The organism is Lysinibacillus sp. fls2-241-R2A-57, from assembly GCF_030209535.1.
Lineage (GTDB): Bacteria > Bacillota > Bacilli > Bacillales_A > Planococcaceae > Lysinibacillus.
Window position 1 is genome coordinate 1 of record NZ_JARVRU010000039.1, and the last position, 45717, is coordinate 45717.

General features: G+C 36.9%; 49 protein-coding genes and 1 other annotated feature. Of the genes, 19 read left to right on the forward strand and 30 right to left on the reverse strand.

Annotated elements, in window-relative coordinates:
• Window positions 1-406, forward strand: a 406-nt coding sequence (locus QRN68_RS08065) for a group II intron maturase-specific domain-containing protein (RefSeq protein WP_285396276.1), incomplete at its 5' end; no start/stop codon positions are given.
• Between the two features lie 73 nt (window positions 407-479).
• Here the strand turns inward: QRN68_RS08065 and QRN68_RS08070 are convergent.
• The 4 genes from QRN68_RS08070 to rpmG all read right to left on the reverse strand — a co-directional run bounded on the left by QRN68_RS08070 (window position 480) and on the right by rpmG (window position 3691).
• Window positions 480-2375: an LTA synthase family protein gene (locus tag QRN68_RS08070; protein WP_285396278.1), complete on the reverse strand. Its 1896-nt coding sequence runs from the start codon at window positions 2373-2375 to the stop codon at window positions 480-482.
• A 281-nt stretch (window positions 2376-2656) separates the two neighbouring features.
• The gene (locus QRN68_RS08075; RefSeq protein ID WP_068983531.1) at window positions 2657-2866 is read right to left on the reverse strand and encodes a YqgQ family protein; all 210 of its coding nucleotides are present in this window, start codon (window positions 2864-2866) and stop codon (window positions 2657-2659) included.
• Between the two features lies 1 nt (window position 2867).
• A complete protein-coding gene (locus QRN68_RS08080; protein WP_285396281.1) occupies window positions 2868-3452 on the reverse strand; it encodes a 5-formyltetrahydrofolate cyclo-ligase in 585 nt (194 codons plus the stop codon).
• An 89-nt stretch (window positions 3453-3541) separates the two neighbouring features.
• Window positions 3542-3691, reverse strand: coding sequence for a 50S ribosomal protein L33 (rpmG, locus tag QRN68_RS08085; RefSeq protein WP_008408521.1), 150 nt, complete (start codon window positions 3689-3691; stop codon window positions 3542-3544).
• A 151-nt stretch (window positions 3692-3842) separates the two neighbouring features.
• Between rpmG and QRN68_RS08090 the strand changes: the two genes are divergently transcribed.
• A complete protein-coding gene (locus QRN68_RS08090) occupies window positions 3843-4292 on the forward strand; it encodes a hypothetical protein (protein ID WP_350224343.1) in 450 nt (149 codons plus the stop codon).
• A 3-nt stretch (window positions 4293-4295) separates the two neighbouring features.
• Entirely contained in the window at window positions 4296-4784 is a 489-nt protein-coding gene (locus QRN68_RS08095) for a hypothetical protein (RefSeq protein WP_285396295.1), read from the forward strand.
• 38 nt (window positions 4785-4822) lie between these two features.
• Here the strand turns inward: QRN68_RS08095 and QRN68_RS08100 are convergent, their stop codons facing one another.
• The 10 genes from QRN68_RS08100 to QRN68_RS08145 form a co-directional block, all read right to left on the reverse strand.
• On the reverse strand, window positions 4823-5026 hold the full coding sequence (locus tag QRN68_RS08100; RefSeq protein WP_285396296.1) for a hypothetical protein: 204 nt from the start codon (window positions 5024-5026) through the stop codon (window positions 4823-4825).
• Window positions 5027-5117: 91 nt separating this feature from the next.
• A complete protein-coding gene (locus tag QRN68_RS08105; protein WP_285396297.1) occupies window positions 5118-5690 on the reverse strand; it encodes an anthranilate synthase component II in 573 nt (190 codons plus the stop codon).
• A complete protein-coding gene (gene trpE, locus QRN68_RS08110; protein ID WP_285396298.1) occupies window positions 5687-7072 on the reverse strand; it encodes an anthranilate synthase component I in 1386 nt (461 codons plus the stop codon). The genes QRN68_RS08105 and trpE overlap by 4 nt, the downstream gene beginning before the upstream one ends.
• A gap of 58 nt (window positions 7073-7130) precedes the next feature.
• Window positions 7131-7375, reverse strand: a binding site (T-box leader).
• Window positions 7376-7414: 39 nt separating this feature from the next.
• Entirely contained in the window at window positions 7415-8485 is a 1071-nt protein-coding gene (locus QRN68_RS08115) for a mechanosensitive ion channel family protein (RefSeq protein WP_285396299.1), read from the reverse strand.
• 72 nt (window positions 8486-8557) lie between these two features.
• Complete coding sequence (locus QRN68_RS08120) at window positions 8558-9430, reverse strand: vWA domain-containing protein (RefSeq protein ID WP_285396300.1); 873 nt, start codon at window positions 9428-9430, stop codon at window positions 8558-8560.
• A gap of 185 nt (window positions 9431-9615) precedes the next feature.
• On the reverse strand, window positions 9616-10275 hold the full coding sequence (gene phoU / locus QRN68_RS08125; protein WP_285396301.1) for a phosphate signaling complex protein PhoU: 660 nt from the start codon (window positions 10273-10275) through the stop codon (window positions 9616-9618).
• Window positions 10276-10288: 13 nt separating this feature from the next.
• Complete coding sequence (pstB, locus tag QRN68_RS08130) at window positions 10289-11122, reverse strand: phosphate ABC transporter ATP-binding protein PstB (RefSeq protein WP_285396302.1); 834 nt, start codon at window positions 11120-11122, stop codon at window positions 10289-10291.
• A gap of 12 nt (window positions 11123-11134) precedes the next feature.
• A complete protein-coding gene (gene pstA, locus QRN68_RS08135) occupies window positions 11135-12013 on the reverse strand; it encodes a phosphate ABC transporter permease PstA (protein WP_285396303.1) in 879 nt (292 codons plus the stop codon).
• Window position 12014: 1 nt separating this feature from the next.
• Entirely contained in the window at window positions 12015-12962 is a 948-nt protein-coding gene (gene pstC / locus QRN68_RS08140; RefSeq protein WP_285396304.1) for a phosphate ABC transporter permease subunit PstC, read from the reverse strand.
• A gap of 64 nt (window positions 12963-13026) precedes the next feature.
• On the reverse strand, window positions 13027-14001 hold the full coding sequence (locus QRN68_RS08145; RefSeq protein ID WP_285396305.1) for a PstS family phosphate ABC transporter substrate-binding protein: 975 nt from the start codon (window positions 13999-14001) through the stop codon (window positions 13027-13029).
• Between the two features lie 426 nt (window positions 14002-14427).
• Between QRN68_RS08145 and QRN68_RS08150 the strand changes: the two genes are divergently transcribed.
• The gene (locus QRN68_RS08150) at window positions 14428-14622 is read left to right on the forward strand and encodes a hypothetical protein (protein WP_285396306.1); all 195 of its coding nucleotides are present in this window, start codon (window positions 14428-14430) and stop codon (window positions 14620-14622) included.
• A 145-nt stretch (window positions 14623-14767) separates the two neighbouring features.
• Here the strand turns inward: QRN68_RS08150 and QRN68_RS08155 are convergent, their stop codons facing one another.
• Entirely contained in the window at window positions 14768-16969 is a 2202-nt protein-coding gene (locus QRN68_RS08155; protein WP_285396307.1) for a peptidoglycan D,D-transpeptidase FtsI family protein, read from the reverse strand.
• A gap of 93 nt (window positions 16970-17062) precedes the next feature.
• Here QRN68_RS08155 and QRN68_RS08160 point away from each other — a divergent pair, with 93 nt between their 5' ends.
• Entirely contained in the window at window positions 17063-18052 is a 990-nt protein-coding gene (locus QRN68_RS08160; protein ID WP_285396308.1) for a hypothetical protein, read from the forward strand.
• 18 nt (window positions 18053-18070) lie between these two features.
• Here the strand turns inward: QRN68_RS08160 and QRN68_RS08165 are convergent, their stop codons facing one another.
• From QRN68_RS08165 to QRN68_RS08175, 3 genes are all read right to left on the reverse strand, one after another.
• On the reverse strand, window positions 18071-18676 hold the full coding sequence (locus tag QRN68_RS08165) for a superoxide dismutase (RefSeq protein ID WP_285396309.1): 606 nt from the start codon (window positions 18674-18676) through the stop codon (window positions 18071-18073).
• A gap of 323 nt (window positions 18677-18999) precedes the next feature.
• Window positions 19000-19479 carry a DUF456 domain-containing protein gene (locus tag QRN68_RS08170; protein ID WP_285396310.1) on the reverse strand — a complete coding sequence of 160 codons (480 nt, stop codon included), beginning with the start codon at window positions 19477-19479 and terminating at the stop codon, window positions 19000-19002.
• Between the two features lie 67 nt (window positions 19480-19546).
• Complete coding sequence (locus tag QRN68_RS08175; protein WP_285396311.1) at window positions 19547-21178, reverse strand: Na/Pi cotransporter family protein; 1632 nt, start codon at window positions 21176-21178, stop codon at window positions 19547-19549.
• A gap of 194 nt (window positions 21179-21372) precedes the next feature.
• Here QRN68_RS08175 and QRN68_RS08180 point away from each other — a divergent pair, with 194 nt between their 5' ends.
• The 4 genes from QRN68_RS08180 (at window position 21373) to QRN68_RS08195 (ending at window position 24084) form a co-directional block, all read left to right on the forward strand.
• Entirely contained in the window at window positions 21373-21891 is a 519-nt protein-coding gene (locus tag QRN68_RS08180; RefSeq protein ID WP_285396312.1) for a DUF1189 family protein, read from the forward strand.
• A gap of 52 nt (window positions 21892-21943) precedes the next feature.
• Window positions 21944-22288 (forward strand): hypothetical protein, encoded by a 345-nt coding sequence (locus QRN68_RS08185; protein WP_285396313.1) that lies wholly within the window; start codon window positions 21944-21946, stop codon window positions 22286-22288.
• A gap of 95 nt (window positions 22289-22383) precedes the next feature.
• Window positions 22384-23499, forward strand: coding sequence for a flavodoxin-dependent (E)-4-hydroxy-3-methylbut-2-enyl-diphosphate synthase (gene ispG / locus QRN68_RS08190; RefSeq protein WP_285396314.1), 1116 nt, complete (start codon window positions 22384-22386; stop codon window positions 23497-23499).
• Window positions 23500-23511: 12 nt separating this feature from the next.
• Window positions 23512-24084, forward strand: a complete 573-nt coding sequence (locus QRN68_RS08195) for a 5' nucleotidase, NT5C type (protein ID WP_285396315.1) — start codon at window positions 23512-23514, stop codon at window positions 24082-24084.
• 49 nt (window positions 24085-24133) lie between these two features.
• On the opposite strand, the gene QRN68_RS08200 is transcribed toward QRN68_RS08195, so the two are convergent.
• Complete coding sequence (locus QRN68_RS08200) at window positions 24134-24262, reverse strand: hypothetical protein (RefSeq protein WP_285396316.1); 129 nt, start codon at window positions 24260-24262, stop codon at window positions 24134-24136.
• A 196-nt stretch (window positions 24263-24458) separates the two neighbouring features.
• Between QRN68_RS08200 and QRN68_RS08205 the strand changes: the two genes are divergently transcribed.
• Window positions 24459-24944: a hypothetical protein gene (locus QRN68_RS08205; protein WP_285396340.1), complete on the forward strand. Its 486-nt coding sequence runs from the start codon at window positions 24459-24461 to the stop codon at window positions 24942-24944.
• A 661-nt stretch (window positions 24945-25605) separates the two neighbouring features.
• On the opposite strand, the gene QRN68_RS08210 is transcribed toward QRN68_RS08205, so the two are convergent.
• Window positions 25606-26184 (reverse strand): YdcF family protein, encoded by a 579-nt coding sequence (locus QRN68_RS08210; protein ID WP_285396317.1) that lies wholly within the window; start codon window positions 26182-26184, stop codon window positions 25606-25608.
• Window positions 26185-26499: 315 nt separating this feature from the next.
• Here QRN68_RS08210 and QRN68_RS08215 point away from each other — a divergent pair, with 315 nt between their 5' ends.
• From QRN68_RS08215 to QRN68_RS08235, 5 genes are all read left to right on the forward strand, one after another.
• A complete protein-coding gene (locus QRN68_RS08215) occupies window positions 26500-26922 on the forward strand; it encodes a MerR family transcriptional regulator (protein WP_285396318.1) in 423 nt (140 codons plus the stop codon).
• Window positions 26923-26954: 32 nt separating this feature from the next.
• On the forward strand, window positions 26955-28283 hold the full coding sequence (locus QRN68_RS08220; protein WP_285396319.1) for a hemolysin family protein: 1329 nt from the start codon (window positions 26955-26957) through the stop codon (window positions 28281-28283).
• Window positions 28284-28438: 155 nt separating this feature from the next.
• Window positions 28439-28843, forward strand: a complete 405-nt coding sequence (locus tag QRN68_RS08225; protein WP_285396320.1) for a hypothetical protein — start codon at window positions 28439-28441, stop codon at window positions 28841-28843.
• A 198-nt stretch (window positions 28844-29041) separates the two neighbouring features.
• Complete coding sequence (locus QRN68_RS08230; protein ID WP_285396321.1) at window positions 29042-29491, forward strand: helix-turn-helix transcriptional regulator; 450 nt, start codon at window positions 29042-29044, stop codon at window positions 29489-29491.
• A 521-nt stretch (window positions 29492-30012) separates the two neighbouring features.
• Window positions 30013-30747: a metallophosphoesterase gene (locus QRN68_RS08235; protein ID WP_285396323.1), complete on the forward strand. Its 735-nt coding sequence runs from the start codon at window positions 30013-30015 to the stop codon at window positions 30745-30747.
• 67 nt (window positions 30748-30814) lie between these two features.
• On the opposite strand, the gene cyoE is transcribed toward QRN68_RS08235, so the two are convergent.
• Together cyoE and QRN68_RS08245 are read right to left on the reverse strand one after the other, a co-directional pair.
• Complete coding sequence (gene cyoE / locus QRN68_RS08240; protein ID WP_285396324.1) at window positions 30815-31765, reverse strand: heme o synthase; 951 nt, start codon at window positions 31763-31765, stop codon at window positions 30815-30817.
• 201 nt (window positions 31766-31966) lie between these two features.
• On the reverse strand, window positions 31967-32137 hold the full coding sequence (locus QRN68_RS08245) for a hypothetical protein (protein WP_285396325.1): 171 nt from the start codon (window positions 32135-32137) through the stop codon (window positions 31967-31969).
• Window positions 32138-32198: 61 nt separating this feature from the next.
• Here QRN68_RS08245 and proC point away from each other — a divergent pair, with 61 nt between their 5' ends.
• Window positions 32199-32999, forward strand: a complete 801-nt coding sequence (gene proC / locus QRN68_RS08250) for a pyrroline-5-carboxylate reductase (protein WP_285396326.1) — start codon at window positions 32199-32201, stop codon at window positions 32997-32999.
• 317 nt (window positions 33000-33316) lie between these two features.
• Here proC and QRN68_RS08255 read toward each other — a convergent pair whose 3' ends face one another.
• From QRN68_RS08255 to QRN68_RS08275, 5 genes are all read right to left on the reverse strand, one after another.
• Window positions 33317-33970 carry an alpha/beta hydrolase gene (locus QRN68_RS08255; protein WP_285396327.1) on the reverse strand — a complete coding sequence of 218 codons (654 nt, stop codon included), beginning with the start codon at window positions 33968-33970 and terminating at the stop codon, window positions 33317-33319.
• Window positions 33971-34221: 251 nt separating this feature from the next.
• On the reverse strand, window positions 34222-34776 hold the full coding sequence (locus QRN68_RS08260) for a hypothetical protein (protein ID WP_285396328.1): 555 nt from the start codon (window positions 34774-34776) through the stop codon (window positions 34222-34224).
• Window positions 34777-34968: 192 nt separating this feature from the next.
• On the reverse strand, window positions 34969-37146 hold the full coding sequence (locus QRN68_RS08265; protein ID WP_285396329.1) for a bifunctional diguanylate cyclase/phosphodiesterase: 2178 nt from the start codon (window positions 37144-37146) through the stop codon (window positions 34969-34971).
• Between the two features lie 630 nt (window positions 37147-37776).
• The gene (locus tag QRN68_RS08270; protein WP_285396330.1) at window positions 37777-38478 is read right to left on the reverse strand and encodes a tetratricopeptide repeat protein; all 702 of its coding nucleotides are present in this window, start codon (window positions 38476-38478) and stop codon (window positions 37777-37779) included.
• Window positions 38479-38571: 93 nt separating this feature from the next.
• Window positions 38572-39051 (reverse strand): thioredoxin family protein, encoded by a 480-nt coding sequence (locus QRN68_RS08275; RefSeq protein WP_285396331.1) that lies wholly within the window; start codon window positions 39049-39051, stop codon window positions 38572-38574.
• 194 nt (window positions 39052-39245) lie between these two features.
• Between QRN68_RS08275 and QRN68_RS08280 the strand changes: the two genes are divergently transcribed.
• Window positions 39246-41558 (forward strand): YhgE/Pip domain-containing protein, encoded by a 2313-nt coding sequence (locus tag QRN68_RS08280; RefSeq protein ID WP_285396332.1) that lies wholly within the window; start codon window positions 39246-39248, stop codon window positions 41556-41558.
• 80 nt (window positions 41559-41638) lie between these two features.
• Window positions 41639-42148 (forward strand): PCYCGC motif-containing (lipo)protein, encoded by a 510-nt coding sequence (locus QRN68_RS08285; RefSeq protein WP_285396333.1) that lies wholly within the window; start codon window positions 41639-41641, stop codon window positions 42146-42148.
• Window positions 42149-42267: 119 nt separating this feature from the next.
• Here the strand turns inward: QRN68_RS08285 and QRN68_RS08290 are convergent, their stop codons facing one another.
• From QRN68_RS08290 to QRN68_RS08300, 3 genes are all read right to left on the reverse strand, one after another.
• Window positions 42268-42540: a hypothetical protein gene (locus tag QRN68_RS08290; protein WP_285396334.1), complete on the reverse strand. Its 273-nt coding sequence runs from the start codon at window positions 42538-42540 to the stop codon at window positions 42268-42270.
• 6 nt (window positions 42541-42546) lie between these two features.
• Complete coding sequence (locus tag QRN68_RS08295) at window positions 42547-43083, reverse strand: isochorismatase family protein (protein ID WP_285396335.1); 537 nt, start codon at window positions 43081-43083, stop codon at window positions 42547-42549.
• A 430-nt stretch (window positions 43084-43513) separates the two neighbouring features.
• Window positions 43514-43798 carry a hypothetical protein gene (locus QRN68_RS08300; protein ID WP_285396337.1) on the reverse strand — a complete coding sequence of 95 codons (285 nt, stop codon included), beginning with the start codon at window positions 43796-43798 and terminating at the stop codon, window positions 43514-43516.
• Window positions 43799-44323: 525 nt separating this feature from the next.
• On the opposite strand from QRN68_RS08300, the gene serC reads away from it, so the two are divergent.
• Window positions 44324-45412 (forward strand): 3-phosphoserine/phosphohydroxythreonine transaminase, encoded by a 1089-nt coding sequence (gene serC, locus QRN68_RS08305; RefSeq protein WP_285396338.1) that lies wholly within the window; start codon window positions 44324-44326, stop codon window positions 45410-45412.
• The last annotated feature ends 305 nt before the right edge of the window (window positions 45413-45717 follow it).

Below are 45717 nucleotides of genomic sequence, written 5' to 3' on the forward strand. Positions count from 1 at the left end.
GAGCATAAAGCGAATGAAGAACAAAATTCGGGAATTAACAGCTAGAAAGAAGCCATTTCCAATGGAGTACCGAATTCAACAATTGAATCAATATTTAATTGGGTGGTGTGGCTACTTTGCATTAGCGGATACGAAATCAATATTTGAATCACTGGATGGATGGATTAGAAGAAGACTTCGCATGTGTTTATGGAAGAATTGGAAAAAGCCTCGTACGAAAGTGTGCAACCTCATTCGTTTAGGAGTTCCAGACTGGAAGGCTTACGAATGGGGTAATACTCGCAAGAGTTACTGGCGTATCTCGAAAAGTCCAATATTACACAGAACCCTTGATAACTCTTATTGGAGTAACCAAGGGCTCAAAAGTCTGCAAGCTCGTTATGAAATCTTGCGTTATTCATCTTAATTGAACCGCCGTATACGGATCCGTACGTACGGTGGTTGGAGAGGTCGGGAGTTAATCACTCCCTCCTACTCGATTATTTGACAGATTCTTGCTTCAAGTTACCTGTCTTTTCATCATAGAAGCGAAGCAAATCGCCGTTAATGATAGCATCAGAATTTTCTAGTTCTGTCGTAGCCCGATCAGCGTATGGCTGACATGGCTTGCCATCAATTTCTTCACCAGTAGCTTTGTCATAGCAAGCTTCACCAGCATAAACATATTTATCTGTTACAAAACGACCGTCACGGAAAATAACGAAATCTTCATGCTCTGGTGAGAATAAGTCAGCACCAAGTTGCATATCTTTTGAAGTTTCAATGCCAAGAAGGTGTAGAATTGTTGGACGTAAATCCATTTGTCCAGACACTTCTGTCATTTCTTTACCATCACCAGCTCCTGGGATGTGGATGAATAAAGGTACTTCTTGTAGCAGTGCATTATCAAATGGTGTAATGCTTTCTTTTCCTAAATATTGAGCCATCGCTTTGTTGTGGTTTTCTGAAATACCATAATGGTCACCATACATTACGATAATTGAGTTATCATAAACTCCTTGGTCCTTTAAGTTTTGGAAGAAGTCTTTTAGTGCTTCATCCATATAACGAACGGTTTGGAAGTAACGGTTTAATGTACCTGAGTTTGAAGTGTATTCAGGAATCATTACGTCTTCTGGATCCAACGTAAATGGATAGTGGTTCGTTAATGTAATTAGTCGAGAATAAAATGGCTGTGGCATATCTTTCATTAATGCCGCAGATTGCTCTAAGAATGGAATATCTTTCATACCCCAGTTAACAGCTTCGCCTTCGTTAACTTTATATGAATCTACATCATAGTATTTATCAACTTTTAATGATTGATACATCATGTCACGATTCCAGAATGATTTATTATTCGGGTGCATGACATTAGTAAAGTAACCATTTTCTCCAAGGCGCTCAGCCATTGAGTTATACGTATTTCCACCGTGTGTGAAGAATACCGCACCACGGCCTAAACCGAACAACGAGTTTTCTACAATAAACTCTGAGTCAGAAGTTTTCCCTAATCCAGTTTGGTGATAGAAGTTGCTGAAATAAAACGTATCTTTATCTTTTGTTAACGAGTTTAAGAATGGTGTAATTTCATGACCATCCATCTGGTTATTAATTACAAAGTTTTGTAAAGACTCCATTGAAACAACAATTAAGTTACGATCTTTGTATTTACCAAACATTTCAGGGTTAACCGCTGCTTGATTAGATCGAATAGAGTTGTTCACTTCTACTAATTCACTGCCATCCGCTAATGCACGTTGAGCAGAAGATTTAGATTGAATATAGATGTCATACAAATGGTAGTTATAAGTCCCAATGTTTTTCACAAGTAATTCACGGTCAAAGCTACGTGTTAACAATTGTGGACGCTCTATTTCCGCTAATCCTAAGTTTAAGAAAGTCATAGCAACCGCCAATACGAAGTACGCGCGGCGGAATTCCACATTGACTTTCACAGCTGTTTTCATTATAGGCGCATATTTATTAGCTAAAATTAGAATAAATACGTCGATGAAATATAATACATCCCAAGGGTTTACAATCGCCGATATAGAAGTTCCTAAATCACTAAAGTTACTTGTTTGGAATAATACCGGTAGCGTAATAAAGTCGTTGTAGAAACGATAGAACGCAACATTTCCGTATAAGACAATTGATAAAATAACACTGACTGTAATAATATAACGATTTTTACCTTTTGGAGATTTAAAGAATAACGCTAAACCATAAGCAAATAGCAAGAAACTTAATGGATTAATAAACAAAATAAATTGTTGCATCGCATTTTCGATTTTCATCTCAAAGCTTGTGTGATAAACAATGACCGTTTTTATCCAAGTTGCTACAATTGCTAGTATCATAAATGAATGTTTAGGCCACTTTATTGATTTCATTCCTAACATCCTCCCTACTTTCTAACACGAAAAAATAATAATTTTTAATAATTGTTACTGAAACAAAATATATCTTAATCTTTTTTTAACAGTTACGCAACAGATATATTTTGGGATACCTTTTCACATTGCTCGTCTATGCGCTCGATACTTATATATACGTCTTTGTTTGTAAAAAGTTTCACAAAATCATAAAAACAGTGGAAAACCACTGTTTCTTACAATATTACATACATGTTACATTATTTTTACAATACCCCAATTGAATTATATTTAAAACATTATTGATTGTTTTCTTTCATACGAAGTTTTGTCGTTTCTTGCCGAATTAGTAATAATGCCATTTGGTAATCTTTAATATCTAGGACATTCGCTTTATATAACTCACGAATTTCATCCTCCATTAACATCAAATCACCAATAGGATCTCGTGTATAAATAAATGTGCCATATGTTTTTAATAATTCATAAATATCTAACATCTTGTCCATTTTAATTCGCTCCTCGTTGTGTTACACAGTCAATACGTTTTGTAGGTGTCACAATGATATCTACTGGGCAATCGTGTACATCTGTAGGTACTTGTTCATATAGCTGCTCATCAAATAACAGCGATATGAGCTTACCTTTTCTGTAGTTTATTACATAGCGATCATAATAACCACCACCATAGCCTACTCGATAACCAAACATATCAAAAACAACACCTGGAACAAGTATGACATCCATTTCATTTGCGTCAATAAACTCACTTTTTTCTGGAATTGGCTCACGCAAATGCATATAAACAGTTTCAAGCTGGTCAAACGATTCAATGGCGTAAAATGACATTTCTCTTGTTTTTGGGTTGCATTTAGGTATAGCGACTTTTTTACCAAGCTGCCACAGTTCTTCAATTAAATGAATTGTGTCGACTTCTGGCTTATTGGAAATGGTAATGCCAATTGTATTTGCTTCTATTATATATGGTTCCTGTAGCACTTTTTTCACTACAGTAACAGATCGATCATGGTAAGCTTCTTCACTCATTTTAGCAAGAACTTCCCTTACCTCATTCCGTATAGTTGTTTTATCCATGCTAAGCTACCTCCTAATCAATTTCGACTTGGCGTAATTGATAAAATGTAGAAAGCCAAAACCACTTGTGGTTTTGGCTTAATGAGCAATTACTTAGTTTCACGGTGAAGAGTGTATTTCTTCTCGCGAGAGCAATATTTTTTAAGTTCAAGACGCTCTGGATTGTTACGCTTGTTCTTTTTAGAAATGTAGTTACGTTCGCCGCAATCTGTGCAAGCTAAAGTAATGTTTACGCGCATCATTAACCCTCCCACTCTATATCAAGAATTTAAATTTTGAGCATGATTTATACGACTTACCTATTATAACACAAACTAAAAAAAAATCCAGCTTCATTTCATATTAAGTTTGCATATGGTAAAATACCTTATAATTACATAACTTAATGAGGTGAAACTATTGGATTTATCCATAATACTTATGATTGTTGGAATTCTTCTAATCATCGTGTCGTTCTTTTTCAAAAATAGCGCGAAAAAAGTCGAACAAGATGTAGAAGAGTTATCCATCTCTATTTTTCAAGAAACAAATAATTTAAAACGTCGTCTAAAAATTGTTGAGGAAGAACTATTATTAGAGCCTGAATTCCAGGTTAAATCAAATTCAGCTCCAAATAAGATGCAAAATCCAAAGGTTCAACAAGTGATGCAGGCTGTTCAACAAGCTGCTCAAGCATCAAAAGCTGGACAAGGATTACCACAAACAAAACCTATTCATCAAATTATCGTAAGTCAGGTGCTTGAATTAAATAAGCAAGGTCTTTCTGTAGCCGATATAAGTATTCGCTCAAATTTAACAGAAGAGCAAGTGCGACAAGTGATTGCAAATGGAGGTCGGTAGTACATGAATAAATCCTCTATCCGTGCATTTGGCATTGCACTTTTTCTTGTCGGAGCTATGCTAGCTTTAGCAACTCGTTTTGATCTCAATATTGGTCTACCAACTAAAGCTTCCTCAAGTGAGGATAATGTAGAGGAGCTACAAAAAAAGCTCGAACAGGCAAATAAAGAAATTGCATTGCTAAAGAAACAAGTTACGCAATCTCAAAAGGAAAGCCCTAAGAAGACTGAAGCAAAAACGAAAGACAATCATGAATCGGCAGATGCCCCAGCTGATGTTACCACTATGACACTTCAAATTTACAGTGGTATTACACCATATATTGTGGCGCAAAAGCTTGAAGATGGTGGCATTATTGACAATAGTGTTGAAATGGAAATTTTACTTGCTAACCCTAAATACGCTCGAAGCTTACAAATTGGTTCCTATGAAATCAATTCCTCGATGCCTTTAGAGGAGATTGCAAAATTGATTACAGGGAAAAAGAAATAACATGATTCCTTATTGAAAGATTAAATCAGGTGTGTTGATTAACCATTTTTATCCATGCGAAGAGGCTGATTTCCGCTACGGGCTACTCGCTTTGTTGCAGCTGCCACTCCGCTTTCGCGCAGATAAAACATTTGTCGCTGACGCTTCGCTTTCGCGCAGGTAAAACATTTGTTGCTGACGCTTCGCTTTCGCGCAGGTAAAACATTTGTCGCTGACGCTTCGCTTTCGCGCAGGTAAAACATTTGTTGCTGACGCTCTATTCTTCATAAAAAAACGGCTGTCACCCAAAAATCACAACTGCTGATTTTTGGGTGACAGCCTATTTTGTTTCGTTTATGAAATTTGTTCTAAGAAGGTTTGCATCATTATACCGCCCTCTTTCGTCCCAATGGATTCTGGATGAAATTGTAACCCCAAAAGTGGATAATCCTTATGTTGAATTGCCATAATCTCACCATCATCACTGGAGGTTGCTAAAATAGTGAAATCCTCATGTAACGTGCTTTGCTCAATGATGAGAGAATGATAGCGCATTACTTCGATTTTACCGTCTAACTGAGCAAATAAACCTGTTTTTTCGTATTGAATCGCAGATAATTTTCCATGCATAATATTTTTGGCTTGTACGATGCTACTTCCAAATGCCTGCCCGATCGATTGGTGTCCAAGACAAATGCCCAAAATCGGAAATTTCGTATAAAGTTCTTTGACAATATCCACCGTTAACCCTGCATCAGTTGGCGTACCTGGACCAGGCGATAAAATAATAGCTTCTGGTTGCATTTTCTTAATTTCTTCTATTGTAATTTCGTCATTACGCACTACTTCTACGTCTTTTCCAAGCATACTTATTTGTTGAAATAAATTATATGTGAATGAATCATAGTTATCGATTAGTAAAATCATTTTTTTACCTCCAATAGCGCGCGAGCTTTATTGAGTGTTTCCTCGTATTCAGACAATGGCACAGAATCGTACACAATACCAGCCCCTGCCTGCACATGAGCACGATCATCTTTAATGATCATTGTGCGAATGGCTAGAGCTAAATCCATATCCCCGGTAGTGGAAATATAGCCAACTGCGCCTGCATAGACCCCACGTTTTACGGGCTCTAACTCATTAATTAGCTGCATAGCGCGAATTTTCGGCGCACCTGATACTGTACCAGCAGGTAAGCAAACTCGAAGAACATCCAAAACATGTACATCATCGCGTAATTCGCCGATAACCTCTGATACAATATGCATAACATGTTTATAGCGCTCAATATTCATATATTTCACAAGCTTCACTGTACCAATTTTGGCAATTCGCCCAAGATCGTTACGACCTAAATCCACTAACATACGATGTTCAGCAATTTCTTTTTCATCATTTAGTAAGCCTTCCGCAATCGTTTTATCCTGCTCCACTGTTTTGCCTCTAGGTTTTGTTCCTGCGATTGGATTTGTCGTTACCTTTCTCTCCTTCACCTTCACGAGACTTTCAGGAGACGTTCCTAAAACGGTATACGGGCCAAAATCCATATAAAACATATATGGTGACGGATTTGATGTACGCAACTGACGATATAAATCGAAAGGATTACCTGTAAATGGTGAGGTGAAACGTTGTGATAAAACAATTTGGAAAATATCACCCTTACAAATATACTGTTTAGCTCGTTCAACCATTGCTACAAAATTTTCTTTTTCAATCAGTGGCTTGAAATTAAGCTCTCCAAGTGTCATGGTATCAAATGTTTTCCCAGCATAAAGCTGCTCTTCCATCATAGAAATAGCCAACCCCATCTCTTCAAGAGAGCGCCCTTCATGAAATAAATCAATTGTCGCTAATGTCACTTCTTGCATTAAATGATCAAAAACAATAAATGTATCATAGAAAAAAACATGTACATCTGGCATTTCTAAATCATCCTGCAAGAATTCTCCTATTTTCTCTGCATAAAATGCAGTTTCATATCCAAAAAAACCAATCGCTCCTCCAAAAAAGGCGAAAGGATATTGTGCCTCATGGAATGGCATTACCTGCTTTAATTTAGTGAGTACATTTCCACTCGCTTTTTCGCTTTCTCCGCCTTTGGTAAAATAATAACCATCCTTATCTCCAATTAATTCTGCAACTGGATTAACGGCGATAAAAGAGTAACGCCCACTTTCTTCGTGTTTGGCGGACGATTCGAAAAGCATTTTCCGCTTCCCTTCAAGTGATTGATAAACGGAAATCGGTGTCATCATATCACCCTGTAATACCTTCATAGCAAACTTTCTAAGCTCAACTGTCATATTCTTTCTCTCCTTTTCTATGCTCTGCTCTTCTACACTAAAAAAGGCTTTTCCATCACAAAAGGACGGAAAAGCCGTGGTGCCACCTTCATTGGTCTTAACGAATTATGCCTGGGCATAATTGCGTCCGCAAGGCGTTAAAAGACCTACTCTATACCCTATAACGTAGGCAAACGCTAATCCATACTTTATTCAGGATTAGAGCTCCGAAGTCCATTCACCATTCATTTGTACTAGTTTCCACCAGCCACTAGCTCTCTACAACAAATAATAATAGCTACTACTCTTCATCAAAGCTGATTACTCCTTATCATTTTAAAACAAAGAAACTAACAATTCAAATTATTTTTTCTGACGAAGCCATTCATCTTCTGCTGGGTCAGCTAGCTCAATATTTTGTTCCTCAACTATTTGTCGAATAGCAAATAAAATATCCTGTCGCGTACTTAGCATCACGGCCGTATCATTTGTCGCTACAAAGAAACGTATAAGAACGCGATAAGAAGTAGGATAAAATTCATCTATAAATACATGAATCAATTCTTTTTCTGTATTTGTATGCAAATAAATTTCCTTTTGGATAGCACTTAAAGCATTTCGTAATTTTTCTTCTTTATTTTCAGCAGCTACATATAAAAATTGTTCACATTTTCGTTTTTCTCGTCTAGATAAATTATAGATTGGCCGATTGACTAAATATGAGTTCGGGACATAAACAAGCCCTTTATCACCCGTTTGAATTAAGGTACTTCGAAGATTAATATCTTCAATGGTTCCATCTATTTTTTGATCTTCTGTCGCTATCCAGTCGCCAATTTTAAACGGGTTGTCTAATGCGACTGACATACCACCAAAAACATGGGCTAAAGTATCTCGAATACCAAAGGCAATCGCTACACCAGTTAAACCAATCCCTGTTAAAAAGCCATTCAAATTAAAATTCCAGAAAGAAGCAATCGTAAACATCGCCGCTATCATAATTAGTACTTTTCCTATACGAAGAAAAAACGGTAACAGGACATTCGGCTCTTCATCACTATTCAATGGAAGTGGCTGCTTCGTATAAAAATGTAAAACATCATATACACCTTTAAAGGCAAAAAACACAATAATGGACAATACAAAATTCTTTGTCACTGCATTTGTAAATAAATTTTCTTCCAATAATATAGTTAAGCTGAGTACAATAACAGCTGACATAAATGCATAGCGAATCGCTTTATTGAATTGTTCTAGCACTGTTGCCTGAAAGTCTTGCTGACGATTTCTTAAAAATGTAACAATACGATTAATAATTCCCTTTATAACAAGTTGCTGAAAAAGCCAACCTACGACGCAAATAACGATGGCTATAATAACGTCCATCCACGTTGGGGCTGTAATATTCGGTAATAACCATTTCATTGAATCCATATTTTTCTCCTCTAACTACTATGTATATTTACACAAAAAGAAGCCGATCAACGATGATGATCAGCTCCTTTTTTATTGAATAGCATCATCCGCAAAAAAAGCCTTGTTGGCAAACCAAAATTGCTGCTCATTAAAATTATGTTCCTGCATGGCGATAACGGAAAATTCAGCACCATACTTACTCTTCATCTCATTAAGTATGGTTTTCGCTTTCTTTCCAACAAGATGCTGCCCATCAATAGGCGTACCTTCAGTAAAAATAATAATATCCGATTCTGTACAATGTTGATTTTCTTGGAGCAAACCCTTTACAAAATGAAGCACAGGCAAAATTGCAGCTTCTCCCTTTGCCTGATATTCGATAAAATCCTTAAAATCGCATAAATTTATATGACCGTTTTCAAATCGATAATGTACATGAATTTGACAATCATATGGAACGATATATAAATCTCGACGTTCACGGTGCGCATTCATAAAAAACGGTAAAATCATACTTTTACAAAGCTCTGAATATGCTGCCATACCAGTAGTTTGTTCAAGACAAATAATGATTGGACCTGGTTCTTTTTTGTAGGCATCAAACGGGACATATAGGATATTTCCTTTTTTGGTTGTTTGATGCTTTAGCTTTTGACGTCTAGCAACTTGCCACTTTCGCTCATAATACAAACACTGCTCTTTTCCATTGGCCAATCGTTCAGCTTGCTCAATAGCTGGTATGTTTTCACACATCTCGCGCATGACGTCTGCCAATTCAAGTGAAAATGCTGCCATATTTCGTAATGTTTCACTCTTGTAAAAATAATCAATAAAAATTTGTTGTTCCTTGTCACTTAATTCTTCAAGATGTAAGTGATCATATAGAAAACGTAAAAAGTCACGTTGTTCTAAAGTGATTGTAAGAGCAAATTTCTCTAAAAGTGATTGTACAGCGTCTTTCACGAAGCAGCACCTCCAAAGTATGTTTTTTTGGATAATGTCTATAGTATAACCAAAATAATTTTTTGACAATACAATTATGCTTGCAGTATTTTGACGCTATTTTGCTCAACAATGTTGCTGTTATCATATAGCTTTACATCATAGACAGTAAAAAGGAGAAGAGCTTGTTAGCGGCTCTTCTCCTACTAATTATTCAATTCATAATGTTTGCCTTTTATTAAGTAAAATAAGTGTTCAGCAATATTTGTTGCATGGTCAGCTGAGCGCTCTAAATATCGGCATACAAATGTTAAATGTGTGATTTGAGAAATATGTGCTGGATTTTCAGCTCCCGCACGCATCAATAGCGTTACCGTCGCTCCATATAAATCATCGATGTAATCATCTAATTCTGCAATTTCCTTGGCACGAGCAGTATCTTCATCCGTAAAGGCTTTTATAATACTTTCTAACATTTCTACAGTCTTGTTACACATCGTTTGCAAATTTGTTGTAGGAAAGACAAGTGGTTCTTTTCCAATACGAATCGTCTCTTTGGCAATATTAACCGCATAGTCCCCTACTCGTTCCATATCTGATGCCGCTTTGACAAGCACCATAAGACGACGTAAATCTGTAGCTACAGGCTGTTGCTTGGCAATCATTAGAATAACATGATCATTGATTTGTTCTTCCAAACGATTAATGATTAAATCATCCTCAAGAATCTTTAAGGATTTCTCTAAATCCTGCTCTATTAATGCTTCAAATGCTAATTTAAGAGCATTGATACTACTAGTAGCAATCTCGATAAATTGCGCTTGAACTTCTTTTAATTCTTGCTCAAAACGTTCACGTACGACCATCTTCTGCTCCCCCTTAACCGAAACGACCTGAAATATAATCTTCAGTACGTTGATCTGCTGGTGTTTGGAAGATAACGTCTGTTTTATCGTATTCAACAACTTCTCCACTTAGGAAAAATGCTGTACGATCGGAAATTCGTGCTGCTTGTTGCATATTATGTGTCACGATAATAATGGAATAATCTTTTTTCAGCTCTTGTACAAGTTCCTCAACTTTTAATGTAGAAATTGGATCAAGTGCGGATGTTGGCTCATCCATTAAAATAACATCTGGTTCAATCGCTAAACAACGCGCGATACAAATACGTTGTTGCTGACCACCTGATAAACCATATGCATTTTGATTTAAGCGATCCTTTACTTCATCCCAAATTGCTGCACCACGTAAAGATTTTTCAACAATCTCATCAAGAATCTTTTTATTTTTTATGCCATGGATACGTGGACCATAAGCAATATTATCGTAAATAGACTTCGGGAATGGATTTGGCTTTTGGAATACCATCCCTACACGAGTGCGTAATTCTTCAACAGTATAGTTTTTATCTAAAATATTGCGCTCACGATATACTATTTCCCCTGATGTTCGAACACTTGGTACAAGCTCCACCATTCGATTTAAAGTCTTTAAATAGGTAGATTTACCACAGCCAGAAGGGCCAATTATAGCTGTTACTTCATTTTCATAGATACTTAAATTGATATCTTTTAGACCATGATGATCGCCGTACCATAAATTTAAATTACGTGTATCGTAGACTACTTTTTTAGCAACTTCAATTGAAGGCTTTGTAGCCGTATGAATCGATTTGACAACTGATTTTTCCTCTTTAAAATCTAGTACCATAAGGTCACCTCATTAATAACGTTTTTGGAATTTATTTCGAATAAAGATGGCAATAGAGTTCATCAGTAAAAGTACTGTCATAAGTACTAATATACCGGCTGCCGCTACATGTTGAAATTCCTCTTGCGGGCGTTTTGCCCAATCATATATTTGCATTGGTAAAGCAGTGAATTGACTCAATAAACCATTAGGTAAAAATTGTAAAATAACAGGAATTCCAATAACAACAAGTGGTGCTGTTTCACCAATCGCACGAGACAACGCTAAAATACTTCCCGTTAAAATTCCAGGAATGGCCGCTGGTAGCACAACACGCACTATCGTTTGCCATTTCGTCGCGCCCATACCATAAGAAGCTTCTCGTTGATCATTCGGTACTGCACGAATTGCTTCCTGTGCCGCAACAATAATAACTGGTAAAATTAATAGACTCATTGTTAAGCCAGCTGCTAAAACACTTTTTCCTAGTCCCATCATTCGAACGAAAATTGTTAAACCTAGTAAACCAAAAACAATGGAAGGTACACCTGCTAAGTTAGAAATATTCAAACGAATAAAGTCATTTAGTTTATTTTTCTTTGCATATTCCTCTAAATAAATGGCTGTCCCTACACCTAAAATAATGGACACTGGAGCAACAACTGCCATCAACCAAAGTGAACCTACTAGAGCCGCCTTTATGCCCGCCTTATCTGCAAAACGTGAAGCAAAATTTGTTAAAAAATCAATTGTTAAATAGTCGACCCCTTGAGTCACAATGCGATAAAGCAAAATAGCTAGTGTCACTAATGCAAATGTCGTTGCTAGGAAAAATAAAGCTTTCCAAACTTTATTCAAAGTAATACGCTTTGTCATTCGTTTCATGACGACCGTGTCATCAATATAGCGCATGCTAGTAAACCTCCCTGAAGCGTTTCGAAATATAATGAGCGAGTAAATTCATCACTAAAGTAAAGATAAATAATGTGAATCCAACTGAATAAATAGAATAATAAATTGTTGTACCATAACCAGCATCGCCCGTTGCAACTTGTACGATATACGCAGTCATCGTTTGAATCGAGTCTGTCACATTTAAATCGAATTTAGGTGTAGCACCACCTGCCAGTGATACGATCATCGTTTCTCCAATTGCCCGGGAAATAGCGAGAACAACTGAAGCGATAATGCCTGATAATGCGGCTGGTAATACTACTTTTACAGCAACTTCAAACTTTGTTGCGCCAAGAGCTAGAGCTCCCTCACGCATACTATTTGGAACAGATGACATCGCATCCTCGGAAAGTGACGTAATCATTGGTAAAATCATAATACCCACAACAATACCTGGACTAAGTGCATTAAAAAGTTTTAATTCTGGAATAATTTGCTGTAACATCGGTGTTACAAACGTTAATGCAAAGAAGCCATAAACGATTGTTGGCACACCTGCTAATATCTCTAAAATAGGCTTAACAATTCGTCTTACTTTTTCGCTTGCATACTCACTTAAATATATTGCTGAAGCAATCCCAAATGGTACCGCAACGACAACAGCAATAAGTGTGACTTTCAATGTTCCTGCGATTAATGGTAAAATCCCAAATAATGGTTCATTCCCTGAAAACGGTAACCACTCTGTACCAAAGAGGAAATCCGTAATCGAAACACGTTTGAAAAATTCAAACGTTTCAAAAATAAGGGTGAAAACAATGCCAAATGTCGTCAAGATTGAGATAAGAGCTGCAGAAAATAATAGAGCTGGCATTGCTTTTTCCACTATTTTCTTTGTTTTATGATTGCGCGAATTTGCAATTAATTGCTGCACAGATGTTGTCTTGTTTTCTTTTTGAGAAACCATTAGGTACTCCTTTCAAATAAGTGAGGGAAAGAGCATACATCTCTTTCCCTCTATGCATGTCTTCTTATTTTAAGCCTTCTAAAGTTTTTAAAGCTTCAGCGTATTTATCTTCAGGTAGAGGGACATAGCCAACTGCTTCTGCCATATCTCCCGCGTTTTCTAGAGTAAATTTGATGAAATCATACGCTGCTGCGTTATCTTTCATCGCACTATTTTTTACATAAGTGAATAATGGGCGTGAAAGTGGCGTATATTTACCATCTTTGATTGTTTCATTAGTTGGTTCAACACCATTTACTTTTACAACACTTAACTTATCTTTATTTTCTAGGTAGTAAGCGTAACCGAAGAAGCCAATTGCGTTTTTGTCACCCGCTACACCTTGAACTAGCATATTATCATCCTCTGATAATGTTGCTGTTTTTGCTAGATCAGCACCGTCTAAAATCACTTCATCAAAGTAATCGTACGTACCTGAGTCAGTACCTGGTGAGTAATACACGATTTTTTCATCTGGCCAAGATGGGTCGATATCAGACCATTTTTTCTCTTTACCATCTTCAACCCAAATTTTCTTTAATTGTTCAACTGTTAAATCCTTCGCCCAATCGTTTTCAGGATTCACGACTACTGATAAACCGTCATATGCTACAGGAAGCTCTGTAAAAGCAATTCCTGCTTTGTCTAGTTTTGCTTTCTCTTCATCTTTTACTGGACGAGATGCATTAGAAAAGTCTGTCTCACCTGCGATGAATTTTTCAAAACCACCACCAGTACCAGAAACACCTACCGATACTTTGACATCTGGTTGAGTCCCTGCATACTCTTCAACAACTGCTTCAATAATTGGTGCTACTGTTGATGAACCATCTCCAGCTACAGACCCTTGCAGTTTTTCGTCAGCAGCATCTTTTCCTGAGCTCGCTGGTGCGCTTGTTTCTGCATTGTTACCCTTTTGCGCTGAGTCGCTACCACATGCACCAAGCATTAATGCTGAACCCATTACCGCAGTCATCGTTAAGTACTTCCACTTTTTCATCTCATTTGCCTCCGTCACTAACATTTTTATAGTTATTTGTCTTACATTCTTTACTATAATGACTTATTGTTGAAGTCGTATAAACGGTTCGTAAAAGAGATGTAAAGGAATGTAATGCTTTGTAAACGATTGTAAAGATGAATTTACAATTGCAACTGACGCTTCGCTTTCTCAAAGACGAAACCCATTTGCTTTCGCTATAGAAAATATTTGTTGTTGCTGCCACTACAGATAAATTGCTACAGGACGTGGCGTTTTTGAGGAGTAGGTGTTTAGACATCAACTGAAAAGGGATCACATCCGCATTCAACTCTCCATCCTCAGAGGTGGGAGTCTTATTCTAAATGAAGATAAATTTGCTTCCTATTGGAAAGATGCTATAATAAGCAATTGTGTCAGGAAATATTCTAAGAGGAGTTAGACTTTGTGATTAAGCATGCAAAAGTACAAAATGCCGATTACTTTAAAACGTATTTAACACTTGTTATGGATCATCGAGAATTTACTCTACAGGAAGCCATTGATTTTATGGTAGAGTCTTATTTCTGTAATAATATAGAGCTTTATGGAAAAAAACCGAAGCAACAATTTGAATTAGCTATTCAACAATTATCAGTATAATAATTCTTCTATTTATATAGAAATAAGTAAAACATGGTATGAAATTGATTTTTCATACCGTGTTTTTTGTTTTGTGGATATTCATGAGTAATACTCTGAAACTGTAAAAAAACCGCTAGGCATTTGAATGCACTAGCGGTTTCTTTTATTTTTGCTCATCTTCACCAATTTTTTCTTTTGTGGTTGCTGGTAAAATTGGTTGTTTTACATTACTCTCTGTCACTTTCTCAGCTTCATATTTTGCTTTTAACTCAAAATATTTATCGACAGAACGTCTAGCAATAACGTTATTATTTGTCAAATGCACACGCGTTGTTGTTGCCCATGGAATGACAACAGCATAGGCAATTTCAGGATTTTCATAAGGAGCAAAACCAACATGTGTAAGAGTAAGTGCTTCCGTACCATAGTACTCTTTTAACGGTCCGAAATACACTACCTCAGCTGTCCCTGTTTTCCCTGCCGCTGTATATGGAGCATTTGCAAATTCATGGCGTGCAGTACCTTTTGAACCTGTATAAACTCGACGTAATCCTTGTTTCACATAGTTAATTTCTTCTGGTGTATTATCAATTTGATTTAAAATAGTTGGTCCTATTTCAGTTACTAATTGTCCTAACTGTTGCCCATCTTTTGATGGCTCACGTACTTCTTTGACAACATGTGGCTGAATGCGATAGCCACCATTGGCGATTGTCGAGATATACTGTACTAATTGTAATGGTGTGTACGTATCATATTGTCCAATCGCTAAGTCGAGTGCTTTCCCCCCGTTTGTTGGACCAGATGGACCTTGCACACCCCTAAATTCATTTGGTAAATCAATCCCTGTATTTACACCTAATCCAAATTGGGCATAAGAATTACGCATTTTCGGGAATGTATCTTCATTTAAACGTAGAGGCATCCCATAGCTATATGGTGTTCCATTAATAAGTAAAGCTGTTTTAAACATATAAACGTTAGAAGATTGCTCTAGCGCTCTTAAACCATCCATTGAAATATAGCCAGACGGATTAAAAATTGATTTTTTAAAATCAGTACTCGCTAACTTGATTGGTTCATCTCCTAATACAGTGTTTGGTGTTATGGCTCCTAATTGATAACCAGTTAGTAATGTTGCTGCTTTAACTGCAGAACCTGACTCATAAGCTGTAGTAAAGGTACCATACGAAAAATCAACGACTTCATTTTTCCCTGTTTCAGGATTTTTTTCAATCTTCTTACCAACATTTGCTAAAACATCACCTGTATTTGGGTTCATCATTACTAAAAAGGCACGATCTAATAATTGTGAGCCAGAACGTGCTTTTAATTTAAGCAATTCTTCCTCGACAATTTTTTCTGTTTCAGCCTGTAACTCACTATCTAGTGATAAGACTAAATCTTTACCAGGCTCACCTTCATATGTCGTAACGGTGTCAACTACTTGCCCTTTTTTATTCGTAATATTTTTTACAACTGCTTTTTGTCCTTGTAGTAATTCTTCATATTGCGCTTCAATATAACTTTCACCAACACGATCATTTCGTGAATAATCACGAGCTAAATAATAATTCAGGTTTTCTTTTGGAATACCTTTTGTTGGTACGGTTGTGCGCCCTAAAATACCAAGTGATGATAATTTCACACGCTTCCAGTCTGTCGTTGTGTTGACACCTGGTAATTCAGTTAAACGCTCAGAAACACGTGCAAATTCGTCGGCAGAAACATTTTCACTCTTAATAATTTGCGGTGATAAGTTATAGCCTGATACCATCTCTCGATAGATTGCTAATACTTCTAAATCAGCCTCTGTCAATTGCTTTATTTCTTCGTTTGTAATTCGTTCACGTACAAGCTTATCAATCTCTGCATTTGCTTGACTTGTCGTAATATTTTCTTGTGCTCCAATTTTCTTTTTCTCTGCCTCTGTTACCTTTTTATAGGCAGCGTCATGATTTTTTAAAATCCAAAAATCCTGTTTATCACGTAAAGTGATACGGTCTGTTGGCTGTTCAATCAATTGTGCCAGCTTTTCAGCTATTTTCAACATTTCTTCCGTTGTTGTTGACTGCATTTTCGTATATGTAATCGCATTTTCTGGTTGATTATCCACTAAAATACGTCCGTTACGATCATACATTCTTCCCCTTGGCACACTTGTATTGACAGGTACTTCTTCTGTACGCTCTAAAACACGTACATAATCTTCCCCTTTTACGATTTGCATATAGCCAAGCCTGAAAATTAACATCGAAAATAAGATAAATATTGCAAAGAAAAGGACATTCATACGAAATGTTAAATTAGAGTGATGTTTTGCTTTAACACTCGTCGCGCGATTTTTTCCAGGTACTTTGCGCATATGTATTCCCCTCCTCATCTAATTACATTTTAAATACACGATACTTAGTATACCATTCGAAGGTACGACAGGAAAGCATGCACTTGCGAATTCATGATTGAAAACACCATTTATTTGACGGCACTTCGCAGTAAAAAGTTTCTGCCCTTTAGCAAGAGCTCGAAAAAAAGATGCTTCTCTGTCGTTTTTGGGATTCTATCCGTTGTTTTGACGTTTCTATCCGTCACTTTGGCGGGGCTATCCGTCGATTCGGAGTTTATCCGTATCTTCGGTGAGTTTATCCGTCTCTTCGGAGTTTATCCGTCGCTTCCGCGGAGCTATCCGTCTCTTCGGCGGCTTTCCGTCGCTTTGGCAGCTTTATCCGTCGATTCAGAGGCTATCCGTCGATTCGGCATTTCTATCCGTCGCTTCGGCGAGGCTATCCGTCTCTTCTGCAATTCTATCCGTCGCTTGAGCAGCTCTATCCGTCGCTTCGGACTTTATCCGTCTCTTCGGCGAGTCCATCCGTCGCTTCTGCAATTCTATCCGTCTCTTCGGCAGGGCTATCCGAGCTTTGACGTTTCTATCCGTCGCTTTGGCAGCTCTATCCGTCTCTTCAGCAATTCTATCCGTCGCTTTGGCAGCTCTATCCGTCACTTCAGCAATTCTATCCGTCGCTTTGGCAGCTTTATCCGTCGATTCAGAGGCTATCCGTCGCTTCGGCATTTCTATCCGTCGCTTCGGCGAGTCTATCCGTCGCTTGAGCAGCTCTATCCGTCGATTCAGCAATTCTATCCGTCGCTTGAGCAGCTCTATCCGTCGCTTCGGAGTTTATCCGTCTCTTCGGCAGCTCTATCCGTCACTTCAGCGAGGCTATCCGTCGCTCTGGCAGCTCTATCTGTCGCTTTGACGATTCTATCCGTCACTTCGTTAGCTCTATCCGTCGCTTCGGTGGGGCTATCCATCGCTCTGCTTCCGCGGGTATTCTCCTGCTTCGCACGGATATTCGCTCTGCTTCTGACGATTCTATCCATCGATTTTTCTACTCCCCCTAAAAAAATCAATAAAAAAGGCTATGCCGGGGTGATTCATCACCTGACATAGCCTTCTATTAAACAATAATTATTTTGCAGCTTGGAATTTAGCTTCCACTACATCCCAGTTTACTACGTTCCAGAATGCACCGATGTAATCTGGACGACGGTTTTGGTAGTTTAAGTAGTAAGCATGCTCCCAAACGTCTAAACCTAGGACTGGCGTTTTACCTTCCATAACTGGAGAGTCTTGGTTTGGAGTAGATGTAACAGCAACTGAGTCACCATCAACGATTAACCAAGCCCAACCTGAACCGAAGCGAGTTGTAGCAGCTTTTGCAAATTCTTCTTTGAAAGCATCGAAAGAACCGAATTTAGCATCGATTGCTTTTGCAACTTCGCCAACTGGAGTATTTGAACCGCCTGGAGCGATTAATTCCCAGAATAATGTATGGTTAGCATGTCCACCACCGTTGTTACGTACAGCAGTTTGTTTGTCAGCTGGAAGAGCATCAAGGTTTGCGATAAGATCGTTAATGTCTTTTTCAGCAAATTCAGTGCCTTCTACTGCTGCATTTAAGTTTGTTACATAAGTATTGTGGTGTTTTGAATGGTGAATTTCCATTGTTTTTGCATCGATATGTGGTTCTAATGCGTCATAAGCGTAAGTTAATTGTGGTAATTCATAAGCCATTGTTAAGTTCCTCCCTAAAGTAAAGAAATAATTAGTACACTCTTAGATTATCAAAATTGGTCAAACCATTCAACGAAAAATACTTTTAAATGAAGATTTCAGCCTTTTGACCGAAAAACCAATACGATTACTATCCTACCCTCTTTTATCAATTATGCCTCGGCATAATTGCGTCCGGAAGCTTTAACTTCTTTCAGCGGATGTTTGGACACCCGCTGAAAAGTGACTTAATACCGCATTCATCTTGTAGCTGACGCTTTTCTTTCGCTACAGAAAATAATTACTGAAAGAAGTTAAATCACTAAACTTGCATGGGAAGAAAATCATATCGCTATAAAGAACACAATGATCATGACGATTTGAATGACAGCCTTCGCTATTGTCGATGTTAAAAAGCCAACTAGAGAACCAACACCACTTTTCACAGCCTCTTTTAATGTACGGCGCTCTACGAGTAACTCTGCAATCACCGCTCCTAAAAATGGGCCAAATAAAATCCCTGCAACCGGAATGACAAATGGGCCAATCAATAAACCAATGGTACTGCCCCACATACCAGCATTCGAGCCACCGAATTTTTTAATACCAAAGGCATTTGCCACAGTATCAGCACCAAATAACAAAACAACAAATAAAATTTCAATCGCCCAGAACCACCAGCTTAACTCTGCAAATGAGAAAAATAACCCATATACTATAAAACCACCGAGTATAAATAACATACCTGGAATTATCGGGTACACTAATCCAACAAATGAAACGATAAAGCAGGCAATCACTAAAATCCAGCCAACAACTTCCATAAAAATTCTCTCCTTTTGTCGTGCATTGCCTTTAATACGAAATTACAAAATAAAAAGTTTCATTCGTTTAATGTCGAATTCCTAATATGGAGTCCGCTATATTCACTGCATGATCACCTATACGCTCTAAATTGCTAACGATATCCGTATAGACGATACCTGCCGCTCCATTACATTCATTTGTATTTAAGCGAGCAATATGCTTTTGTCTTAGTTTATCTTCCATGTCATCTATCAAGCTTTCGAGCTCGGTTACTTCCTGTGCCAAGCTTAGACTTGCCGTATCTAAAGCCTCTATACTCTTACGAACAGCTTCAATCGCTAAACTAAACATGCCTATTAAATCTTGTCGTGCTGACTTACTTAAACTTACCTCGTGATGATCTTTATACTGTAAAAGTTCTAAAATATTTTCAAAATGATCACCTATACGTTCAATATCTCGTACATTTGTTAAAAGTGTATGGTGTCTTACTGAGTCTGCACGAGAAAGTGGCTGCTTAGACACCATTACTAAATAATCCGTGATTTCCTCGTCCAAATGATTGAGCGCTACTTCTAACTGTAACACTGTTGGAATGTGTGTAGCTTCTCCTGTTTTCATATATAAAAATGTTTCTTCTAGACCACGGAGTGCATGCTCACCCATGCGTAACACTTCCTCCTTTGCTTGACCAAGTGCTATCGCTGGAGAGGAATCAATGAAGGATGGATCTAAATGCTTCGTTGTCACATCAATATTTCCATCATGTCCAGGAACTAGTTTCGTGACAAGTGCAGTCAATCCTGCAATAAAAGGTAGCTGAATCAGCATATTCATCACATTAAACGAGCCATGCGCTATCGCTATTTGCATTTTCGATTCTAAATGGAATAGCCCACTAATCCACTCAACATATTGCATAAATGGTGTAAAGAATATCATGAAAATAATAGTACCTATTACATTAAATAGTACATGTGCCATTGCTGCACGCTTAGCATATATAGACGCACCGAGCGAAGCTAACACTGCTGTAATGGTTGTGCCTATATTTTCGCCAAACAAAATAGGTAATGCACTATCTAAGCCAATTAATTGCTCAGCGTATAGGCCCTGTAGCACCCCGACAGTCGCTGTTGAGCTTTGAACAAGCAATGTAAATACTGTCCCTAGAAAAATCCCTACAATAGGCTGATTACTTAGATGAAGGGTTAATGATTCAAAGTCAGCTAATTGATGAAGCGACTGCATGCTTGCACTCATAAGCTCCAGCCCTAAAAATAATCCCCCAAAGCCAAATACTATTTGCCCGATATGTTGGTATGTGGCTTTCTTAAAGAAAAATAACAACCCAGCACCAAGCGCTAGTAACGGATAAAAATAAATGCCGATATCAATACCAATTATAAATGCGGTTATTGTCGTACCAATATTAGCTCCCATAATGACACCGATTGCTTGACGCAGTGTTAAAAAGCCTGCGCTCACTAGCCCAACCGTAATCACTGTCGTTGCAGAGCTCGACTGTATACAAATCGTCACAATTATGCCTACTAATACGCCCATTAAAGGGTTTGTTGTAAAGCGATTTAACCATTCACGCAGTCGATCATCTGCCGACTTTTGGAGCCCATCCCCCATAAATTTAATAGAAAATAAAAAGACTCCTAAACCGCCTAAAAATTGAAACATTATGTTTTGCCAATCTATTGTCAATTGTATTCGCTCCAATTCTTACGTCTCTACTACTCTATTCCTAATCTTTAAATGATAGTGTACAAAAAGTAAAGAAAACCTTTAACTTTTTTACACAAAGTTAACATTTCATTATCGTATTCTCAGTTATTATTACTTATTTCATATCTTGTCAAAGTTGAACATGATAGAATAGCGATTGGAGGAGATATGTTATGAAACACTCACAATTATTTATCGATAGCCTAATTCATCCAAAAAAACTCGCTGCCTATCGATTATTACCTGTCGGAAAAGTTATTCAATATACCTTTCTTCTAATTACTGTTGTTACAGTTTTCTCTTTTGGTCGCTTTACGGCTGGTTTGTCTATTGATACATTCGATATGAATAGTTTAGACGGTATAACTGAATACATAGAAGACATTAAATGGTTATTGTATCCAGCAACATTCATCATGCTTTTTGTTTTTACAACGATGCTTATTTTTGTACAAATTGCTCTCTATGCATTGGCAGGTCTATTTATTTTAAAAGTCATGAAGCGTCGTGGTGAATACCGTCATATTTGGCGTACTACAACATTTGCTATGACTTGGGCAGTCCTTTTAAGTATGTTATCAGATTATTTACCAATTAACAGTACAATAATCTCTGTTTTTTCTTTACTTTTAACGGTAACTCTATTAATTGTTGCCTTCATAAAATATCCAAAACAACCAATTGCAAAATAATGTGCATGAATCCCCTCTCTTCTAAATATAGTGTAGAAAAGGAGGGGATTTTTTGCGTGCATTAGTGTTTACAGCTCTCATCATTATTTTTGCTTTTGTCGTGAAAGTAGATTTAACAGAAGGGTCATTACATCTCACTGCGTTTTATCCGAAAGATACAGAAAATGCTCTTTGTGAAAAACAGCGAGAGCCAAATTATATCACTGTACAAACTATTCCTGGTGATACCATTCATAGCTTGTTTGCACTACATCCTGCAAAAGTACCTATGACCTTTCCCGAACGCTTACAATTATTTTATGAATTAAATCCACACTTACAATTACAGGAACTTGTCTCAGGTGAAAATATTAAGCTTCCTCTGTCATTTGAATTTGAAAACAAATGCGGAAAATGAAAAGTTAGCGTTTCTTCCTTGTCCTTATTTTCTTACACTGCTAAAATAAATGTCAGTGACGGTCGAAAGTATGGCCCGAAAAGGAGAGAAAGTTAATGAGTGAAATTTGTCACCGTACAAATACACGTCCTGTGCGTGTCGGTAACTTAACAATTGGTGGTAGTAATGAATTATTCATTCAAAGTATGTGTACAACAAAAACACATGATGTCGAAGCAACAGTAGCAGAAATTCTTCGTCTTGAGGAAGCGGGCTGTCAAATTGTTCGTGTCGCAGTACCAGATGAACGTGCAGCAGATGCGATTGCGGAAATTAAAAAACGTATCAATATTCCACTAGTAGCTGATATCCACTTTGACTATAAATTAGCATTAAAAGCAATTGAAAATGGTATCGATAAAGTTCGTATTAACCCTGGTAATATCGGGCGTAAGGAAAAAGTAGAAGCAGTAGTTAATGCTGCTAAGGCTAAAGGTATTCCAATCCGTATCGGGGTAAACGCTGGTTCATTAGAGCGTCATATTTTAGAAAAATATGGTTACCCTACTGCAGACGGTATGGTAGAATCTGCCCTTCACCATATTAAAATTTTAGAAGACTTGGACTTCCACGATATTATCGTATCCATGAAGGCATCAGACGTAAATCTAGCGATTGAAGCGTACGAGAAAGCGTCTAAAGCCTTTAATTACCCTCTACACTTAGGGATTACTGAATCAGGTACATTATTTGCTGGTACTGTAAAATCAGCAGCTGGCCTTGGTGCAATCCTTTCTAAAGGTATTGGTAATACGTTACGTATTTCTCTATCTGCTGACCCAGTAGAAGAAGTTAAAGTAGCACGTGAGCTATTAAAATCATTCGGTCTTGCTTCTAATATGGCAACACTTATTTCATGCCCAACATGTGGTCGTATCGAAATTGATTTAATTTCAATCGCCAATGAAGTAGAAGAATATATTTCTAAACTTAGTGTACCGTTAAAAGTAGCTGTTCTTGGTTGTGCGGTAAATGGCCCTGGTGAGGCACGTGAAGCAGATATTGGTATTGCTGGTGCACGTGGTGAAGGTTTACTATTTATGAAAGGCAAAACAGTTCGTAAAGTGCCTGAAGAAACAATGGTTGAAGAGCTGAAAAAAGAAATCGATAAATTAGCAGCTGAAATGGCAGAAAAACGCGCGGCTGAAGAAGCAGAAAAAGCGAACGCCTAAGGAGGTGCTAGCATGAAAAAGCCCCGTTTTGGGATTGATATTGATGGGACCGTGACATGTCCTAGTACACTCATTCCACATATCAATAAACAATACAATGTAAATATTACGCTTGACGATGTGTGCGAATATGATTTTTTATCAGCATTCCCCCACCCTGTTGATCGTATTGCATTTAATACATGGTTTAAAAAAAATGAGCCATATATGTACGAGGTATCTGAAGCGGCTAAAGATGCAAAAGATATTTTAAATGCATGGAAAGATAACTACGAGCTTTATTACATCTCTGCTCGTGGCGAGAATGTATCAGATGTAACGCTAAATTGGTTTAAAGCGCAGTCTATTCCTTACGATCATATCGAGCTCATCGGTAGTCACGATAAGGTTTCTGTAGCTAAAAAGCATGGTGTTGAGGCATTTTTTGAGGATAAGCATGATAATGCAGTCATACTTGCGGAGGAATTAAAAATACCTGTTGTATTATTTGACACTCCGTATAACCGTCTTGCTGTTCCTGATAATGTTGTACGAGTTTATAACTGGCAAGAGGCAAATCAATTTATCACAAACTATTTTAAGTAACTATAAAGAGTCGTGTTCATGCGCTGAACACGACTCTTTTTTTATCTCTTTATACTTCAAGTATCCCCCGCAACCAACGCTCAACAAAATTTTCAAAGGTAATGCCATAGTTTTCATAAACACTATGGTAAACAAAATAAGTCCCTAATCGCTCAAGTAATTCATCATTAATCTTCATCCAAACCGCTCCTTTTCCTTTATTAATTTGCTGAATTTTCAGATACTTAAAATTTCAATTTCTTGAACATTCAGTGGCGTGCGCATCGTTGCAAAACCGTCACAATCTGCCTCCTTCATGCCCTTTCTTCGTATTTTTCTTTTCGTTAATATAGTAGTAACAACTTGCAAAACTGGAGGGACTACATGTGAGATGGATGACAAAAGTAGCAAGTATAGCATGCCTCTGTGCGTTGCTAGCTGGCTGTGGAGATCGGCTATCTGAAATTAAAGATGCAGCATCAGGCATAACTTCAGCAGCAAACTCCGCGGCTAGTGCAGTTAGTCGCGATGTACATGCTGTACGAGCAATTGACATTAACTATAAAGATACAACTTTTACGGTTAATGACCTATTTAAAACTATTTTACGTGACATACGTTGGGATTATGACGCAGAAAAAAATGAGCTTCATGTGAGAGGTACATGGCAGGCACCACTATTTTCTGAACAAAAGTGGAATGATACAATGAAAAAACAACTCGCAGAAACAGGTGTAGTAAGGGTTACATTCACTTTAACAGACAATAAAATTGATAGTGCTTCTACAAATGTAACACTTGTTTTTAATGATGAAACAATTTTAGAAATGACTGGTGAAGATGCACTTTATCACCTATATGATACATATTTACAAAAATAAACTCCGTAGCTTTGAAACAAGGCTATTTTCCACAAATTAGGCTGATCACCATAACGTGTGGTTGATTTCCGTTCCGACTGGGCGCTTTGTTGCTGTCGCTTCGCTTTTGCGCAGAAAAAACATTTGCCGCTTCACTCGCGTTGCTCGCTCCAGGGTCTCGGGCCAACACGATGTTGGTCACGAAGGCGTTATCACAGGATGTGATGCTTTTAGCCTTCGTTCCTCTATCGATGAGCCCAAGGAGTCGTCCAGCCTCCACTCCAATCAACTAATATATAACGCATATATTTAAAACATGTCCTCTACAACTTTTGGTGATGAGCCAAAAAAAGGCAGATGTAATCTACAAAACGTGTAGATTAAATCTGCCTTTTTTGATATTTCGTGAATCGAAAAATTAACTAATGTACCCCGTTTATCAGTTAGAACAGTTCCCTAAGACGGTTAATGGAATATCTTCTGTATAGCAATCGTTCACAACGTTTACGAATTGGCTGTATCTGTTTGGAAAAATGACTACTTCGGCTGGACTCCTGTTTTTGTAAAGGAGTGCTCGAAATGAATAAAGTCCTTTAGAAGATACGATTGAATGGTTTGTTTTTGTTTAATTGTTAGTGTCATTGTCTCGTTGCAGCTCCTTCTAGACTGTTATTCTGTGATGCTAGGTGAGGATATGTATTTTTTCTAAATAATACTTCACGATAGCTAAATATTCTCTGGTGTAGTACTTAATACGAAATTCAGATGGTGTTGCAGCTGGTAAGCCGGTAACATTAAGTCCTAAATCTTCAGCAATGGATTCGGCTCGATATAGATGGAATCGGTTTGTTACAACTACAACTGTGGAATCTTTGTCTATGTAATCCATTGAATACTGAAAGTTTTCAAGAGTGCGAGTAGAATTGGATTCGGTGATGATTCGTTGTTCATCAATACCTAATTGTATTAATGATTCTTTAATTACAGAAGCTTCAGACACAATTTCGTCCTGCCCCTGGCCACCTGAAGCGATTGCAATTGTATTTGGATTTTCTTTTAAGTAGGCAGCTGCGGTCTTGATGCGCTCGAACAGCAGACTAGACGGTTGATCCCCCGATAAACGAGTACCTAAAATAATGAGGTAATCTGCATTTTCTTTCGCAGTATCTTTGCCTTGAGACACGATAAGTAAGTGTAGGCAAAGAAAAAAAACAAGTACTGCCGCGAGCAATATAGTGATAAGCTTGAATACCTTCTTCATAATAACCTCCTATTTACACTGTAACGATTGACATTATATAAATTATTGGTAGCAAATTTCAATATATGAGATTGCTTTTTTAAGCTATTTTCTAAAAGATCGTCGCTATAACGACTGCTAATAAGCTCAGAATAGAAAATTGTATGGTTGATGCCCAAAATATAAATATAACATCTTCACCTAAAATAATCTCGCTCGGTGGCAATTCTTTAGTAAATAAGTCCATCCCCCCGAAGAAATCTTACAATTTAGAAATATAGGGCTCTTCTATTTGAAACTGACCAAACCATCACGTTATAATCGAAGTATCACGTGATGGTTGGAGGTGTTTGTATTGGGACAGAGAAATTAAAAATTGGCGAGCTTGCAGAAAAAACGAGTATTACAAAAAGAACAATCGATTACTATACAAACATAGGTCTATTAGAAGCAGAACGTTCTGCATCAAATTATCGCTACTACTCCCCTGCAATGATTGAACGACTTCATTATATTGAGCAACGCAAACAGGAGGGTCTTTCACTCATAGACATACAACACGAACTTAACATCACTCCGTTCGAAGAAATCGATGTACAACTATTACGTATAAAAATGCAAGACCTAGAGCATGATGTAACTTTTTTACTTGAACAAATGAACAAACAAGACTATAAAGATATTGAAAAGATTAAAAAAAATGTTTCACCCGAAAGTATTGCACTTATGCAATCTTTACTTTTACTTATTCATAATTAGGAGGTGACGTTCTGTTCATACAGAACGACTATTTGGAGACCATACTTAACTTATCGATTTTCACTATTTTATTAGCTTTAACTGGCTTTTTCGTGGCAACAGAGTTTGCCATTGTAAAAGTGCGTTCCTCAAGGCTTGACCAATTGATTGCAGAGGGCAATAAAAGAGCTATTTCTGCTAAACATGTTGTCAACCATTTAGACGAGTACTTATCTGCCTGTCAGCTTGGTATAACTGTGACAGCACTTGGTATCGGGATGGTCGGCGAAAAAACATTTGAATTTATGCTACACCCTCTTTTCGACTTAATCGGCATTCCAGATAAATATATGATGATTTTTACAATTGGTGGCGCTTTTGCCATTGCAACATTTTTACACGTTGTAGTCGGTGAGTTAGCACCTAAGACTGCTGCCATTCAAAAGGCTGAAACGATTACACTCCGTTTTGCCAAACCTATTATGTTGTTCTATAAGGTAATGTATCCATTTATCTGGTTCTTGAACGGCTCAGCTCGCGTATTAGTTGGCATATTTGGTATGAAGCCTGCTTCTGAGCATGAGTTATCACATACAGAGGAAGAATTACGCTTACTGCTATCTGAAAGCTTTAAAAGTGGTGAAATCAATAAAACAGAGCTAAAGTTTGTCAATAATGTCTTCGAATTTGATGAACGTATTGCTCGTGAAATTATGGTCCCTCGAACAGAGATTGTTGGAATTGAAATAAATGAAACTTTTACAAATATCATTCATTTTATCGCGGATGAAAAATATACTCGTTATCCTGTTTATGATGGAGATCGTGATAATATTTTAGGTTTCATCAATGCCAAGGAATTGTTTACACACGGTTTGCTTGAGCAACTAACAGACGATTCATTAGTCCTTGAAGATTTCATTAATCCTGTGATTCGAGTAATTGAAACAATTCCAATTCAAGAATTACTTGTGCGTATGCAAAAAGAGCGAATTCATATGGCCATTTTAATGGATGAATACGGCGGGACATCAGGGCTTGTTACAGTCGAGGATATTTTAGAAGAAATTGTTGGTGAAATTCGCGATGAATTTGATGATGATGAAATTGCAGAAATTCGAAAAGTAAGCGACAATCACTATATTTTAAATGCAAAAATGCTCATTGAGGATGTCGAAAATCTATTAAACGTAACACTTGATGCAGAAGAAGTTGAAACATTAGGCGGTTGGTTTTTAACATTGAATAACGGCATTAAAGCAACTAGAAATATCGAGTTAGCACCATATATATTTAGCATCTTTGAGCAACATGGCCATCAGATTCATTACATCGAGGTTCGGCCTCTTCGCGAAATTATGCCCATTGTAACAGAAGCATAATACATCTGGTACGATTTTCACAATTTCGCCTTTACAACTATCATGCAAATAGAGCTGTTCTAACTGTTCCAGATACTTTCGTCTCATTCCATTATTAGGAATATACGTATATAATAAATGAATGAATATGATTCTATTTTCAGGGGGCATCACATATGAAATTGTTTAAGCTATATCATTCGGACGGTATTCACATCATTACTGACGTCAAAAAACACAAAACTAACATTGAATTAAAAACGATTACAGGCGAGGTATTATATATTATCGTTGTAACAGATGAAAACTATACAGTGTACGATGATCGCTTTGCTGGCGCTTCAAAGCAACTAAATTCTGTGGAGGCATTTGATATTGACGGAAGCTTCCGTAGCTTAGATTTTGATAATATGCGTTCACTATTCAAAGAAGCATTTACGATGTTATTACAAGAAATTGCAGGATGCGTTAATGATAATGACGAGCTCGTAGATATTGATACACTACGTCATAAAGTAAGTGCTCAAATTAAAGGTATCCATTTCCGCGTTATTTCTGACACAAAAAAGTACGAGATTTAAATATTTTACAGACTGTCCAATGAATAAATTGCTGGGCAGTCTGTTTTTTTACGTTGCAAAACGAATCAAAATACTCGCGATTCATCGAAAAAACCTCTGAATATCCGCGGTTTAACTACAATTACTAGTGAACAGAAAACACCTCTGCCCACTTTCATGTATAATGGTACTTAACTATCTGAAAGGAAGGGTGTTTGGATGAATCGTGAACAATTAATCACACTTATTTCAGAAAAACTGAAATTAATCCGTACCGAAAAAGATTTAACACAGGATCAGATGAGTGAGTTACTAGGACTTTCTAAAAAAACACTTGTTCAAATTGAAAAAGGTCGTACTCAGACAGGCTGGACTACAGCTGTCGCGGTTTGCGCATTATGCCGAGAAAGCTCAATTTTACAGCATGAGCTTGGTGGTGACCCACTTGAGGTTGTTGACTTAATCGCTAATAACGGGACATTACAACCTAAAGAAAAAACGATGGGTGGATACATATGGTGGAAAAACCTTAGCGAGTACAATGGTTATCGCCTACAACAAAACGCCATTAGTCAGCATTTTCGAATTTTAGATACCCACAACTATCGACTACTATCAACATTTGACGAGTCAATAGCGAAGCGAGAATGGGAAAATATTACAGGCTAAATCCATTATGCTCGGCATAATTACGTCCGGATTTGCTGAAAGAAGTTAAATTTTATACTCGCGCTTAAAAACGGAATGGCTCTACATTAAGCGCGAGTAGTACCACAATCCCGTACCTTCCGATGATGTAAATAAGTTAAGACCAAAATATGGACTATTCCACTACGAGAGGACACAGTGTGGTCTGAGCCTCATAGTCGCTCATTGCGCTTTCATACCAACCTTCCTTTTCATCAAGAACAGATTTTAATATGGTTCCCTAAAAAATTTGTTACAGCTTCTATTAGCATCACGCCAATTACTATAAATCTTCCCCTTCGCTATCCAACACTATAGACGAATGAATAAGGAAATGAAATCACCTCGTCATATGATAAAGTATTACTAGACACCAATGGTATGGAGCCATAACTTTACAGTCAATGTTTTGATGTAAAGTTAGATTAGTCGAATTTTGTAGAACTATTCTTTATATTTAATATTTAATAGAAACTGCACTAATACTGGAAAGGATGCGCTTTATGGATCGATTACTAGCAATTAGTGATATACATGGGGAATTAGAACTTTTTGAAGAATTATTATTAAAAGCTAATTACGATACTATGCAAGATCAGCTATTTTTACTTGGCGATTATATTGATCGTGGCCCTGCATCTTGTGGCGTTTTAAACTTAGTAGGAGAATTACAAGCAAAAGGTGCACGTGTGCTACTAGGAAATCACGAGGCTATCATGCTAAAAGCCTGTCGCTCTGGCCATCCTAAGCCATGGAATCATTGGGTAGGACTTTGCGGCGGTGATGCAACACTTGCAAGCTATGGCTATCAGTTAGACGATTTTAAGGATGCCATTGAAAACAATACATTACCTAACTTTATTCAGACCTTACCAAAGCTCGAAGAACATTTACAGCTTATCGAAACCTTCGATATTTACATCGAATTAGAGGATGTCATTTTTGTACATGGTGGAGTCGTACCTGGAGTAGCTATGGCAGAGACAGATCCTATGCAATTTTTATGGATTCGTGAAGAATTTCATGCAGGTTATCAAGGAGAGAAAACAGTAATTTTTGGTCATACCCCTACCTACAAACTTCACCAAAATCTAACAGATTACAGTGTCTATTTTGGTGAAAATAATATCATTGGTATTGATGGTGGGGCTGTCTTTGGGGGTCAGTTACACGCAATAGAATGGCCAAGTCGTCAAATAATCTCTGTGGAAAAGGAAAAGCCAACAAGTGTAGAATAACCTGTTGGCTTTTCGTGATAAATCAATTTCGCCTTAGCGTAATTGCGTCCGAATGAAGATGAAAGCTTTAATATAATTTAAAAAGAACACCTACTAAAGAGTAAATAATAACCGTTGAAAATAAAATTGTCATATGGATAAGCGAGAAAACAAACATTTTTGTTGCCCACTTTGTTTGATCTTTATTACTATGATAGCCGTAAATACTCATAACAAGCCATGCAATGCTTAACAATATTGCAACAAGCATAATGCCAACACTTAAAGTACCAAATAAGAAGCTTGATAATATTAATAAAATTAAATAAAAGTTCGTTTGATAATAAGTACGACGCATCCCTTTTACAACTGGTAGCATTGGTACTTTGGCCGCTTCATAGTCAGCATGCTTACGAATAGCAATGGCATAAAAGTGAGGCATCTGCCAAATGACCAAAACCAAAAATAGACCAAGTATCGCAGGATGTGTAATATCATTAGAAACAGCAGCCCAACCAATTAAAGCTGGCATCGCTCCACCGATACTCCCTATTTCCGTGTTATAAATTGTACGTCGTTTTGTCCACATTGTATAGGGTACTACATATAAAAACACCCCTAAAAGGCCAAATGCTGCAGCTAGTGGTGAAGCAAATCCTAGCAAAGTTACCCCGATAATAAGCATGGCAAAAGCTAAAATCAACGTGGATTTCGCTGACATTTCACCTGTTACAGTTGGTCGACTTTGCGTACGAGGCATAAGAGCGTCAATGTCTCGGTCATACACATTATTAAAAGCTCCAGCAGCTCCAATAACAAGTGCAGAACCAGTCGTAGCAAAAATAATTTCTGGTATATTCTCTACAAAAGTCATTTTATTTTTGTACATACCTAGCGTTAAACCAGCCCACATAGGAATTAAATTTGATTTAATGATTCCTGTTTTAACTGTCTGCGCTAAAATAGTAGAGCGTGAGGACTTCCCTGATGATGTCTCGGAAGATTGTGGTTTATGCTCCGTTTTTAGATTTTGTTCCATTCATCTTAATTCCTTTTCTCTCATAATTTCTACACGCTTTACTCGATAGAAAGCGACAAAATTTGCATTAAACATATCAAATTATAATTTTACCTCTTTTAGATAGATTCTGTCCCTATGTTCACATAAAGTACATGATTTTCTTTATCTCTTTATTTTCGGATAAATAAAATCAATTACGGTTTGTGGTATTTGCTGCTGTCACTTCACTTTCGTTTGGACATCCACTGAATCAATCGTATTCATCCCACCAATTGGTCTTCTAATGAATGAAAATAAAGATACACGTTCATTCACAACATCTTCTATAATACCACCGACTGATGTGAATTTGAACCTAATTAGCTTGATTCTTTGCATATTGCTATTCAAGTAAAACAATCTACTCTATACTAATGTGTATGTTTTAACAATATGAAGGAGTGTCTACCACGTGAAATACGGATTTATCGGCCTTGGGAATATGACTACAGCTATTATTAAAGGAATGTGCAAAAGCGGAGATTTTGATTCCACCTTTATTTACGGCTTCAATCGTACCAAAGCAAAAACAACAAAATTAGCAACCTCTTATGGTATTCAAGCTGCAAGCTCTATTGAAGATATTATGTCTAATTGTGACGTCATTATCCTTGGTGTCAAACCCCAAATGTTGCCTGACGTTTTACCAGAGGTGAAAAAGCATTTACAAGACAACCATGTCATCGTTTCCATTGCTGCAGGTAAAAATATTAACTACTTACAAGGTTATTTATCTGAGGTTACCCCAATTATTCGTGTAATGCCAAATATCAATGCGCTAATCGGTGCCTCCACAAGCTGCTATACAACAAGTGAGCAAGTATCAGAAACACAGCTTCAGTTTGTCATTTCACTATTTGAAACAGTTGGCACAATTATCGAGATACCTGAACACTTATTTTCTATATTTACAACGATTGGTGGTGCTTCACCAGCGTTTACCTATATGTATATTGACGCTTTAGCACGTGCAGCTGTACGTGAAGGGATGCCAAAAAACATGGCTCTTGATATTGCAGCAAATGCAGTACTCGGCAGCGCAAAAATGATTTTACAATCACAGGAACATCCATGGGCACTAGTAGATCAAGTATGTTCACCAGGCGGAACAACTATTCAAGGTGTATCCTCATTACAAAGCAATCATTTTGAAACAACCATTCACGATGCAGTAGCTGCTGTGACTGACAAAGATCGCAACTTATCGAAATAAATTTTGATTGATATTCAATGTTTTCTGCAGCGAAAGTGAAGCGGAGCGCAACGTCAGCGACAAAGCGCGGATGAGAGATTTATCGGAATAAATTTGTGTTTTATCGGAACAATTTCGCGATTTATCGGAACAATTTCAAATTTTATCGGAATGTTTCATCGATTTATCGGAATCTTTTATCATGCAACACTATCTGCCCGCACTAAGGCAAAATTTAACAATTTAACATCAAAAAAAGCGCGAGAAATCAATTTTAGAAACGTTGATTTCTCGCGCTTTTTAAAGTTTTGACCAGTTTTGTCCCAGCCACTTCATTTTTATTGAATAGTATCTTGTAATTCCTGTGCTAAAAATGCAGTTAGATCACGCAAATTTTCTGGTGTAACACCGTGACCATCTGGATACTGTTTGAATGTCACAGTAGCTCCAAATTGCTCAAAGATTTCTTTACTTTCAATGCCCCATTGCGACGGTATGACATAATCATAATCACCATGAGAAATAAATGCATGTAAATGATTAACTGGGCGAATTGCATATTCCTCTGTCACGAATTTTGGCATGTAGCCACTTAACGCCACTATTCCCGTAATTAAATTCCCCATTACAAAAGCAAGTGATTGTGCCAAAACAGCCCCTTGACTGAATCCAAGCACGTACACTTTATGCGGATCAATTTGATATTCGTCAATTGCCTCTAGCACAAAGCGTTGTAATGCAATTAAAACTTTATCAAAAATTTCACGGTCTGGTTTTCCGGCCTCCTGGATCGTAAAAAAAGCATAGCCAGGCTTTTGAGTAATAGGTCCACGTAAGCTAAAAACATGGCATTGTTCTTTAAAATCCTGTACTAATTGCGGTAAATCATCTTCATCACTACCCATTCCATGCAATAAAAAAATCGCTGGATATTTTTTATTTGGGTCCATATTCGTTGGTTGTGTATGTTTAAATGTAAATGGTGTATTCATTGATTAAATTCCTTTCAGGTGACCTTAGTATCACCTTATTATACTGCATAAGGTATCTAGACAAAAACAGGATTGCCTCATTGTCATTTTTAGCTATTATTATATATGCTTATCACTATAATTTCCGTTCCGACTGGGCGTCCAAGTATCCAACCTCAAAATCCAGCAAAAGCAAGGAAGTTAGTCGGGAGATTAACTGCCCATAAAAGCTCGATTGGTGAAGACTACTAATCAGTGGGATATCCAATTGATTACAGTTTCACTTTATTAATAATCCCATCAGTGTGATAGGCAATATAGCCGTTAATAATACGAATAGTTTCTTGTGGATCTGCATCAAATAGCACTTTTGATTGTTCTGGTGTTGAGACAAGTACCGTTAATAAATCTATGCGCATTGAGTGTCCAGCAGAGCTATATGCATAATCGTAGACAATAGCTTCCTCTGTCATACCTTCTGTTTCATACTGCTTATGGAACAACTCTTTAGCGGCATCCATTTGTTCAGCGACCTGCTGACGAATACGCATTTGATGCATCAATAGCTCTTCCTCAAATACAGTAGCCCTTAACCACTCTTTCTTTTCGAGCATTTTCAAAAATACGTTTTCCCAAACTTGCTCATTTTCAGTAAAATACAGCATATTCATCATTAACATATCAAAAAAATCAATTTGAGATTGTGCCGATTTACGCTGTATCGCGATTGTCTCTTTAAAGTGCTCCTCAATCTTTGTAATATTTAAATTGCGCACTAAATGATTACATACATTTTCAATAAATTTATTTGCCACTTCTTGTGCCATCAAAAAAACCCGTCCTTTATATTACAAATCATTTCCCCACTATCATACCATGATTGTAGAATATAAAGAAACGGGCAACGTTTAGGCTTTCAATGTAGGCTGTTGAAATATTTTTCATCGTTTGCATAGCTTCAGAAACAAAAAGGAACATCTTCGTCATATACTGAAACGAAGATGTTTTCAATTGTCATATTATCCTTCAATTGTAGTAATTGAATCTAAAATACACTTTGCATTCTCGTGTAGCGTTTGATAGTTTTCCTGTAAAATATTTGGAGGTATCGGTTTACTAAATAAAAAACCTTGTACAGTATCACATTCTCCTGCTACTAGATATGATAGCTGTTCTAACTCTTCTATTCCTTCTGCAACTACCTTTAACTGTAAATGCTTTGCCATAGAAAGAATCGTGTCTACTAAAGCCTTATCTGTAAAGTTTGATTGTATTTTTTGAACGAAAGACCGATCAATTTTTAAGCAATCAATAGGGAAATCCTTTAAATACGACAATGATGAATAGCCCGTCCCAAAATCATCTACCGCGATTGTAACCCCAAGTGCCTTCAATTGATGCAAAATCGCCGTCATATGATCGATATTAATCGTCATACTTTCTGTTATCTCTAACTGTAAATATTGTGGCTCTAATTGTGTTTTTTCAAGAACATCATGAATCATTTCAACTAAATTTTGCTGAAAAAGTTGACCTAATGACAAATTGACTGCCACTTTAATAGGTGGCAATCCAGCTCCCTCCCACCGCTTCACTTGTTTACAAGCTGTTTCTAGTACCCATTGTCCAATAGGGATAATTAAACCCGATTCCTCAGCAATTGGAATAAAGACCCCTGGCGAAATCCAACCTTTTTTAGGATGCCGCCATCTGATTAAAGCTTCTACTGATTTAATTTGGCCCGTCTGTAAATCTAGTTGTGGTTGATATTCTAAAAAAAGCTCTTGATTAGCTAATGCATTGTGTAAATCATTTTCTAATAAAAGTCGTTCAGTCATTCCGCTAGACATTGAGGACTCATAAAACCGTATACGTGTTGGCATTTTATGTGCTTCATGCATAGCATAAAGTGCAAATCTAACAAGTTCCTCTTCCCTATAAGAATCTGTTGGAAATAACGCAATGCCAATATTTAATTGACTATTTAGAGAAAAATGTTGTATTTGAAATGATTCTTCCATAACCAATTGAAGCTGTTGACTTAGCTGAGTTAGTTGATGGGTATTATTCACCTCATCAATAAAAACAACAAAATAATCTTCTCTCAGTATGCATAGAGGATACTTCTCTGGTAAAACATTTTTCAGCCTTTGCGCTATTAGACTGATCATTTGGTCCGCATATGTACTGCCTAAAGATGCTTTAATAGCAGGAATTCTTTCTATCCCGATAGCAATAATTGCCTTTTGAGATTTAGATATGTATAAATTTCTATTTAATAATTCCATCAAAAAACGTTCATTTGGTAAATTCGTAACTTCATTATGATAAGCCATATAACGCATCTTTTCGCGAGACTTTTCCAAATGCCCTTGTGTATCAATTAATTGTTGAAAAGGTTTTTCAATAGATGAAAAATAAATAGCTCTAAATAAAAGATAAAATGCACTTAACTCAAAAATATGTCCAATGAAATTTTTAATATCATAAACATCTTGATAAATTGTAAATAGATAATCGCTCATTATTAAATAAATTGAACTACCTAATAATAAAAATACAATTTTTGGTACTTTCTTAAAGTTTTTCAGCAATAGAACCACAATCACCAAATTTAACGCAACAGCTGTATATTGCAAAGTATTTTTTAAAACAGTAGGACCTTCACCTTCTATCACAAGAGGTGGCAATATTGGCGTTGGTGCATAGATGATAACAACAAAACAAGTGATTATTACAAACGGTAAACTATAAATAAACCAACGATAAGTTGATTTGATTTTCTTCTCCTTAACAAAATAAATAGTTAGAAATCCAATCGATAATAGTAATCGCCCGAGCATATAAAACCATGTTGCAGCATATGGTGTACTTTCAGTAATGAAAAAAGGCATTCCTTTATAGGAGAGCGCATGCGCAATTTCTATTAAGCTAAATGTTAAAAACAATGCCCCAGCATAAAGAACTCTATTCGATAAAATATATGGTGAAATTAACCACGTCTGAATCGAAATAGCCATCGTCACCACAATGATGAGAATTTCCATCATTAAATGAATCGTGACATAATTATTCTCACCAAATATTCCATAAAATTTATCTCCACCTAGTCCAATGACGATTAAGAAAATCATTGATAATAGGATGAATTGAATGCCCTGCCTCACAAATGAAAAGTCCTCATTAAATTTCCACATCTAAACACCCTCCTTTGATTTCAAAACATTTCTTTCTATTCACTATTTCACAAAGGACTTTTGGTATAATTATACTATAAGATTACCATGAAAAATCGACTTTTCAATCAAAACTATAACAGAATAAAATAGTAATAAATTATTATAAAATAATATTTACACCATACGTAGGGTCGATTTTCGTTCCGGTTGGGGGCTTTCCTGAGGGCGTCGGGGCGACGGATGTTTTCTGTGCGAAAGCGTAGCGGAGCGACAGCGGCAGATGTTTTCTGTGCGAAAGCTTAGTGTAGCACAGCGACAGCGACAGATGTTTTCTGTGCGAAAGCGTAGTACTAACGTAGCGGCAGCGATAGGATGTTGGTCACGAAGGCGTTATCACAGGACGTGATGCCTTTAGCCTCCATTCCCCTACCCGCTTCGCTTGCGCTCCAGGGTCTCATCTGTGACGCGCTATCCCCAAGGAGCCGCCCAGCCGGAACGAAGATCAACTTCAATATACCATCCCCTACTTTTGCTGATGAGCCATATATACGCCAAGACAATTTTAATTTAACATGTTATTCAAAAACTCTAACAAGCCATATTTCACCGCAAAAAAAAGACGCCCCAACTTGAGACATCTTTTTAATGTTATGAAAATACATAGCTATCCATATTATCTATTGTATTTTGAATAGCATCCTTTAACGATCGCTGATGCTCGCCGCAAACAGCCAGCGCCTCCTCTAATGCAATCGCTGCATTGGCCATAAACGGTGCCATCTGTAAATCCTTCGCTAATTGGATAAGAACAAGTGCTTTATTCCATTTCCAACGCGCATTTTTTGGATCTAAATTAATAGCTTGCTCTAAATAACCAAGGGCATCGAATGGCATCCAACCGAAGCGATGCATTGTTTGTCCTGTAATCCCCCAATATAAAGCTTTATTAGGGTTTTCTTGTACGGCTTGTCTAAAACAATGGACGCTCTCATTGTAGTGATGTGCAAATAAAAACAGTTCACCCTGTGTAAAAAATGATTGTGCCTTTTCATTTGGAGTACCTGTTTTTGCTACATCCTCTAGCTCTTTAATACGCATAGAAAACTGTGCTTCATCTTTTATTGCACGAATTTTGACGACGGCATCTGATTCAGGATAACTTTCATCTGTTCGTTCTATATGCTGAGTTTCTACAAACAACGTAGGCTTTGGATAGCTAGTAAAATCATACTCTTCCAATAATTTAATATATTTATCAGCTAACGCTTTCTCGTTTTCCTCTGTAACTTGCTTAGCTACCTCATAACATTTCATTAGCTCACCATTATAAAAATAATCATCCATTGTCATGCAATATTCCCCCAATATACAACTCTTCAGTATATTTAGTATACACAAAAAAAGACTGCTCAAAAATAACTTTTGATACAGTCGCTGCTTTTCTTATTTTTTTAATACTTCTTTATTTAAAAATGCACGTAAATCTTCTTCTGGTAATGCACCTACAAAACGAGTAACCTCTTTACCATCTTCAAAATGAATGAATGTTGGTGTCGCTTCAAAATGGTATTTATCAAATAAATCCCCGTATTCATAAGTATTTAACTGGGCAATTTCAACGCCTAGCTCCTTAGCAATCGGCATTAATACTGGTGTGAAGACTTGACAGTGTCCACATACTGGGCTGAAGAAATAAGCATTTACATCTTCACCAGCTTTTATTTTTTTGTCAAGCTCGTCAGGTAGCATAATGTTTTGGTAATTTTTATCATCCAATTGATCTATTGTTTCTTGTTTTAGTACTTTGTCGCCATAAGGATTTTTTGCACTTGTTACCTTATTATTGTTCGATACATTTGTTAGCACAATAATTGCTATAAATAACACAACAATAACTGAGCCAATAATTAGTAGTTTTTTCACTAGATTGTGTTCCTCCTTTTTCACACTAAAAAATCCTAATTTTAGTGTATTCGCGATTGATTATAAAGTTTTTTTAAACCCTAGTAAACTAATTCGTCTTTGAAAAATAAGTTTTTCTACAATTCAAACATAATTTCGCCCCAATTTTGGGAACATACATATATAATTCACAAAACGAATGTGGGGTCGTTAATATGAAACACACTATCCAACATATTTTTCAAATTTATAAAGGTGATATCCATAATATCTTAACAAACTGGGTAGTGGCTGTCATTATTGGTGGACTAATCTTTTTACCTTCTCTTTATGCGTGGCTCAATATTTATGCCTCTATGGATCCCTATGCCCACACAGCTAATATGAAAATTGCTGTTGTCAATGAAGACACAGGAACGAGTGTTAGAGGAGAGGATATACATGTCGGTAACGAGGTAATAGATAATTTAAGTACAAATAAAAACTTTTCTTGGGAATTTACATCTCGTGAAAAAGCCATTGATGATTTAAAAAACGGTGATTATTTTGCGGTTATTGTTATCCCTAGTGATTTTTCTCAAAAATTAACCTCTATACTGTCAAATCAGCCTATTAAAGCGCATATCGATTATTATGTAAATGAAAAAATAAATCCAATCTCACCCAAAATTACAATTAAAGGTGCCAGTGGCCTAACTCAACAAGTATCTAGTGAATTTATCTCAACTGTCAATGGAACACTTTTCTCTATTTTTAATACGATCGGTGTTGAGATGGAACGGGAAATTCCAGACTTTAGAACGTTTGAAAATTATATTTTTACAATAGAGCAACATCTTCCCGGTATTGAAACATTTTTAGCACAAACCTCTAAAGGCGGGAAGGAAGCGGAGACATTACTGAACCATACGATGACCCAAGTTCCTGAGGCTGAAAAATTAACAAATGATGGTCTAACAACTATCGATCAAGGTTTAAAATTGATTAATGAAGCTGACACACTGTTCACCCAGCTATCCCCTATCATTAAAAAGGATTTAGGAGCTGTTCAAAATATTGCTCAACGATTTACAGACCTAATAGGGAAGCTACAAAATACTAATGTGGATTCAGCTACTATTGCACAAATAAAGGATACGATTAAAAACCAGCTGGATACATCTCGTGAAAAAGTAAATTCTAGTATCCAAACACTTGAAGCACTCCAAAAATTAACACAAGCTGATGCTTCGTCTCGTAAACAGCTTGATAACAATGTGCAAAACATCCTGACGGCGCTACAGCAAAGCAATTCTGAAGATGTAAAGACTTTACTAACTAATAATAAAATTATTGAACAACTTGAAGCTATACGTGGAAATTTACAGGCAAATCCTAGTATAACCGATTATTCTTTAAGCTCTCTAACAGCATTAAATCAGCTAAATACATTACTAACTGACGTCTCAACTAAAGTACAGCAGTTAAATAATATTGATGTCGAAACGATAAAAAAAGATCTGGCTGATGTTCAAAGTGTTGCGCAAAATGTTTCTAACAATCTGCAGCAATTCCTTACTCATTATAACGATAACCTAGAGCCACAAATTCACACGACCTTGGCTTCTGCGAAAAATACGTTAACAAATGCATCATCTATGTTAACGAATGTAAAAAGTCTTCTACCTCAAGCAATAGATCGTTTAACAAATGCTAAAAATATGTTAGTAACAGCTAATAAAACAATTGGTACAGTACAATCGAATTTCCCTGCTTTAAGTACAAAAATTAAGGCTCTTGCTGACAAGCTGCGAACATTAGAAAGTGAAGCTGATATTTCTGAAATCGTACAATTATTGAAAAATGACGTCAATGCTGAGCGGGATTTCTTTGAGGAGCCTATTAAGCTCGAGGAACATAGGATGTTTCCGATTGCTAATTACGGAACAGCCATGACACCATTTTATACTGTGCTTTCCGTCTGGGTCGGTTGTTTATTATTAATTTCACTTTTATCTGTAAATATTCACGATAATAATCAATACAGTATTCGTGAAATATACTTTGGACGTTTATTAACATTTGCAACTTTTTCATTTATCCAAACGCTCATTATTACAATTGGAGATATCGTTCTTTTAGATGGATCCATTAGTGCTCCTTATTTCTTTATACCATTTGGGCTATTTATTAGCTTAGTGTTTGTTACGGTTGTCTATACACTAGTTTCTGTATTCGGAAATGTTGGGAAAGCGTTAGCCATTGTCATGCTAGTACTGCAAATTGCAGGTTCTGGTGGCACATATCCTGTAGAACTATTACCAAAGTTCTTCCAAATAATAAATCCATTTTTACCTTTTACTTATGCAATCGAAATGATGCGAGAGGCTGTTGGTGGTATTATTTGGTCTAAAGTATGGATGGATCTTGCCTTTTTATCTTGCTTCTGGCTCATTTTTATTCTATTTGGTTTCTTCTTGAAAAAATTACTGAGTGAGAAAATGGAACTTTTAATGAACAAAACACGTGGATTAGATATTTTTCATTGATTTCCACCTGTGCTTCTTGCAAATGTTTAAGCGAACGATGGTATAATGGCAGTATTGTAAACATGTAGGAGGCGCTCTTATTGAAAAAACTTTTATCTATTTTTGTTTTATCGTTATTAGTGTTAAGTGCTTGCGGTGAAGATAAAAAGGTTGTTGAAAAAAATCAAAATGAAACGCCAATAGAAGCTTCACACGAAGAACATGCACATGCTTCTGGAGATATTCAAGAGGAAACTGCATCTGCTAATGTGCTACCATCCTTTTTAGATAATCAAACTGAAAACATTCGCTTAGTGTATCAAATTGCTGGACAATCTACCGAAATTCTAGAATGGATGCCATGCTATTGTGGATGTGGAGAATCAGTTGGACATAAAAGCAATCTAAACTGCTTTATTCAGGAAAAGCGTAAGGATGGAACAATTGTCTGGGATGATCACGGTACTCGTTGTAACGTTTGCTTAGAAATCGCTGTACAGTCTGCAAAAATGCATAAAGATGGCATGAGTCTCAAAGAAATTCGTCAAAAAATTGATGACACATATAAAGAAGGCTACGCAAAACCAACTCCGACAGACATGCCTGCTTAAGAACAAATAGTTAAAGAGCTACATCCTCGGGGATGTAGCTCTTTAGTCTAGAAGAAAACTATGCTTTTGGTTAACCACAATATAGTTTCTTTTATCAATAAAGAGGCTGGGACAAAACCTCATTTTTCTGCAGCGAAAGTGGGGCGGAGCGCAACGACAGCGACAAAAATCATTAATGAGCTGCAGTTTTGAGATTTGTCGAGAACTTTTGATTGTTTATCGACCAACTTTATCGATTTATCAACCAACTTTTGAAAAATATCGACATCTACCTTCATGCAACACTCTCTGACCGCACTAATAAATTGCATCGCTAAGACATAAGCATATTTTTTACGCAAAAATAGATTTATCGCGCTTTTTAAGGTTTTGACCAGTTTTGTCCCATCCATTTTTTATTATTTAACAAGCTGTAGCACCGTTTTAAAATGTGGATGATCTGCACGTTGTAGTAGCTCATATAAAATCATTTCTGTGCTTGTTGCTAAAATTCCAAGTGCCTTCATCTTCTCTAGCCCTATCTCCTTATTGGCCTTTGTACGAGAAGACACAGCATCTACAACAACTTCGACCTCAAGCCCTTGCTCTTTTAAATGTCGCGCTGTTTGGTAGACACAAATATGCGTTTCGATACCTGTCACGATAAATTGAGTACGACCACTCGCCTTCAATGCAGCAACAAATTCTTGCTCCTGGCAAGCACTAAATGCCATTTTAGCAATAGCTTGCCCTTGAAGATGCTGAGCAATATTTAACGGAGTACCACCTAAACGACTAGGATTTTGTTCAAGCCATAAAATGGGTACTTCCAATACCTTCATAGCTTGTACCAGCTTTGCCACATTTTCAACCACCGCTTCACTTTCATCAACAATTGTCGCTAACTTTCCTTGCACATCGACGACAACTAAACACGCTTCCTCTATTGTAAACATTCAAAACACCCCTTCAATCAATATTCACAATTCATTATACCGAAAGTTCCTGGTTTATGGGGAAAGGTCCATTATGCTCGGCATAATTGCGTCCGAATCGGCTTTGTGCTTAGGCCTGCATGATGCGGTCAGTTAGCCGTTATCGCATGGATGTGATGATTTTGGGCTAACATCCTTTATTAACGCCTTTCAGATTCCGTTACATCCGCTAGAGGCTTTAACTTCTTTCAGCGGATGTTTGGACACCCGTTGAAAAGGGACTTAAAACCGCATTTGCTGAAAGAAGTTAAAAAAATTCCGTCCATCAAATAGTAACGGCAAATACAATCAATATTACATCTTAGCCTCCATCAAACCAGTGGATATACCGATAATATGGACAACATAAGAATATCTAAACACTATCTAAACAAGTGATATTTTAAAACCTTTATTTTTCTTTTCGTTTTGAAACATTTATTTTAAATTTCTTATGAACAAAAAATAGAACTAAATAAATTAAAAGAATATTTATTGCTAGTATTCCAATATTGAAATTGGTTTGAGTAAAATTTTTTGAAGTGAATAACGAGAAGAAATTATTTATATCATTTTTACCGTAAAAAGTAACCCATTGAAAAGGTGCTCCAAAAGTTGTAGATTTATTCGAAATAAAAATAGTTGAAAGTAATGCTATAAATATACTAATCCAAATTATTTTTTTGTTATCTGGCATCATTTTCCCCTCCAAATTTTATTTGTAATAAAACAACAACACCTCTAAAATTTCAGATAATTATATATCTTTAAATACTGAGCAATGTTAATATCAATATCACGACGAAAAAATTCCATTGCTACAACGATTGCAGCCGACGCCATTCCACACAAACAAACACGAACATTTTATATTTCCGCTGATTAACTAATATGTAAATTACGAAATATAAGCTCATATATGCCTATCTATATTTCCATTTGTTCGTATTTAAACCTAAAAAGCTTTTTGAATTTATCTCAATTGTGTACATTTTGTTGCTTACCTGTCATTATTCTGCTCGAATAGTGAGAATTTTATTTTTTCTCTTGAAAATTGAGTTATAATCCAGTAAAGTGCTTTTATCCCGCTTTAACGGTCTATTTTGATAGTCTATGAAACTGACCATATAAGCCCGATAGGTTCAACAACCAATTAATAGGGAATAATAACTTCCTATGATTGAGATTTCACCTTATTAAACATAACAAGGAGTGTATCGCTTTGACACAACGTGCATACAATTTTAACGCAGGCCCATCTGCACTACCAGTAGAAGTATTAGAAAAAGCCCAACAACAATTAGTAAACTTCCGTGAATCAGGTATGTCAATTATGGAAATGAGCCATCGCAGTGCCATTTTCGATGAAGTACATAATGAAGCAATTGCTTTATTGAAAAAGCTTTATGCTATCCCAGAAAACTATGAAGTCCTTTTCCTACAAGGTGGAGCTAGTCTTCAATTTACTATGATCCCAATGAACTTCCTACAGGCCGATCAAAAGGCAAGCTACGTATTATCAGGCTCTTGGTCTGAAAAAGCATTCAAAGAGGCAAAATTTTTTGGTACGCCTGTTGAAGCTGCTAGCACAAAGGAAAATCAATACCGCAATATCCCAGCTTTAGCTGACATTCAATTTAATGAAGATGATGCCTATGTGCATATCACTTCGAACAATACAATTTATGGTACACAATGGAAAGAATTCCCTGAAACAGGTAATGTATCGTTAGTTGCAGATATGTCTAGTGATATTCTTTCTAAGCCAGTTGATGTAAGTAAATTCGGTCTAATTTATGCAGGGGCTCAAAAAAACCTTGGTCCATCTGGTGTAACAGTAGTCATTATTCGCAAAGATTTGCTAGAAAAAGCGAATAAAAATATTCCAACAATGCTAAAATACACAACACATGCTGACAGTAACTCTTTATACAATACACCACCAACTTTTGGTATCTATATGCTAGGTGAAGTATTGAAATGGGTAGAGTCTAAAGGCGGCGTTGCTGAAATTGCGAAGCATAATGAATTAAAGGCAAAAGTAATTTATGATGCCATTGACAATAGCAATGGATTCTATAAAGGTCATGCAACACCTGAAAGCCGTTCTTTAATGAACATCACTTTCCGTGTTGCTGACGAAGAGCTTGAAAAACAATTCCTTGCTGAAGCAAAAGCAGCAGGATTTGTTGGACTAAATGGACACCGTTCTGTAGGTGGCTGTCGTGCCTCTACTTATAATGCTGTACCATTAGAGGCTTGTGAAGCATTACGTGACTTTATGGTAGCTTTCCAACAAAAACATCAATAATAAAAAATGACGAATGAATACTTTAACGTAATCATTCGTCTTTTTTTATCTTTACTACTAGCAATACATCGAGAAGACACTTGAATATGGCTCATCCTCAAAAGTTGTGGATGCCATTGTTAAAACATATGCGCCCGTGTATTAGTTGATCTTCGTTCCGGCTTGGCGACTCCTTGGAAATTAGCGTCACAGATGAGGCCTTGGAGCGAGCAACGCGAGTGAAGCGGCTCATCTGACATCCCGAGAAGCTTTGCTCTGTGCGAAAGCGAAGCGACAGCAACAAATGTTTTATCTGTGCGAAAGCG

Coding starts and splice junctions, on each gene's coding strand:
- QRN68_RS08070 (WP_285396278.1), bottom strand. CDS start 2,375: ATGAAATCAATAAAGTGGCCTAAACATTCATTTATGATACTAGCAATT.
- QRN68_RS08075 (WP_068983531.1), bottom strand. CDS start 2,866: ATGGACAAGATGTTAGATATTTATGAATTATTAAAAACATATGGCACA.
- QRN68_RS08080 (WP_285396281.1), bottom strand. CDS start 3,452: ATGGATAAAACAACTATACGGAATGAGGTAAGGGAAGTTCTTGCTAAA.
- rpmG (WP_008408521.1), bottom strand. CDS start 3,691: ATGCGCGTAAACATTACTTTAGCTTGCACAGATTGCGGCGAACGTAAC.
- QRN68_RS08095 (WP_285396295.1), top strand. CDS start 4,296: ATGAATAAATCCTCTATCCGTGCATTTGGCATTGCACTTTTTCTTGTC.
- QRN68_RS08100 (WP_285396296.1), bottom strand. CDS start 5,026: ATGTTTTACCTGCGCGAAAGCGAAGCGTCAGCGACAAATGTTTTACCT.
- QRN68_RS08105 (WP_285396297.1), bottom strand. CDS start 5,690: ATGATTTTACTAATCGATAACTATGATTCATTCACATATAATTTATTT.
- trpE (WP_285396298.1), bottom strand. CDS start 7,072: ATGACAGTTGAGCTTAGAAAGTTTGCTATGAAGGTATTACAGGGTGAT.
- QRN68_RS08115 (WP_285396299.1), bottom strand. CDS start 8,485: ATGGATTCAATGAAATGGTTATTACCGAATATTACAGCCCCAACGTGG.
- phoU (WP_285396301.1), bottom strand. CDS start 10,275: ATGGTCGTACGTGAACGTTTTGAGCAAGAATTAAAAGAAGTTCAAGCG.
- pstB (WP_285396302.1), bottom strand. CDS start 11,122: ATGGTACTAGATTTTAAAGAGGAAAAATCAGTTGTCAAATCGATTCAT.
- pstA (WP_285396303.1), bottom strand. CDS start 12,013: ATGCGCTATATTGATGACACGGTCGTCATGAAACGAATGACAAAGCGT.
- pstC (WP_285396304.1), bottom strand. CDS start 12,962: ATGGTTTCTCAAAAAGAAAACAAGACAACATCTGTGCAGCAATTAATT.
- QRN68_RS08145 (WP_285396305.1), bottom strand. CDS start 14,001: ATGAAAAAGTGGAAGTACTTAACGATGACTGCGGTAATGGGTTCAGCA.
- QRN68_RS08155 (WP_285396307.1), bottom strand. CDS start 16,969: ATGCGCAAAGTACCTGGAAAAAATCGCGCGACGAGTGTTAAAGCAAAA.
- QRN68_RS08160 (WP_285396308.1), top strand. CDS start 17,063: ATGATTGAAAACACCATTTATTTGACGGCACTTCGCAGTAAAAAGTTT.
- QRN68_RS08165 (WP_285396309.1), bottom strand. CDS start 18,676: ATGGCTTATGAATTACCACAATTAACTTACGCTTATGACGCATTAGAA.
- QRN68_RS08170 (WP_285396310.1), bottom strand. CDS start 19,479: ATGGAAGTTGTTGGCTGGATTTTAGTGATTGCCTGCTTTATCGTTTCA.
- QRN68_RS08180 (WP_285396312.1), top strand. CDS start 21,373: ATGAAACACTCACAATTATTTATCGATAGCCTAATTCATCCAAAAAAA.
- ispG (WP_285396314.1), top strand. CDS start 22,384: ATGAGTGAAATTTGTCACCGTACAAATACACGTCCTGTGCGTGTCGGT.
- QRN68_RS08195 (WP_285396315.1), top strand. CDS start 23,512: ATGAAAAAGCCCCGTTTTGGGATTGATATTGATGGGACCGTGACATGT.
- QRN68_RS08200 (WP_285396316.1), bottom strand. CDS start 24,262: ATGAAGATTAATGATGAATTACTTGAGCGATTAGGGACTTATTTTGTT.
- QRN68_RS08205 (WP_285396340.1), top strand. CDS start 24,459: ATGACAAAAGTAGCAAGTATAGCATGCCTCTGTGCGTTGCTAGCTGGC.
- QRN68_RS08210 (WP_285396317.1), bottom strand. CDS start 26,184: ATGAAGAAGGTATTCAAGCTTATCACTATATTGCTCGCGGCAGTACTT.
- QRN68_RS08215 (WP_285396318.1), top strand. CDS start 26,500: ATGGTTGGAGGTGTTTGTATTGGGACAGAGAAATTAAAAATTGGCGAG.
- QRN68_RS08225 (WP_285396320.1), top strand. CDS start 28,439: ATGAAATTGTTTAAGCTATATCATTCGGACGGTATTCACATCATTACT.
- QRN68_RS08230 (WP_285396321.1), top strand. CDS start 29,042: ATGAATCGTGAACAATTAATCACACTTATTTCAGAAAAACTGAAATTA.
- QRN68_RS08235 (WP_285396323.1), top strand. CDS start 30,013: ATGGATCGATTACTAGCAATTAGTGATATACATGGGGAATTAGAACTT.
- cyoE (WP_285396324.1), bottom strand. CDS start 31,765: ATGGAACAAAATCTAAAAACGGAGCATAAACCACAATCTTCCGAGACA.
- QRN68_RS08255 (WP_285396327.1), bottom strand. CDS start 33,970: ATGAATACACCATTTACATTTAAACATACACAACCAACGAATATGGAC.
- QRN68_RS08260 (WP_285396328.1), bottom strand. CDS start 34,776: ATGGCACAAGAAGTGGCAAATAAATTTATTGAAAATGTATGTAATCAT.
- QRN68_RS08265 (WP_285396329.1), bottom strand. CDS start 37,146: ATGTGGAAATTTAATGAGGACTTTTCATTTGTGAGGCAGGGCATTCAA.
- QRN68_RS08270 (WP_285396330.1), bottom strand. CDS start 38,478: ATGACAATGGATGATTATTTTTATAATGGTGAGCTAATGAAATGTTAT.
- QRN68_RS08280 (WP_285396332.1), top strand. CDS start 39,246: ATGAAACACACTATCCAACATATTTTTCAAATTTATAAAGGTGATATC.
- QRN68_RS08290 (WP_285396334.1), bottom strand. CDS start 42,540: ATGGATGGGACAAAACTGGTCAAAACCTTAAAAAGCGCGATAAATCTA.
- QRN68_RS08295 (WP_285396335.1), bottom strand. CDS start 43,083: ATGTTTACAATAGAGGAAGCGTGTTTAGTTGTCGTCGATGTGCAAGGA.
- QRN68_RS08300 (WP_285396337.1), bottom strand. CDS start 43,798: ATGCCAGATAACAAAAAAATAATTTGGATTAGTATATTTATAGCATTA.